Here is a 57671-nt window from a genome sequence, read left to right on the forward strand (position 1 = left end):
AGCGGTGAGTTTGAAGTTGTGGTAAAAATGAGCGGTGTTTATAAGACTAGATTTGACCAAGTGTGCCTTATGCTTCGAATTGATGAAAATAATTATGTAAAAACTGGCGTAGAATATGTAGATGGAGTTTACAATATTAGTACCGTTCATACTATCGATAAAAGTTCATGGAGTGTTATGGGCTTAAAAGAAAAACCTAAAAATGTCTGGATGAAAGCCGTACGCCGACTAGACGCCTTGGAGATTTTTTATTCTATTGATGGAGTAAATTATACAATGACTAATACCGTGTATTTTCCTGAATTTAAAACAGTACAAGTGGGCATGATGGCAGCAAGTCCTGATGGAAAAGGATTTACGGCAACTTTTGAAGATTTTAAAATTACACACCTTCCAGATCAAAGACGTTTGGAGTGGTTGAAAAATAATCAATAGTTTTTTTGTAGAATTAGCCGTTGGGTGTAATGCAAAAAATTTAATTAAATAAATGGAAACATTATAGTCAACTTTTTTAGAAGGGGACAAATTTTAAAAAACCTCCAAAATCAAATGAATTTGGAGGTTTTAAAATTGTGGCAATTACTATTCGATATTATTTCAAATTATAATTAAAGAAACCTTCTAACTTATCGAAAGGAATAATATCTACTTTGTCATACAAATCAACGTGGACTGCATTTGGAATAATTATTAATTCTTTTGGTTCATTTGCTGCTTTAAAAATATCTTCACTAAAATATCTTGAATGCGCATTTTCTCCTGCGATTAAAAGCAATGGTCTTGGCGAAATTTCTTTTACATAAGTAAGTATTGGCATATTCATAAACGAGATTGGATTGGTTACCAGCCATGCTCCGTTTGAATTCACCGAATTAACGTGAAAACCACGCGGCGTTCTGTAATAATCAAAATATTCTTTTACAAATTGCGGTTCATCGCCTTTCAATGTTTCTGGTAAATTTCGGGGACTATCTGCCGGTTTTCCGGTTTCTGCATCTTTCCAGCGCTGCTCACCCAAGGTTTCCAATGTTTGGGCTCTTTGTTCTGGAGTTACAGAGTCATTGTAACCCTTTGACATTACTCTGGTCATATCGTATAAACTTGTCGTGGCAACGGCTTTTACTCGTTTATCAACAGCGGTTGCGTTTAGGGCAAAACCTCCAAAACCACAGATCCCGATGATCCCAATTTTATTTCTATCTACCTTTTTTTGTAATCCTAAAAAATCAACTGCCGCGCTAAAATCTTCGGTATTAATTTCTGGAGATGCTAGATTTCGTGGTTCGCCTCCGCTTTCTCCCGTATAAGACGGATCAAAAGCTAAAGCTAGAAAACCACGTTCTGCCATTTGACTGGCATATAATCCAGATGATTGTTGTTTTACAGCTCCAAAGGGTCCGCTGATTGCTAATGCAGGCAATTTTTCGTTTCCAGCATTTTTTGGAAGATATAAATCGCCGCTTAATGTAATGCCGTAACGGTTTTTAAAACTTACTTTTTGACGTAATACTTTATCACTTAATTGAAAAGTATAATGTTCTTTTGATGTATTCATTTTTTCTGAATTAGATTTTACTTTTTGTGCAAATGTTTGCCCTGTTATCAGCAATAATACTGCTATCGCAAATGCTTTTTTCATTTTATTAAATTAAATTGTTTTTAAAAATTTGGCAGGAACTCCGCCTACAACTGTATTATCAGGAACGTTTTTAGAAACTACGGCTCCAGCTGCAACAACTGCATTTTCTCCAATTGTTACGCCTGGTAAAATGGTAGCGTTGGCACCAATCCACGCATTTTTTTTGATGAGGATGGGTTTACCAATCAGCCCTTTTCTTTCCTTAGGATTTAATGGATGACTTTCGGTAATAAGGCTTACTTTCGGACCAATTAAAACTTCGTCTTCAATTGTAATTCCACCCAATGCCAAAAAGGTACAGTCAAAATTGACGAATACATTTTTGCCTATAGAAATATGTTTTCCTGAATTGATATATATGGGAGTAAATACCGCAACATCCTGAACTTCTTTATTTAAAATCCTGCTCAGTATCTGCACAATATCTTCAGGATTTGAAGAACTGTTCATCTGATTAAGTAATACTTTAACAGCGAATGCTTCCTCTCTCAATCTGCCCATTTGCGGATCGTTAGGAAGTATCGTTTCTCCAGCTAAAAGCCTGTCAAAAATATCTTTTTGAAATGGTGTAGAATCGGAAATAGGTTTTGTATCTGACATATTATTTGAATTAAATAAGAAGATACAAAGGTAAGACCGCCTTTAAGCAAGGCGGTAACGATTATCAATCCAAAGATTAAGAAATTCAAACTTCTGCTAAACGAAATGCTGTTGGATTGGTTCCTGTATTTTTTTTAAAGAAATTATTGAAGTAAGTTGGATAATCAAACCCAAGTGCATAACCAATTTCAGAAACACTCCAGTCGGTATGCAGCAAAAGTGCTTTTGCTTCTGTGATGACACGCTCGGTAATATGAGTCGTTGTCGATTTTCCCGTAACTTCTTTTATGGCTCGATTTAGGTAATTGACATGCACATTCAAGTGTTGTGCGTAATGTTGTGCTGTTTTTAATTGAAGCGGATTAGAAGTCGTTTCAATAGGAAATTGTCTTTCTAATAATTCCAAAAATACAGATGACAATCTAGAAGATGCATTTTTGTTTTGTTCGAAATTTTCAGAAGGTTCCATCTTTAAGGATTCATGTATAATAAGACTGATGTAATTGCGAATCAGCTCATCTTTAAAAACATAATCACTTTCCTGTTCCGAAATCATTTTATGAAAGATCGTATTAAGAAAAATTCTCTGCTCCTCTGTGATTTTTAACACGGGTGTTCCGCCAATTTTAAAAAAAGAAGATTGCTGCAGACTTTCTGAACGTTCGGAGTTTTTAAAAAACTCTTCTGAAAACAAAATAGTATACCCAATATAAGTCGTAGAAATTGTTTCCCATGAATACGGAATGTGCGGATTTCCAAAAAACAGAATCGTACCTTCCTGTTCATAAGTTTTATCAGAATAATGAATTTTGCTTTTACCAGTAGTCAGGCAGATTTTATAAAACTCCTTTCTACTGTAGGTTCTGGTTTCCGCACCATCATCTTCTATTTGGAATGCTTTAAACCCTTGCAGTTTCAGCTCGTTATTAAACTTGGAAACTTCTCTTATTATCTTCTCTTTCATTTTACAAAGTTAAGAAAATCAAACCTTATCAAAATTTTCTATTTCAATTTTAATCAAATTATTTTATTCTCGTTCACGCCATTTTATATTAGACAATCTAAAAAAGCTTTGAAACCAAAATTAGATTACAAAGCTTTTTTTTAAAATAAATATTAAGAAACAGGTCTCGATTCGATAATAAGGAAGTGAGCCACACGGTCTTTGATCAACCATTTTCCATTTTGAAACACATAACTATCATCGTATTTTACACTATAATCAGTCAAAATATCTTTTCCTTCAACATCTCTGATCATTTTGATTTGAGTAAAAGAAACTCCCGTAGCGGTTTCGCTGTCGATTTTTACCGTATGCTGCCCATTTAATGTAAAATAGGTTTTAACCAGAGAAGCATGATGGTTGAAATCTTTTTCCATACTTTCTCTTCCAGAAACATCGGCCACCAACGCACCGCCCATGTAGACTTTATATGTAACATCTGGTGTGAAAAGGTTCATTACGTCAGCGATTTTTTTGTCATCACTTAAATAGGCATAATCGTCAATAAGGTTTCTTAAATCTTCTTTTGTTCTTAAAATTTCTAGCGTCATAATTTTGTTGTTTAATTAAAATTGAAAAATTATTTTCTGTATTTATTACGAGTCAAAATTATATTATATTTGCTTACATTTTATTAGTAATTACCTAAAGGTTAGCAGGTAACAAACAGCATAGTTATGAATGAAACACAAGAAAACCAAGTAGATAACAAAGCATTTACAGATGAATGTCATAAAGTTTTAATGGCAGTTTCAGATGCTTTATATGCGATTGGCGGTAAATGGAAACTAATGATTATAATTGCGATGGCAAGAGGAAATAAACGATTTACCGAAATTCAAAGGCAGGTTACTGGAATCTCTGCACGAGTTCTTTCCAGCGAATTAAAAGAACTGGAAATGAATGGTTTTATCATCAAAAAAGTAGAAAATGGCTATCCTGTAAGCATAGAGTACGAACTGCTTCCTTATAGTCATACCCTTGAAGAAGTTGTTGGAGCAATGACCAAATGGGGAATGCAGCATCGAGAAAAAATTAAGAGCGAATCGTCTTCTGGAAAATTAAAAAATGATAAAAAGTCAAAGTAGATTTCTGTAATAAAAACATTACGAACGGACTGCCTTTTGGTGTTACAATGACCAATCCATATTGGGGATCACGTACGGAACTTATGGAAGTTGTAGGACTAGCTAGACAGGAAAAAATCCATATTGAAATTGAAAAGTTTGAATTAGAGCAGGCTAACGAAGTTTAGGACAAAATGCACCAAGGAAAAATAAAAGGGCGTGCAGTACTGATTCCGTAATTTCAAAATTAAAATCATATCCAAATATTCATTACTCGAATACTAAATGGCGTCAACTGAAAACACTTGGCGCCATTTTTTTATAAATAAGAATAAATATTAAATGATTTTCTTTACTCCAGGAATTAGTAAAATAAGTGATCCAAGTACAAAACTGCCAACTACTATTAAAGGGGCCACAGCTAAAAGTTTTACGGCAGGATCAATAGTCCAGTTTCTTAACGCTACAGTGAATACAACAATTACCAACGGATGAAAAATGTAAACGGCAAAACTACAACGGGATGCATTAGCAAGTAATTTAGACGAATTGTTCCAGCTTCTTTTTGCTTTAATTAAGATCGTCATCAATATTGAAAGGCCAATCCACTGTTCCCAGATGGCATATAACAATGCTTCCCAATGAAAACCGCCAGAAAACCAAGACGAAGGAGGTTTAAGTGTAAATTTGATTATAATGAATACAGAGAAAAACAATAAAGAGACTAATGCTGATATTTTAAATTGTCTTCCCATTTTATCAGAAAACTGTTCAAACCAATTGTTTTTTGCCGCTATTAATCCAACAATAAATAAAGCTATGTATTGCGGAAAATGCCCCAGCTGAAAACCGACTGGATCAAGAACCCAGCCCACAGGAAATTGGATTCTGACCAAAAAACTTACAACGCCCAATGCTAAAATGAAAAAGAATATCGTTTTTGAATTTGGTGTTTTTAAAGAGTTGTTAAAACTAACCTTAAAGATTTTTTTGACCGCAGCATATACCAAAACAAATAACAGCAATGCGGCAACAAACCAGGTAACGCCAAGATCAATCCAGCTGTCATATAAACTTAGATAATGAAAATAGTTGATATGATGCCCTTTTGCAAAATAATAGACAATATACGAAATGAATGGGGAAAGAATAAACGAGTTAAAAAGTATTGGAACTCCTAATCTGAGAAGTCGATCTTTAATGAACTTAGAAGTTCCTTTTCGGGAATACGAAGAACCGGTAAAGTAAGCCGCCAGCATAAAGAAATATCCCATGAAAAAAGATTGATTAATACTTACAAACAATGTCATCGGAATTCGTGCTGCAATTATACTGGTTTGTTCCGTATAATACCATCCGTCAGAAGAACTGTAAGCAATAAAAGTGTGGTGAAGTACAACTAATATGGTCAATAGAACTTTAATATTGTCTATGTATAGTAACTTATTTGAAGAAGAAACATTGGTAGTTGCGGCAATAGCTGCTGTTGACATAATAAATTGATTTAGCGTTATTGATGGCAAACATACAACAGGAAAATACAGCCACAGTAAGGCTTGTTACTGGCAACAAGCTTTTGTGACGAGCAACAAGCTTAAGCGATATATTTATTACGGAGCTCCTGATAATAGCTATTAAAACTATCAATTTGTTTTCTGGAAACGGGAATTTTTATACTGGTTTCATTAAAGGATAATAAGTAGCCTTGAGAATTTCCAGATACTTTTTCAACTTTAAACATATTGACTAAGTAGGTTCTATGACATCTAAAAAAGTGCGGATAATTGGTTACCTGAGTTTCAAATTGAGTTAAAGAAATTCTTTTTACTTCTGTAGAAATTTGGCGGCCGTCAAATTTAGTTAACTCGATATAGTTACCATCTGCTTTTGCAAAAAGTAATTGATCTATATCTAAACTGAAGTCATCCTGCTTTACCTGTGTGCTGATAAAAAGATTAGGCTTAAAAATTGTTTTTTCTGGCTCAACTGCCAGCGGAATAAATTGAAGAAAAAATGGAGATCCTTTTTTTGCTTCAAAATAGAAACTAGATAATCTCAGAAAAAAATAGAAAAAAATACCCGCAACAAGACAATTTCTGATTTCTTCAAACAAATAATTCCAAGACCAGTTGTTGGGATTGTTATAGAGTAAATCCCGTATCAAGAAACTTCCTGTGCCAATTAACACTAATAGTACTCCTATCTGAATGTATTCTTGAAGTAAAGTCCATTTCGTTTGATTTTTCGTTTTTCTGAAATAATTCAATACACCGAAATAAACAAATAAAATAAGTGCCGGAACTAAAGCATGAAAAAAGCAAATGAACAAATAATGCATCTTGAGTTCTGGATCGTAGACTCCAAATGGTTTAAACAATAACAGAAATATTAGAATGATAAAAAACACAATAACAGAGCTTTTGATAAGATTTTGAGACTGATATCGATCTGGATATGCAAGTTCCTTTCTTAAATGTTCTGTATTGATGTAAAATGTCATATGCCTTTTTGGGTTTAAAAATACAAAAAATAGCATGGCTTGCTTTTTTTGTTGTAATAGAAAAAATCTCTTTCAATAAATTTTAGGTCATTTTTCTAATTTGAAAACAATAAAATATATTCCTCATGAAAGAAAAAAGCTAAAAAAGAAGATATTCTTCTATGTTTACAATCTTTTTAATTAAAAGTCACTTACTTTTAGGTAACTACTTTAAGTTCTATTTCTTAAGAGATTTCAATTTTAAACTTTAGAATTAGACACTAGTGTTTTGGAAACAAAAAACCATAAAACCTGGTCTAAAATTATTCATTACTAACTATGAATAAACACTTTAACACTAAAAAATATATATTCTCTAACTTAGTTTTTTTATTTAAAAGGTATGTCAAATTATAAAAAATGAACGTAACAAAATAACAAATTACGTTCATAAAAAGACATAATCGGGAAGCAGAAAATTGTTATTCAAAAAATCTTATTTGGATTTAATCTAAATAGATATAAATTTGCGGTCTAAAAATAAATAACCGCCATGAAGTTTACATTCTCATTATTGCTGCTTGCCGTTTTTAATATTGGCTTGGCTCAGAATGCCAAAATTACCGGAAAAATTGTTTCCGAAAATAACGAAGCTGTTTCCTATGCTTCGGTTTCCATAAAAAGTCTTAAAAAAAATACAGTTTCTGATGACAAAGGAAATTTTGAAATCAGTAATCTTGCTGCTGGAAGCTATACCGTTTATTTCTCGGCAATGGGATTTACTGTTGAACAAAAAAACATCGAACTAAATGAAAATGAAAGTCTTGATCTCTCTGTAGTTTTAAAAGAAAACATCAATACTTTACAAACAGTTGAAATTACAGGACGTAAAGAGAAATCGTATCGAAATACAAAATCGTTTATAGGAGCAAAAACAGAAATTGCTCTAAAAGATTTACCGCAGGCAGTATCTTATGCGACCAAGGAGTTAATCGCAGATCAGGGTTCTATCCGCGTAGGCGAAGTGGTAAAAAACTTCAGCGGGGTAAGTCAGTTTACTTTTTATGATGATATTTCGATTAGAGGTTTTAGAATAAACGGAGGAAGTAACACACAGCTGCTTAACGGAATGCGAACTTCTACAGGTTTCTGGAAACAGCCGCTTGCCAATTATCTGGAGCGTGTTGAAGTTTTAAAAGGGCCTTCTTCTGCTTTGTTTGGAAACGCTTCTCCTGGAGGAGTTATAAACAGAGTTACCAAAAAACCTTTGGATCAGGCGGCTAACAGCGTGAGTTTTTCTACCGGAAGTTTTAATACTTTAAGAGCTTTGGCCGATTTTACAGGACCATTGACTGAAGATAAATCGCTTTTATACCGATTGAATTTAGGTTATGAAAATGCAAATTCTTTTAGAGATTTACAATTTGATAAAAATATTGTCCTTGCTCCTTCCCTTTCCTTTCTTCCAAATGACAAAACCAGTGTGAATTTTGATTTAATTTATACAAGTTCAAAAAGTATACTGGATCGTGGACAATCGACGTATGAAAATAATTTATACTCTACCAAAACATCCAACTCTTTAAACTCTACAAATGATTATTTAAATGAAGAAACTTACATTGTAACGACTTCCTTAAATCATCAGTTTTCAGATCGTTTATCATTTTCTGGATCTTATATCCGAACAGGTTATACAGAAGATCTTTTAGAGCATCGCGGTGCTAATAAATATGCCTCTGCGGGCGATGGAACTACGATTCCAACTTCTATTGAAATGCAGGTTTTTATGCGTAAACGTAAACGCTATATTGATAATCTTTCGACCTTTTTTAAATACGAAGCCAAAACTGGAGCTTTAGACCATAACCTGATTTTGGGTTACGATTATGCGCAAGAGCAAGTACCAGCGGGAGGTTCGCAACTGCAGGCGACAGGATATAGAAATGCTGCTAATACTGGATCAATTGCAACTTACAACCCTGCTAATAAAGCTAATTATTTATTGGATGCCAAAGGAAATCCGGTACCAAACGTAGCGCATTTTGACTTGACCAATCCGTCTGGATCACAACAGTTAAAAGACATGAGTAAGTATTTTTATGCGGCTCGCCCTTTTGATCCTACTTTTTATTCATTGTACGGAGTTTACCTTCAGGATCATATTAAATTTGGTGCATTTCAGGCTTTAATTGGAGTGCGTTACGACGAATACACGGATAAGGAAAACTATAAAAAAGCTGCAGAAAACAAGGTAAAACAACACTCGTTTTTACCACGATTCGGACTTACTTATACGCTAAATCCAAATATTAACTTATACGGAACTTATGTAAAAGGATACAATCCGCAGACGGCTTCTTCTTTATCAAATCCAAATTCTGGAGGGCCTTTCGATCCGTTAGAAAGCAATATGATTGAGTTTGGAGGAAAATCTTCATGGTTTAAAGAGAAACTTTTTGTAACCGTTGCGGTTTTCAAAATTCAGCAGAAAAACACTTTATATCCGGCAAACGATATAACAAATCCTGATTTAATGCGTGCGATAGGTGAAGAAGAATCTAAAGGTATCGAAATTGATTTGAACGGAAATATCACAAGAAACTGGAGTATCTCTGCTGCTTATTCATATAACGAAGCTGCAATTTCTGATAGTCCAATCGAATCTGAAATTGGAAGACAAAAACCAAACACGCCTCGTCAGCAGGGAAATTTATGGACACGTTATAATTTTACAGACGGAGCGTTAAAAGATTTTGGTCTTGGTTTTGGAACTAATTTTGCCACTACGCGTACATTAAGCCAAACAGACACTCAGACAATTCCAGGTTACACTTTATTTAATGCTGCATTGTATTACAACATCAATAAATTTAAAATTCAGGTAAATGCTAATAACATATTAAACAAAACCTATTGGGTTGGTGGTTATGATTTTATTCGTTTGTTCCCAGGTGCGCCTTCAAACTGGCTTTTAACTCTTGGTTATTCGTTTTAAAAAGCTTTAATTATATTTGGAAATATTTTTCCGCATCCTTTTACATGAACAAAACATTTAAAAAAAACATTGGTTTTTTACATTTATGGCTCGGACTTTCGTCCGGGCTTATTGTATTTATAGTAGCTCTAACTGGAAGCATTTTAGTTTTTGAAAAAGAAATTGATGCTTTCATAAATCCTGAATTTTATAAAGTTTCGACTGTCGGAACAAAAAAAATACCTGTAGATTTTTACGTTAATGCCATTCAGAAAAAATATAAAATAACCGAATTAGATCGCATTCAAACTTATCACGATCCGGAAAGAAGTGTAATTATTTCTGGAACCGATGCCGACAAAAAGGATCAGATTTTCTCTATCGATCCATATACTGGAAAAGTATTAGCGTCAGTTCCTGAAAAAAGCAGGTTTTTCTCTGTCGTACTTGATTTGCACAGGCATTTAATTTTAGGAGAAGTTGGCAAATTTATTACCGGCTGCAGTTGTCTTATTTTTGCTTTTATGCTCATTTCGGGTCTTATTTTATGGTGGCCGAAAAAAATAAAAAACCTTAAACAAAGATTAACCGTAAAATGGAGTGCTTCTTTTAAAAGAGTTAATTGGGATTTTCATTCGAATTTTGGTTTCTACAGCTTTTTATTTCTTCTAACAATATCGCTGACAGGACTAGCATGGTCTTTTAAATGGTTTGAAAGCGGGATTTATTTATTGGCAGATGGAACCACCAAAAAGCCTTCGGCAAAAGTAGAAAATCCGACGAAAGTCGATCCTAAACTTGAGAAAACGTTCTTTTATCAAAACATATTTTCAAAAACAGACAGCATATACACCTATAAAGGAGATACGCAAATCAGAATTCCTTCAGACACTATAAATAGTATCATGGTGATCAAACTTAATCTTGAAAAATCGATTCCGAATATTTCAAGTATGGCGTATTTTGATAAATATACGGGCGACCTTTTAAAAATAAAGCCTTACGAATCTTTTAGTAATGGCGATAAAGTGCGACGTCTTATTTATCCTATTCATACAGGAAGTATTTATGGTTATCCAACAAAAATCATAGCCTTCTTGGTATGCCTTTTTGCGGCGACACTGCCTATTACAGGATTGTTGATCTGGCTGGGAAGGAAGAAGAAAAAGTAAAAAGGTTTTTACCGCAAAGAGCGCAAAAGTTTTTTCGCAAAGTTCGCAAGATTTTCTATTAATCACGCAAAGTCGCAAAGATAATACACTTTGCGCCTTAGCGACTTTGCGTGAAATAAATTAACAAAGCTTACACAAACTTCGCGACTTTGCGTGAAATAAGCTACCAAAGCTTACACAAATTTTGCGACTTTTCGACTTCGCGACTTTGCGTGAAATAAATTAACAAAGCTTATAAAAACTGTATGAGAAACAAATCCACAAACTATACACAAAGCTTTGCGAACTTTATAAATTAACTACTTAAAAAAAATCTCAGCGCTCTTTGCGGTAAAAAAAAAGCAAAATTTTAGTAGTAACTCAGAGAAGAGTTTGCTCTTTTTTGGAAGTAAAGATAACTAGTCGTAGTACCTGTATATCGTAAACGTATCTGAGAATTAGTAAACTCAAATAACTTCCAATTAAAATTTAATTTTCCAAGTAATTGAGATGTGAAATTCAGTTTCAATTCTCCAACACCATATTGAATGGTACTTTCCCACTGCCCTGTTTCTGTAACTGTTCCATTGCTGGCCACGACTGTTTTGTCACTTTTAAAAACAAATGAATAGCCGCTGTAATTTGAAGTCTTTACAGAACCATCAAAAAAATACGGAATTTCCCAGGACCCGTTTGTTATGGTTTGTGTAAAATCTAGTGTTACAATGTTATTTTCTGGACAGTAATCAATAGCATATTTAATAGCATTTTCGAACTCCAAATTATTTGTAATCGCCTTTGTCTGCCCATTGTAATCTGCAATAGCAATTGGATATTTTAAAGAAATATACTGACTGTCATTTAAATTTTTAATAAAATTAAAAAATGCCTGATCGCTTATTATAGTTTGAGAACTTCCAATTTGACTGGCGCTGTTATAAGTATTAATCGTTATAGGATAATTGATATTTAAGCCGTTAATTTTAGATAAAAGATCTGGATACGAATTCCAATAATCGATTAAAGAATCAAAATCTGCCTGATTTGGAATAAATTTTTCGATGTAATTATAGTATACCATCGTTACAGGAAAATCTATTTTTACAATATCGTCGTCATAAGTACTGGCGTTAATATTATCGATTACTTTTTGATAATCTGAGGTAGAATTTACTGCAATCTGCTCGTTATTTACAGTAATGGTATACGGAAGTTTTATGGTACAATAACTAGATCCGTCGATCATATTATCCTGTACGGTTTTAACCATCGCAACCCTTTGCAGATAAGTGGTAAGCGGCGAAACACTGGTAATTGTTCCTTGCGCATTATCGTTCTGCTCATCTGTTTCGCTTTGGCAGGAAAACAGTAAGAACATTAAAACTGCGATTGATAAATATTTTTTCAAAAGGAACATATTTATATTTTTACAAAGGTAATAATTTAAAGAAAAGTTTTTTTATTAAATTAACATCTAGGCTTTCAGTATCTTCTTCAATACTAAATTATCAAAAGCCAATAGCATTTTAATCTTCTATAAAACAATCAGCTTTGCTTTTACCCTACTTAAATTAAAAACAAATACTTTTGCGTGGTACAAATTGAAAATCTAAATGCCATCTAAAAACGAATCTAATACTTGCGATGAAATCATTTTTTCATCTTTTTTCAAAAGTCATATAAAAGCACTTCGGAACTTTCTTTTTTACAAATTTGGCAGCATAGACCAAGCAGAAGATGTCGCTCAGGAAGCTTTTGTAAAACTTTGGCAGAACTGCGCTTCGGTACCACTAGAAAAAGCAAAATCATACATTTACACCATTGCAAATAACAGCAGTCTTAATGCAATTGCGCACCAAAAAGTGGTTTTGAGGTATGAAAAAAACTTTACCGGTTTAGATAAAACAAATGAAAGTCCGGAATATCTTTTGGAAGAAAAACAATTTCAGGCTAAACTTTTGAAAGCCATCGAAAACTTAAACGAAAAACAACGCACCGCTTTCTTAATGCATCGAATAGACGGTAAAAAGTACAGTGAAATTGCTTTAGAGTTAAACATCAGCGTGAAAGCGGTAGAAAAACGCATTCATTTGGCTTTGTTAAGCTTACGTAAAGAAATTGATTTATAAAAGTAGGGTAAATTTAGTTCTAATTGTTTTAATTAAATAATACGATAAAATGAAAAAAAATCGCTTATTAGCAAAATGGCTCAATGATGATTTATCTCCGGATGAATTAGCGGCATTTGAGGCAGGTCCCGATTTTGAAAAATATAAAAAGATAAAAGAGTATACGAATCATTTAGAAGTAAATGATTTCGATGAAAATGCAATGCTTTCTACCATTTTGAGCCATAAAAAAACGACTCCAAAAGTAGTTCCTTTATACAAAAAAATGATTTTTAAAGCGGCTGCAATATTTATTTTTGCGCTTGGAATTACCTTTGTAATGAATTTTTTCATACCTGAATCACAAACAGCAGATTTTGGAGAAAAAACCACATTTTCGTTACCCGATAATTCGGAAGTAGTACTAAACTCAGGTTCTGAAATCAATTATAAAAAATGGAACTGGGACAACAACAGACATTTGAAACTTAAGGGAGAAGCTTATTTTAAAGTCGCTAAAGGTCATAAATTTGAAGTAGAAACGCGTCTTGGAAAAGTAACCGTTTTAGGAACTCAATTTAATGTTAAAGTCAGAAAAAACAGGTTTGATGTAGTGTGCTATGAAGGTCGAGTAAAAGTAAATTATGCTGCAATGCAAATTCTATTAACTCACGGACAAAGCGTAAGTTTTGAAAATGGAAAAGAAATTAAAATAACGGTGAATTCTCTGAAACCGGAATGGATGAACAATCAAATATGTTTTTATAAAGAAAACATTAGAAGCCTTTTAGACGAAGTTGAAAGACAATATAATATTAAAATTGAATTAAATACAAAAGATACTATTGCTCTATTTACTGGAAAATTACCAGCAAAAGACTTAGAGACAGCCTTGCAGATTATTAGTACAACCTATCATTTAGAGGCCAAAAAAGCCTCTGGAAATAAAATAATTTTTGACGAAAAATAAATGCTGCGCCCCAGACAATTTCATTTTTTGTTTTTTCTTTTCTTTCTTGTCCTCAATCTTTTTGGTCAGGACAAAGGAAAAGCTGTGCCTTTTAAAAAAATAATAATTGATATTGAAAAACAGCATGGGGTTAGTTTTAATTATACCGAAGACAATATTGCAGATCTGGAATTAAATCCTCCGAAAAAATCACTTTCACTAGATCAGAAACTGGACTATCTTTCTATAAAAACCAATTTATCATTTGAAAATATTGGAAACCAATTCATCAATATTTATAAAAAAGAGCGTGAACAAAGAATAATCTGCGGTTATGTTTTCTCTGCTTTGGATAAAAAACCCATAGAAAACGCTAATATCAGCTTACTTAACAAAACTCAATTTACAACCGATTCAGAAGGTTATTTTGAGTTTCCGAAAGAAGACAGAAATACTTTTATAATTAGTCACGTTGGTTTTGTTTCTAAAAGAATCACAACTGGAAATTCCGATTCTAAAAATTGTCTTCAGATTGTTTTAGAGCCTGAAATTACAGAACTACATGAGATTAAAACTAATGCTATTCTAGCTTCGGGGATTTCAAAAAATGCTGATGGATCTATTCAAATCAAACCTAAAAAATTTGGAATCCTGCCCGGACTTATTGAACCAGATGCTTTACAAACTATGCAGCAAATTCCAGGCGTAAACAGTCTGGATGAAAGTGTATCGAGCATCAATGTACGCGGCGGCACGCACGATCAAAATTTGTTTTTGTGGAATGGAATACGAATGTTTCAAACGGGACATTTTTTTGGTTTAATATCTGTTTTTAACCCCAATCTGGCACACACGATTTCTATTTACAAAAATGGCAGTTCTGCTTTTTACGGAGAAAGTGTTTCCAGCGTTGTAGCGATTTGTTCTAATCCTGAAACAGCAGAAAAAAATGCTTTTAGCGCGGGAATCAATATGATTAATGCTGATGTTTATGCAAAGTATAATCTTTCGAAAAAAAGTTATATAGAAATTTCGGCACGTAAGTCGATTACAGATTTTGTAGAAACTCCTACTTACAAGGAATATTTCGACAAAATATTTCAAAACACCACGATTACTGATTTTTCTCAAAATCAAAATATAGATTATAAGAGTGATAAAAAATTTGGTTTCTATGATGCTACGCTGAAGTACGCGCAAAAAATAGGCTCAAAAGATCAGTTAATTTTAGATTTGATTACCATAAAAGACAATCTGGAAGTTTTTCAAAGCGCGACTGTTTACGACATCAATAAATCTGAAAACAATGTTTTGCGCCAGCAGAATTACGGTGGAAATTTATTATGGAAAAGAAACTGGAACAACTTCAATACCACGAAAATTAATGTTTACAACTCTTCTTATGAACTTTTGGCGAACCAAAAAACAACTCTTGCAGACCAAGTTGTGATTCAGGAAAATACCGTTAACAATAATGGCGTTAATTTAGAGAACAATCATATTATTAACTCTAAATTCAGCTTAAACGATGGTTATCAGTTTAATGAAATTGGTATTACTAATCTGGAGCAAGTAGTTAATCCGGATTTCTATCGTAAAGTTAAAGACGTTTTGAGAACTCATGCTTTTATTGTTGAAGGAAAATACAACGACACGATTTCCAGAATCTATTTTAAAGCGGGAACGCGAATTAATTATATTGAAAAATTTAAAAAATACATTGTAGAACCGCGCTTGCAATTTAGCTACGGCATTAATAAAAATCTAAATTTAGAGTTGCTCGGCGAGATGAAAAGTCAGAATTCACAACAAATAATTGATTTACAAAAGGATTATTTCGGTATTGAAAAAAGGCGCTGGATTATCTCCAATAATACTACAATCCCTATTCAGAGAAGCAGACAGTTATCTTTAAATTTATTTTACAAAAAAAACGACTGGCTTCTGGATATCGAAAATTTCTACAAAAAAGTAAGCGGTATTACAACTTCTAGTCAGGGTTTTCAGAACCAGTTGGAGTTTGTAAGAACAACGGGGGACTATGAAATTTGGGGAGCAGAAATGCTGGTTCAGAAAAAAATGAATCACTTTCTAACTTGGTTGAGCTATACGTATAACCATAATAATTATCATTTTGCTAATTATGGATACCCAACTTTTCCCAATAATTTTCAATTAATGCATACGGTTTCGTGGGCAGGAATTTACGAGAAAAACAATTTTAAAATTGCTTTGGGAACAAAATGGTCTTCGGGCAGACCCAAAACATCTCCTGATCTTTCTCAATTTGATCCATCAGATCCTGTTTTGTTATACAATAAACCAAACAGTACTAACCTGCGTATCTTTTCGCAGGTTAACATTTCCTCTACTTATAAGTGGGAAACCGCAGATGGAATTCAATACAAAATAGGAATTTCCATTTTAAATATCTTAAATAGGAAAAACGAAATCAGCGAATATTATAGAATAAGTTCCCTAACAAATTCTATAGAAGAAGTTGAAACATTCGCCTTACAAAGAACTCCAAATGTGAGTTTTAGAGTTTCTCTTTAACACCATTTCTACAAGAGTTTTAAGAACTCTTATTCTTCTTTTTTATTTTTTTTCAAAAAACATCAATTCTTTGGTAGGGTAATCTGCACCAAGGCTGTTTCATTTATAGAATCATAATTTGATCGAACAGCTTTTGAAATGAAAAACCTAGAAAATTCAACAAACAATACATCGGCGATAAGCACTGCATCAGAATACAAATCTGAAATCGTGCCTATCATGGATGCTCTATATATTATAAACGGAAAGTGGAGAATTCCGATCACTTTAGTATTGATGGAAGGCAACAAAAGGTTTTCTGAAATTCAAAAAGAAGTACACAAAATCACTTCAAAAGTTTTAGCTCATGAATTAAAGGAAATGGAGCTAAACGGATTTGTTGAAAAAAAACCAAATGCCCAAAGTCAAGCCAAGACGGAATACCAATTAACAGACTACAGCTTTTCGCTTGAACCTATTTTAAAATCGTTACGGGATTTTGGTATTCTGCACAGGAATAAAATGCGTAATGAAATCTTTTCATCAAAATAAAGCAATTATTAATTAAAAAAACTGACCCCAAAAAAAACCATCATATGAAAAGGAAAAAAACAGCAATTATTACAGCGATACTATTGATAGCAGTTTCAGCCGGTATCTATTTTTATTACGGATTTCTATTTAAAGAAGCCCGTAATATAGAATCAGAGGCGCCAGATTATGAAATAACAGCGGTAAAACTCCTTGATGATTACAACTCAAATCCAAAAAAAGCAGATTCCTTATACCTCAACAAAACTATTGAAATTACCGGCGTAGTTACCAAACAAACAGATTCTGTAAATACCGTTGAGGGTAACGTTTTTTGTCTCTTCAATCAAAAAATAAAAGCCGAGCTGGTCAATACAAAAGTAACGGTTAAAGGAAAATGTATTGGCTATGATGAATTATTTCAGGAAGTCAAATTAGATCAGTGCACATTAATAAACAAACAAATCAAATAATCAATTTATGAAGAAATTTTTAGTTCCAATCTGCCTTTTTCTGGCGACCATGGCATACTCGCAAGATGATTTACTGAATAGTCTTGATTCTACTCAGGTAGAAGAAAATTATTCCAGCGCAACTTTCAAAGCTTTACAGCTCGTGACGCTGCAGACTACCAAAATGCCTGCAAAAAAAGAATTTTATTTTGTGGTTTCGCACCGATTTGGAACTGTTAAAGATGGTTTTGACAGTTTTTTTGGACTTGATAATGCGACTACAAAGCTAGGCGGAATTTATGGGGTTACAGACTGGTTATCAGTAAGTCTGTCGAGACATACGTTGAATAAAATGTATGAAACCGGACTTAAATATAGATTGACAAGACAAGGCGATAATTTTCCTTTGGACATTGTTGGATACAGCGTTGCCGATATCAATACTTTTTTAGAAAAAGAACAATATCCAGGTTTAGAATTTAAGCATCGTATGACGTACGTACAGCAATTGCTGGTCTCTAGAAAAGTTAGTGAAAAGCTGTCAGTAGAATTAGTTCCCTCATTTATACACAAAAACCTTTATAATCCTGATATCGAAAGAGACAATCAGTTTTCTTTTGGCGGAGGCGGACGTTATAAAATCACTAAAAGATTATCTGTCAATTTAGAATACATGCACAATTTTGACAAACCAGACTTTTATAAAAACCCACTTTCTGTAGGTCTTGATGTAGAAACAGGCGGACACGTTTTTCAATTAATATTTACCAATTCACAATCGATGAGTGAAAGCGGTTACCTCACAAATGCGAGCGGTGACTGGGGCAAAGGAGATTTCTTCTTCGGATTTAACTTATACAGAGTATTTTAATAACTATAAACAACTGATCATGAAAAAAACAATCGTACTTACAATCTTATTTGCTGCATTTGCAAGCTGTAGTGATTCTGATACTGTTCAAGATATCGAAGCACCAACAAACCCAACGACACCGACAAACCCAACGAATCCAACAGATCCAACAACTCCTACGACTCCAACTACTTCAATTACTTATAGCAAAGACGTAAAATCAATTATTGATGCTAATTGTATCAGCTGTCATCAAAGCGGAAGATCTGCAGCCTTCAGACCTTTGGTTACTTATGCCCAAGTAAAAGCGGCTGTAGAAAGTGCAGGTTTATTAGGCCGAATTCAATTGCAAAGCGGTCAGCAGGGACTTATGCCTCAAGGCGGAAGAATGTCTCAGGCTAATATTGATTTGGTTGTAAAATGGAATACTGACGGACTTAAAGAAAATTAACTATCATGAAAAAATCATTCATTAATTTCTTTACGCTGCTGTCAATTATTATTGTAACGCAAAACCTAACTGCGCAAAAATTAATTACAAAAACAGGAAATATAAAATTTCAGGCTACTGTGCCTTCTTATGAAGAAATCGCTGCAGAAAACAAATCGGTATCGGCAGTTTTGGAACAGTCAACAGGGGATTTCGCTTCTTTGGTTCTCATAAAAGGTTTCCGCTTTAAAGTCGCTTTAATGGAAGAGCATTTTAACGAAAATTACATGGAATCTGAAAAATTTTCAAAAGCCACTTTAAAAGGAAAAATAGAGGATTTTGATATTTCTAAAATTACAAACACGCCTAAAAATTTTACTTTAAAAGGGGATCTTACTATTCACGGAAAAACAAAACCGATAACTGTAATCATGAAAATTTCGAAAGCAGCAAACGGAGTTAATACAATTGGTTCTTTTGAAGTAAAACCAGAAGATTTTGACATCGAAATACCAAGTCTTGTTAGAAAGAAAATCGCCGATAAAATAAAAATCAACTACAATTTTTTATTAGTTAAATAAAAGTCTTTTGATTTGGAAGATCATTAAACATGACTATGTTCTGGGGTCGGTTTTGTATTAAGCCGGCCTCTTTTTTTAACTTCAATTCAAACAAAATGATCTGCAAAAATTACGTTGTTACCGGAGAAGATGTAAATGATTTTATGGTTATGGAAAGTGCTTCATATATTTCATATACCGTTCGATTATTCTATCATTTTTTATTTCGAAACGGATTTTCAAAAGAGAAACTCCATATCTTAAATCTCGATTTACAGGAAGGCAATCATGTATTTGTCTGCTACAAAGACCTCATGTTTACGGAACACTTTTTTGTTGAACTCAAACATTGTTATATAGCGGATAAAATCAATATTAAAAGTAGTTTTTTCAACTCCAAAAACGAATGCTGCGCAGAAGTAACCAAAGAAATAGAATGGTTTGACTCTCGAAAAGGAGAAGTTATTGGAGCGCCAAAACAAATTCTAAAGCATTTTAGCCAAAATAGGGCAATATAATTATTTGCTGTTTTATTGAAATTTTGAACAAGTAAAACAGCATAATCTGATCCTTTTCTAAGTTATAAATCTAAAAAACTAAAAAAGAGCTGTTGGCAAAACAGCTCTTTTAGGTTTTTCAAGTGTAATGTACAAGCTTACTAATTCATATACTTCAAAATAAAAATCAATGAAAAACCATTTTTATTGTTATTGAGCATTAGTAATCTGAGTTTTCGATTTCATAATTACTTCAACCGTTTTTGGTTTGGTAAAAAACTGTTTGGCAAAAGCTTTTATATCTGCAGGAGTAATTTCGTTTAAGGTTTTCTTATAAATCGTATCATCTTTAAATTCTTCATTATTTAAAAACATACTATTTAAATTTGCCAGCCAAAAAACATTGCTTAAAACTTTTTCTGCTCTTGATTTTAAAACTGTATTCTTTACAGATTGAACGTCTTCTTCCTTTACCTCTTTTTGCTGCATTAATTCAATTTGTTCGTAAACAATTTTGGTCAGCTTTTCTTCTTTTTCAGGATCAGAATCAAAATTAATGGTCATCGAATATTCGTCAGAAGGAAGTCTGCTCACGCCTGAAGAAACATTTACACCATAGCTTCCGCCCTCTTCTTCACGAATCAAATCCAAGTATTTTTTAGATAAAATTTCAGATAAAATATGCAGCGTAAATACATTTTTATAGGTATACGGAAACTCTTTTAAAAATCGGATGTATACGCTCGCCTTTGGTACATTCATTTCACGAATTAATACTTGTTTCGAAATTCCATCAGCAGGATTGATATGATTGTCTACGAAATTTTCGGTTTTACTGTTGTCAGATGAAATGCTACCAATATATTTTTCAAGCAGCAAAAGCGTATTTTCAGGAAGATTTCCGGTGAAAACAAAAGTAAAATCGGCTGCATTTTTAATTCTGTTTTTATAGATTTCTGATGCTTTTTCGAAACTCAACTGCTTGATAAATGGTTCATTAAAAAGCGGTACCCTTTTATTGCGATTTGAATTTAAAAGCGAAATAGTATCCTGAAACACTTTCGGATTTGTATTTGCAGCATTTTCTAAAGAATTGCTTAAACTGGTCACCATTCTTGCATATGAATCTTTATCAAATCTTGGATTTTCAAAATACAAATAAAGCAGCTCCAACAAAGTTTCGAGATCTTTTTGATTGCTCGAACCTTTAAAACCTTCGGTTAATTCTGTTATGTATGGTTTCAGACTTACAATTTTTCCGTTTAATTTATCCTGTAAATCAGTATTTTTTAAGTTACCCAATCCAGAACTTTCTACTAAACCAACCGCAATTTGTGAAGATGGAATATCTTCTGTTTTAAGTATAGAACTTCCTCCTTTACTAAATGCAGAAAACAAGATTTCATCTTTTGCTAAAGTGGTTGGATACAAAATAATTTTGGCGTCGTTACTTAAAACATACCCTTTTGCACCGGCAATTCCGTCAACATTAAACTCCTTAGATACTTTAGAACCTTTTAGTTCTGCTGTAATCAAAGGCTGATCTGTATCTGTCTCTTTGTATTTTTCCAAAGGCATTTTTTTTACCGATGCCATAATGCTTAGATACTCTTCTTTTGACGGATAAATAACATCACTTTTATCTGGACCCGTAACTGTTAAAACAATATTATCAGCGGTCTGCAGTTTTTTTACAGCCTCATTTATTTCAGAAAGTGTAATCGAAGCCAGACGTTTTTTAATGTTTTCATATTGCGTTTCAATGCTTTCAAACGGAACCGCTTTCAGGAAATAATTAACTAATTCTTCAGCAAATTCATCGCTGTTGATTTTGTCTTTATTCTGAAGTAAATCTTCATAATAACTTAAAATTCCTTCTTTATTTCGGTCTAATTCTTTTTGTGTAAAACCATAACGAACAGCTCTTTCGGTTTCGATCATTAATTCTTTAAACCCAGCTGCTGTTTTATTGTTTTTAGGAACCACATATAAACTGTATGAGTTGGTTAATCTCGATACTTCTGAAGCTCCTCCGGCCATTTTCAAAACCGATGTTTCGTTATTCTGAATAAATTCCTGATAACGCCTGTTCATCATATCTGTACATAGATTATCGACCAAATCTTTTCTGATGTTTGCTGCGTTTTTAACTTTATCAAAATCTTTTTTATAGTAAAGAACTATTGCTGTTTCCTGCGCTTCTTTATCTTTTGCTAAAACATATTCAATTCCTTTATTTTTCGGAATCGAAACATAATAACGTTCAGCAGGATTTTTTGGCATTTCTACAGAAGAAAAAATCTCTATAATTTTTTGCTCTACTTGTTTTACATCAATATCTCCAACTACAATAACAGATTGTAAATCTGGTCGGTACCATTTTTTATAATAATCTCTAAGAACTTTATATTCAAAATTATTGATGATATTTAAATCGCCTATAACATCGCGTTTTGCGTATTTAGAACCTTTAAACAGAGTTTTATCGGTTTCTAAACGAAGTCTGAAATCTGAGTCTCTTCTTGTTCTCCACTCTTCTCTGATCACACCGCGTTCTGCATCAATTTCTGCTTCTTTTAAAGAAAGAAAACCAGACCAGTCGTGCAGGGCTAAAAGACAGGAATCTACCAATTTATCATCAGTAGAAGGTACATTACTCAAGTTATAAACCGTTTGATCCTGCGCCGTATAAGCATTAATATCAGCACCAAAACGAACTCCTTTTTTCTCGAGCATATCGATAATTCCTTTTCCTTCAAAGTTCTGAGTTCCATTAAAAGCCATGTGCTCCAGGAAATGTGCTAATCCATTTTGATCGTCGTTTTCCAGTATGGCTCCCACATTTTGAGCAAAATAAAAACTGACACGATCTTTTGGCCATTCATTATGAAGCACATAATATTTCATTCCGTTTTTTAAAGTTCCCGAAGCCACCTCTTTACTAAGCGGAATCGTGGTCGAAAACTGCGCGTTGCTTTTAATCCCAAAACATAAAAGTATCAGGAATAGATATTGTGTTTGAAATAATTTCATTTGATATTTTTTATTTTTTTTCCATCATTTTGTCAATCCTGACGAAGGAAGGATCGCACTAGAAACTCCGTATAGTGTATCACTAATCTATGTAGAGTTGCTTGCGAAGATTTCTCCTTCGTCGAAATTGACAAACTGTACTTTACTATAAGCTTTTTTTAAAACTATTTCTTAAAGTTCCCAACACCTTCTTTCAACCAATTGGTATAAAATGGAATATCTGGATTATAAGCTGTAGGCTGATTTAAGTTTTCGCCTTTATGATCGATTAAAACGTAGTACGGCTGGGCATTTGTCTTGTATTTCAGGATTTGAAATTCACTCCATTTCTGACCGATATATTTTAATTTTTTTCCAGTAATTTTTGAGGTAATCTGCTCCTTTTCTTCCAACGGTCTTTTGTCATCTACATATAATGAAATTACGATTACATCATTTTTTAATTGTGATAAAACCTGCGGATCTGGCCAAACGCGTTCTTCCATTTTACGGCAGTTTACACAGGCAAATCCGGTAAAATCAAGCATTACGGGTTTGTTAACTTTTTTGGCATAAGCCAATCCCAAATCATAATCTCTGAAAACCATAATTCCGTTTGGACCTTCTTCTGCCCCTTCAGGCAGAATTGCTGCAGCTATATTTGGTGATGCCGACATTCCGATTCCGTTTGGCGATTCGCTGTATTGTTTTGGAGGAGGAAATCCGCTGATCCATTGCAGCGGTGCGCCCCATAATCCCGGAATTAAATAAATGGTAAAAGCGAGAACTACAATTCCGAAACTCAATCTTCCTACAGAAAGATGTGTTACAGGCGAGTCATGCGAAAGCTGGATTTTTCCAAATAAATAAAAGGTTAAGGCTGTAAAAATGGCTATCCAAATTGCTAAAAAGGTTTCTCTTTCTAATAAATGCAATTGCAAAACCAAATCGGCATTGGATAAAAATTTAAAAGCTAAAGCCAGTTCTAAAAATCCTAAAACTACTTTTACCGAATTTAACCAGCCTCCCGATTTTGGAAGTGAATTCATCCATCCTGGAAAAGCAGCAAAAAGTGTAAATGGTAAAGCGATTGCCAATGAAAAACCAAACATTCCGATAACAGGTGCTAAACCTCCCTGACTAGCCGACTGAACTAATAATGTTCCCACAATTGGCCCCGTACATGAAAAGGATACAATAGCAAGCGCCAAAGCCATAAAAAAGATGCCGATTATACCGCTTTTTTGCGAGTTATTATCGACTTTAGTAAGCCATGAACTTGGTAAAACAATTTCGAATGCTCCTAAAAATGATATGGCAAAAACAACTAATAATAAAAAGAATATTAAATTGAATACCACATTTGTTGCCAGTGCATTCAAGGCATCGGCACCAAAAATAGTGGTTACCAATGTTCCTAAAGCCACATAAATAATAATGATGAAAACGCCATATACTAAAGCATTTCTAATTCCGGCTGCTTTATTTTTACTTTGTTTGGTAAAAAAACTAACCGTCATTGGGATCATTGGAAAAACACAAGGTGTTAACAAAGCGGCTAATCCTCCTAAAAAGCTCAATAAAAAAATACTCCAGATATTTTCTCCTTTTGCTGTATTTTCATTTTTTTGAAGCGATACAATCTCTTTTTTCATTTCTGTTTTCACAGGAACTTCTGCCGTAATTGTATCTTCTTTAACAGGAACAATGGTGTCTGTTTGAACCGTTTCTGCCACTTTTACTTCTTCTTTCGCAGCACCTTTCGGAATCTCAAAAACAAATTCTCTTTCGGTTGGCGGTAAACAGCTTTGATCATTGCACACCATAAATTCTATAGTTGCTTTAACTTTAAAAGCATCGTTTTTTTTTCTTTCTATTTTTTGTGTAAAAACAGCTTTTGTTTCAAAAAGTTTGATGCGCATATTAAAAATCGGATCATCAATTTCGTGTCCGTTTGGCTCAACAACGCCTCCTTTTGCTGTATAATTTTTAGATTTCGCAAATACAAAACTGGTTGGCATTGGTCCGTTTGCGGGAACTTTTTGCGAATACATGTGCCAGCCTTTGTCTATTTGCGCTGTAATGCTTAATTCATAACTAGAGTTATCAACTTCTTTTACAGATGTTTTAAACGATACGGGGTCGTAAATCTGGGCAGTAAGATTATGCATCGCAAAGAAAATTGCGATAAAAAGAATTAATTTTTTCATGGTAAAGAAAATTGATTTTTTTTTAGATTTCAGATTGCTTAACATTTTGTCAGGTTTAGCGATCCCAAAACTTCGGGATCGCTCAGGGTGACAAACTATTACTTTTTATAACGAACTAAAATCCACTTCGAAATATCATCGAGAACCTCTGGTGCAAAAACCTCATCTAATTCTTTGACTTCTTTTTGCATACAAGTTGTACAATGCTGATACATATGATTTAAGCCTGGATAAATTTTCGTCGTAAGATCTTTTGTTCCGAGGTATTTCTTAAATGAATTTACATTTTCTATAGCCGGAACCTGAATATCTTTATCTCCATTTGCTATAAATACCGGAATCGTAATTTTTGGCAGATAATTTTCTGGATTGTAATGAATGGTGTAACGATACCATTTTCTGTCGGCATCTTTTCCATATCGATACAAGAAATCCTTATCACGTCCGTCCAACATATGAATTTCTTTTAGAATTGTAGAGTCTTGCTGCTGCATCCATTCTTTCAATTTTATTTCCATTGCAGGTTTTGCAGACTCATTGTCTTTTGTATCATACACTACTTTAAACATGATGTTGTACATTTCCATCTGCTTTGCCACTACTTTATCTGTAAAATTATAGCTTTTTAAAATCGATGTGTTTTGCAGATTCAACATCTCAAGTCCGCTAACTCCTACTCCAGACAAGCTGATCATGAATTTTACATCTTTATTTCTCGAACTTACAATAGAAGCAATCATGCCGCCTTCGCTGTGACCGATTAAACCAATGTAAGATGCATCTATGTTTTTGTCACTTTTTAAATACGCTATTTCTTCTTCGATATCATTTGCAAAATCTCCAGTTGTAGCGTTTTCAAAATCTCCGGTTGTTTTACCAAATCCGCGGTCGTCTACACGAAGAGAGGCGATTCCGTTACGAGCCAGATAATCGGCCAAAACGGTAAAAGATTCTCTTCCCATGAACGTATAGTTGCGGTCATGCTGTCCGGTTCCAGAAATTAAAATAGCCAGCGGATATTTCTTTTTCCCTTGCGGAAGTGTCAATGTTCCTCCGTAAGTAAGTTTTGTGGTTTTACCCAAAAAAGTCATATCAATCACTTGATACGGATACGGTTTCTGCGGATGCTGCGCAAAAAATAAAGGCTGTATACTGTTTTGTTTCTTTAATACAATTGATGCATTTGGAATCGAGTAATTATTAAAAACTCCTGTTACTGCAGTTTTATCTGCATTGTATTTTCCTTTAAAAGTATAACCATACATATCATTTTTAAAAGAAACACTATCAGCGGCAACTTTTAAAGCAACTTTGCATTCTGAACCTAATTCGGGAATACTAAAGGACAGCGAATCTTTTTTGGTATCGAAATCTCCAGATACAATAATTCTGTAGGACTGGTATTGTCCCTGCCAGATGGTTTGCGAAAAACCAATCTGACAGCACAATAGTAAAATACTCAGATATAAAAAATTAACAATTTTCATTTTTTTTAACCTTTAACTAAATTATTTTTTCTCAGCTTTTAAATATTCAATGATGATCGAAATTTCGTCAGCCAATTCTGTTGGGCTTCCAAAATATCCATTAGATTTCCATCTTAATTTTCCGTTTTGATCGATAATCATCTTTTCAGGAATTCCAGAAAATTGAAAGGCTTTAGCATATTTCTCATATACTTGGTCAAACTTTCCAGTTTTCGGATTTTTTCCATCGTATAAAATCGTAAAATCAAATCCTTTTTCTTTAATAAAAGCTTGTGTCTGCGCTTTAAAATCTTTGATGTATTCCTGCGTATCTACAAAATAAAATTTCACATTAGGATCTTCTTTGTATTTTTCAACTGCCATCTGCATTCCCGGCATTGCATTTTTACATGGTCCGCACCACATTGCCCAAAAATCAAGTACCACGATTTTTCCTTTTTGATCAGCTAATTTTACATTAACACCTTTGCTGCTTTCTAAATCAAAACCTTCTATTGGCATATTGATCAGTTCTGCAATCAGTTTGGCTTTGTGTTCCTGCATATTCGTGTCTGATTTAAATGAATTAACATAAGCTTCAAAACCCGCTTCTTTTCCACCTTCTTTTAAATAAATTGCTTTTAGTGAAGCCAGCATTTCTGGAGTCGATTTGTTTTCTCTAATGCTTATTGCTAATAATTCTTTGGCGTCAAGTGTTTTTCCTTCTCTTAAAAGCATTCTGGTATACACTTCGTTGTAACTTGCATCTTTGTAACCATAAAATGATTTAATTTTATCCAAATATCTTCTTTCTAGATCATAGTTTTTAAAGATTTCCTGAAGTTTTGCGTATGTAAAATATTCTCTTGCAGCGAAATTTATTGTTTGTGCCTGCCATTCTTTAAGAGATAATTTCTGCGCATATTCTTTAGGTACAAATGCTTCTCTGCTTTCCATTTCTGGAATTATAATATCCGCATATTTTTTTAGTGTTTCCAAATCTGTCTTCTCGATTCCGTCTTCATGTCTGTTAAAGGGAATGGAAACCAAGTGCCAGCTGTAATCTAAAACATTATTGAATGATACTTTTTTAACGCTGTTTAAAGCGAAATTGTAATCTTTGTTTTTTACAATATAATTGTAAGCAATAGCCTTAAATAATTTATCGCTGAAAAGACTTTCTGTCTCTGTCACAACATCTAAGAATTTATCTGCCGGAAAGTTTTTTTCGAATTCAGCATACTGCTTTATTTTTTTATCAAAATCAGATTCCATAAAGATTTTCTTAATTTCGATATCACGCGCCCAAACACCTTTTGGATATTTAGTTAATAAAACTTTTTGAACAGAATCTTTAAAAACTTTATTTTCTGGCTGTGGCATTAAACCCAATGTTTTCTGGATTTGATACTGCGTTACATTACTTAAATTAGCTTCATTCATATTAAAACGAAGTTCTTTCTTGATAACATTCGATTGATCTTCTTTTGATGAAAGCTGTTTTAATTTTAAACCATAGTAAAAAACTTTATTACGCGATTGAGGATGATACTGTAATTCGTATTTAATCCACATTAACCCAACTTCCTCTTTTATATAGGCACTGTCATGCACCACATTTGGAACTTCGTCCTGAAATGCGCTGCTTCTCAAAATTCCCCAGCCTGTATAAGCACCTGGAACTTGCGCAAACATATAAGCGTGAGGTACTTTTTCTCCTCGGTCTACAATTGTATCCGATTTAAAAACACAATTGATAACAGAAGCATGATCTGAAAGCTTCATTTTTGTGGTCCATTTTTTATTTCCGTCGGCTTTTAAAGTGATATCATTGATAAGCCATTTGAAGTTATCAAAAGTATAAACCACACCATTTACATATTTTGCATTGGCAAGAGGCCCATTAGATGCATCATAAGTCAGCGTAACTTCTTCTCCCGGATTTGGATGTTCTGGCGAAAGCTTAATCGCTATGTCTTGAGCAAATAAACTTGTTGTAATACTAAAAACAAATAGTATCAGTTTGAAATTTTTCATATTATTTTTTTTTGAAATGAGTGCACTCAAAAATGATGAGTGCACTTTATAAGATTAATCTAATTATGGGTTTTGTTGCAAGTTTGGAGCGTATTCAAAATAAATTGGTGCAAAAGGCATTTGATAACGATCACTATTTGGAGCAAGTGTAAAGGTCTGTCCCGCAAAATCATGGGTGATGGTTTTGGCAAATTCTGGTTCTTTGTTTAATCGTTTCAAGTCAAACCATCTAAAACCGCCAGTTGCCATTAACTCTCTTCTTCTTTCTGCCAACACTTTTAGCAGTGCATCTTTATTATCCGTTGCAGTTAAGGCTACATATTCTCCGGCTCTGAATCTTTTTTGTCTTAATTTATTTATTTCAGCCATTGCTAATTCGCCAGAACCAGATCTTGCCAGACATTCTGCTTTTATAAGCATCATCTCCGGTACAGTTGGGCCTGCATTTCTGCTTTCTCCAGTCAAACCTTCCTTAGCATATGTCCTTCCTATAGTATATTCAGAATTAAAAGTGCTTGTTGGCTGTGTAAACAATACGTAGCGTAAATCATTGGTATCAAAAGAATTGATCAATTCATTGCTTAACGATAATAGTTGCGGTGCATAAGAGTAAGTACCGTATCCATTCCATTTTGATAAGATTAATTCTTTATCAAGTCTTCTTGATGGATAAGCTGCAAATTCATAATCTTCCAGATTGTTAAGTGTACTTTGCAATGCTAGCGCCTTTTCGGCATTTTCTAAAGCCAAAGGATAATTACGCATGTACAAATACGTTCTTGATAAAAGTGCATAAGCTGCTGCCTGAGAAGGAAATGCAACATTATTACCTGAATTAACCGGTTTTAATCCTGAATTTACAGCATCTTGAAGATCGCTTAATATTACATCATAAGCCGCTTGAACTGAAGTTCTTTTTGGATCTTCTGATACTGTTGGAGTTGTAAAAAGAATAATTCCCAGATCTGTTGCAGAAGTTGTAGCATCATATGCTTTTCCGAAAGTATTCACCAGAGTAAGAAAAATAAAAGCACGGTGTACTTCTGCTTCTCCTTTTATGGCTGCTTTTTCTGCAGCCGTTCCGTTGGTGCTTTTCATTACTTCATTAATAACAATATTAACACTGTATAATGCATTATATAGACTATTCATATCATAATCTGTCTCCCCGTCAAAATAGACAACATCAGACCATTTGTACAAATTGATAAAAGGGCGATAAGAATCAGATGCACCTAATGCGGTAGTTTGTGCCTCATTCTGAAAACCGATATCATCTGATGGTATATCTACATTACCATAACTTTTCTCTAATGTAGACGTGTTGTTTAGAAGATATCTGTAATTTGATGTTTCTTCAGGTATTAGTTTCCCTTCGGTCTTAATATCTACATAATTATCACAGCTCAACACAATTGCTCCGAATCCTGCAATTGCGATGTATTTTAAAAAATTTTTCATCTTTAAAAAATTAAAAATTAACATTAAAACCAATTGAATACATAGCCATAGCAGGCAATTTCATGTTTACTCCCGTGTAAGGTAAAAAGTCAGGATCTAAACCGTCTTTGTTTTTTCTCCAGAAGAAACCAAGATTTCTGGCTGTAAAAGATATCGAAGCTCCTCTTACAATTCCTCTGTTAATAAGGCTTGTCATATCATATTTTAAAGAAAGTTCTCTAAATCGAATGTGATCTCCCTGCATAATCTGATCTTCTCCTTGAACATATCTTACATAACTTAATCCTGTTGATCCCTGAATTCCAGGTACAGACGTCGTAGCTTCATCTCCCGGATTTCTCCATCTTTGATCGATATCTGTATTCAAATCATATTGATTAAACCTTCCTTGTCTGTTTACATAACCTCCGTAAGTTGGCTTAAATAATACATAATCAAACTTGTAAGTGGCCAAAATGTATAATGACAATTTTTTATAATTGAAAGTCTGGCTGAAACTTCCGTAATACGAAGGAATATTAGTTCCCATATATTTCATATCCGCAATATCTTTTAGAGAAGTAAAAGAATTTACAATATTACCGTCTTTATCATATACCTGAGTTCTTCCGGTTGCATCTAATCCTGCTGATCTAAAAGCAAATACACTGTTTAAAGCATAACCTTCAATTGGTGGTGTACCTCCTGAACCATTTAAATACTGGCTGAAATTTTGAAAACGAGAATCCGTAACTTCTGTCTTATTGAAAGAAACGACAAGAGCCGAATTCCATGAAAAATCTTTCGCTTTAAGGATGGTTCCATTTAAACTTAAATCGATTCCATGTCCTGCTAAAGTTGCTGCATTTTGTACTAATGCATTGTTTGATACTCCGTAAAATGGCGAAACAGGAAACTCAACAATTAAATCTTTACTATCTTTTTTATAATATTCTACTGTACCGTTTAATCTGCTGTTTAAGATTGAGAAATCTAATCCGAAATTTAAGATTGCTGTTTTTTCCCAACGCAAATTAGGGTTTGCCGGCTGGCTGATAAAAGCATAAGGCTGCTGCGAAAAAGTATCTAAATCGCTTAAACTTATGTTTGTAAAAGGGAAAACATTTAAGTTGATATTTCCGCTATATCCGTAACTCGCTCTTAGTGCTAGACTATTAACTAAATTAACTTCTTTTAGAAAAGATTCTTCTTTAATATTCCATTTTGCTCCGGTAGACCACAATGGTGTTCTTCTTAATTCTTTACTAACTCCAAAATTGTTATAATCGTCTAAACGTGCACTTCCAGTAAGCGTGTATTTATTTTTGAAAGTGTAACCTGCATTAGCATAATAAGATAAAAACCTTCTGTGGGAATCTTTGTGTACATTACCATTAGTTAACGTATAATTATACCCATTAACGTCTACATATTGTGTTGATGGCAGATCTACAGAAGTCTGAGTTTTTGAATTGTAACCATAAAGCGTTCTGGAATCTTGAGTTTCACCAGTTTCTCTTGCTTCAATACCTCCCATAGCATTTATCAAATGATCTTCTCCAATGATGCCATCATAATTTAGCTGTCCTCTCATAGTAGAACTCGTTTTTCCAAATGTATTATTTTGAAAAATTCCTCCTAACGGAATTCCGTAGACTAAATCTCCGCTGCTGTTTATTGACGTAGCAGAATTGATCATATCACGAGCGTAATATGTATTTTCATTATAGATATTGTCACTTGATGAAGTTGAAGTTTCTACAGAATACGTACCGACAGCATCTAAACCTTTTAATAAAGGAAATGTAGCAGAAATGGTAGCTCCAAAATTCTGCTCATCCATCGTTCTGTCCATATTATTTAATTCATCGATGTAATTGTACGTCCAAGGCAGATATCCTTTTTGCTCCAACGGAATCGTTTGTGCAGCATAATAACGACGGTAATAATCAACTGAATTACCATCATCTCCAACGATTTGATTGTAAGGCAATAAAGTTGTTGGTGAAGTTCCTAATGGAGAAAGTCCTAAACCATTATCATTGTATTTAAAAATCGACCCTCTTAAGCTTGTCGTCATTTTTACATAATTAAAAAGCTTAAAATCCTGATTAGATAATAAAGTCAAACGTTGTCCGTCAGTTCCTTTTGACTGAGTTTCCTCTTTAGAATAGGAACCTGACATAAAATAAGAATAATCATTCTCTGCTCCGCTAAAAGACAAATCATAATTTTGACTTGTTGAAGCTTGCAGCAAATACTGCTCTGCCTGACCGTAAGTATTACGTCCACGTAAAACATCTAACCCTGCATCTCTCTGAGCCTGTGTTATTTGACCACGTTTGTATTGAAACATCAAGTCCATACCCTGACTAACTGGCGTAGTAAGCATGTATGTTACACTTGCTGGATCTGTAACTAAATTTTTATCTACAAATTCCTGCTCTAAGTTTAAAACCTGAGAAGAATTCATCAATGGTAATTTTGATAAAGTAGGTTTATTAGAAAAACCGTAATTCTGAGAAAAATTAATTCTGGTTTGTCCTTGTTTTCCTTTTTTAGTATTAATTACCATTACTCCATTTGCCGCTCTTGCACCATAAATAGACGCGGATGCTGCATCTTTTAGAAAAGTAATTTTTTCAATGTCATTTGGGTTTATCGTTCTAATGTCTAATTCTGTAGGTGTTCCGTCAAGCACAATTAATGGCATTGTATTAGTTCCAAAAGAATCAAAAGTAGATTTTCCTCTAATGGCAACATTATAGCTAAATTTTCCCTGATTACTACCAAATTTATTTTGATACACAAAAGTGTTGTCAGAATCCTGAATGTCCAGCTGCAAACCGGCAACCTGACCTTCTAGTCTGTGAAGCACATTATTTACGGGAACTTTTTCTAAATCTTTAGCTGTAATGGTTACAAAAGATCCTGTAGATCGCTCTTTATCAATATTTTGATAACCTGTAGAAACGATTTTTACTTCGTCTAGTGCACTTACATCTTCTAATAAAATCGGATTGATAATTAAACTGTCTGTAACTGTAACTTCTGTTTTTTTATAGCCTAAGTATTCAAAAATAAGGACATCTCCTTTTTTGGCCATAATTTCATAAGAGCCGTCAAAGTTGGTAACAGCGCCATCTTTTGTTCCTTTTACCCAGACTGTCGCTCCAATTAAAAATTCTTTTTTAGAATTCGTTACAACTCCTTTTATTTTTACTCTTTCTTCTATTACAGAAGAAGTGGCTATAGTTTTTATTTTTGGGTTTAATGCAATAACAATCAACTTATTATTGGCAAATTCGGCTCTATAGTTGTCACCTATTAATTCTTTAATAACTGCCATTACATCGGCATTATTAACTGATATATCTACTCTTCTCTGCGCGTCAAAAATGTCATCACTGTAGAAAAACTCAACATTAGTTTTCTTCGTAATTGTTTTTAAAACAGATGAAACAGACTGGTTTCTAGCATTAATTGTTACTTTTTTTTGCGAATACGCCAAAGCAACTATATTAAAAAGAAATATTGATAATATTAGGGATTTCTTCATAATCTCAAGAAATTTATCCCAAAGCGCGGATTTTACCCCACAATCTTTTGCGGATAGGTTTTTTTTCATACTTTTAAAATGTTTTGGTTGGTTAATAGATTTCGAACTCTTTTTTTCGACTGAACAAATACTCGCCGGGAAATGGTGCAAACATTTTCCGGTTTTTTTTATTTACTTACTTACGGTTACTTCATACGTTTGGTTTACTTTGGTTATTTTATATTTCACATTCGATGTTTTACTAATTATATCCAGAAAATGCTCTATTGGTTCGTCTTTCAAAACAATTCCGGTGAATTTAATCTGCTCTAATGCTTTTTGTTCGAACTTCACATTAAAGTTGTACCACCTTGCCATTTTGGTCAAAATGTTTTTTAGATTTTCATTTTCGAAGTAAAATTTACCGTCTTTCCAAGCGCTGTATACTGACGCATCAACTTCTGCCACACTCACGGATTCATTTCTAACTTTAGCCTGCTGCCCTGGACTTAGAACAACCGATTCATTTTCTTTTGATTTGCTTATTCCCGAAACCTTTACTTTTCCTTCGGAAAGTGTGGTTTCAAAATTTCTGTCTTCTTCGTAAACACTGATATTAAAATGAGTTCCTAAAACAGTAACATTTCCAGATTTGGTTTTAACCGTAAAAGGACTATGCGGATTTTTACTAACCTCAAAATAGGCTTCTCCTTCTAAAGTTACATTACGTGTGTTACCGCTAAATTCTACAGGATATTTTAAAGAAGATTTTGAATTAAGCCAGACTTTTGTTCCATCTGAAAGATTAACGGCATAAATACCGCCAACAGGAACAATTAAAGTATTGTCTCCAGTTGAAACAACTCCTTTTAGATCTTTAGCATCATAAACCAAAACATGATTTACGTTCGAAATTACTCCGTTTTTAGAAACAATTTTTTCTTTCTTAGGTTCTAAAGAAATAACCGTTCCGTCTGCCAAAACTAAAGTAGGATTATTGTATTTAGGCTCAATACTATTTACAACTACCTCATCCTTGTTAGAAAGCTCTTTATTGTTTACATAAAAGAAAACAGACGTGATTCCAGCTAGGAATACAATAACCGCAGCATATTTCCATACTTTTCTATAATTGAAAAGTGAAATTACCGGCTGCTCATTAAAATGGAGCTTTTCCTGAATTCTTTCGAAAGCAGCATCAGTATTTATGGAATTATAAAATGCTTCTTTAGATTGTAAAGTTTCTAAATCAATAACTTTTTGATAATATTCTAGATTTTTGGGTACAGAAAGCCATTCCTGCAAAAAAGCATTTTCTTCAATCGATAATTCACCTATAAGCAATTCTTTTCTTATAAGATCAGCGATTACAAATTCTTTCTTTCCTAAAGACATATTTTTAATATTAAGTATCGGTTATTAACACTTTAAGTAAATGTTATATAACTAAGAGTACGAAACATTAAAAATGGGTGGAAAGATTTTTGATTTTTTTTAAAGAAATAATAAAATAAATAAAAGTTCGTAGTGATTTTTAAGTTTTTCCTTCAATAATTCGATAGCGCGGGCACGCTGCGACTTTACTGTATTGACAGAAATATTAAGCTGCTCGGCAATATCTTTATATTTCATTCCTTCTAAACAAGAAAGTTCAAAAACTTCTTTACATTTTTCTGGTAACGAATTTAAAGCCTCAATTAAAGCGGTATAAAGTTCTTCTTCTAAAATACTAAAATCAAATTCTGAAGTTTGATCGGAAAGTTTATAATCCAGTTCAACGTTCTTTTGCTCTTTTTTCAAAGCCTGCAAAGAACCGTTTCTGACCATTGTATATAGATAAGACTTAACATCAATTATTTTTTCAAACTTGATGCGGTTTTCCCAAAGCTGCAGCATCACATTTTCGACTACTTCTTCGGCAAGAAAATTATCTTTTACAAATCCGAAACTATAACTCACAAGTCTTGGATACAAAGAATAAAATAGTTCTTTGTAGTATGCTTCATCGATCTTGATATTTTCTTGTTCTAAGCTGATTTTTTGTTTTCTTTCTTTGCGCAAATATAAATTTTATATCAACAAATCATTATTTTTACAAAACAATTATCATCAAATCCCTTAAAGTACTGCAAAAAAGTAAGAATAAAATGCTTTTTTATAGATTTTAAAAAACAGCATTCAATGAGCTTTTTAAAACTCGATATTGGAATATGAGTTAAAACGATTCCATTTTTATTATCTTTTGAGTGGCAGAACAAACTTAAAAGTACTTCCCTTACCAAGTTTGCTTTCCGCCCATATCTGCCCTTGATGCTTTTTAATAAATTCACTGCAAAGTAATAAACCTAATCCATTTCCAATTTCATTTTCAGTTCCTTTTTGGATCACTTTTTCATTAATTTTAAATAGTTTTTCTTTTATACTGTCTGGAATTCCTATCCCATTATCAGTAATCGATACTTCTACATTGTGATTTATCTTCTGCATTGATATGATAATTTTACCCTGCTGATCTGTAAATTTAATCGCGTTTGTCAGAAGGTTTCTTAAAACGGTATCAATCATACCTTTATCTACCTCAGCTTTAATAACTTCAGTTGATTCAAACTTCAGATCGATATTCTTATTTAAGGCTGCATTTTTATTAATTTCAACATTTTCCTCAATCAAATTATTTAATACTATTTCTTGAGGATTGTATTCCATCATCCCAGTCTGCATTTTGGACCAATCCAAAAGATTTTCGAGGAGTTTGTAAATATTTTTGTTCGATTCGTGCAGCATTCCTGTTATCTCCTTAATTTCTTCACGACTGTATCCGTCAATTTCCTCAGCCATTAATTCAGACAAAGCGAGAGAGGATCCCAATGGCCCTTTTAAATCATGGGCAATTATAGAAAAAAACAAGTTTTTATCTTTTAGGAGTTTCTGTATTTTAAGATCTTGTTTTTCTTTTACCAATAATAAAAATCCGACTGTACCAATAAGGGTCAATAAAAACAAACCTATGTTGTATAAACTATCAAAATTGCTTTCTCTAAAAAAATATTTCTGCGGATCTATAAAACTATAAACCGCTCGAAGAAAGATTAAAATTTCGAATGATACATAACAAAACAGATAAAAAATGCGGAATAAATTATTCCCCTTTACTTTAAAATAAAGTAATGTTGGTGGTAAATAAATCGCAAATATCGCGAGAGACATGATTATAACTCGAGTATTAATCGAACCTCCAAAAAAGGTTACCGCATTAAAAACCACCGCCCCTATACAAGTTAATACGATTTGAAAACGACGCTGTCTATGTATTTTCGTTTTGGTCATAGCCATTATAGCTATGGTTTCATAACAGCATCCTGCCAGAATAATACTATTGGCAAGATTGATGGAGAGAAAATCTGGAATTATGTTTCTTAAAAAAATAAATACCCAGCCAATGGTCAGTAAAACTTTTCCATATCCAAACGTTCTTAATTTTTTTCTATTCTCAAGAGTTGCATACGACAGGGAATAACTAAAAATAAGAATACAGATAAACAAGTTTCCCCAAAAATAAAGAAGAAAAACCGTTTTAGGATCTAGGGGCAAAAATTTGAACATTAGGGCATTTTGTGGTTACAAATATACGAATTCCCAGTAAAATCAATACTTTTCGTCTTTTATACAAAAAACTTGATCCTGCGCACTAGTGAAATGATTCTGATAATTTTGGATGCGAAAGATCATTAATTTTTCATTTTAAATTTTAATTTATGCTCGTTCAAACATTTCTTCTTTACTTTTTTGGTTGGAAATTCCACATTTAACTTATTTTTACTTGGAATAAAACACAATTAATGTCAATTCATATTCCTGAATATAATAAACATGAAAACAGCATTATTACTAATCTTGACCGCATTTACAGTCTCTCAAGCACAAACTAAAAAAATTGTAATTAAGGCAGATACCGCGACGGCATATATAAAAGAAGGAAAGCAAGAAAAATCACGCTGGAATATTGATCCGAGAATAAAACCAGATGTATATGTGACCAATAAAAGCCCGGAAGGAAAAACGGTTACTTTTTTTACGGATAAAGATTCTATAACAATTAAACTAAAACCTGCAGAACATGTCGATTTTGTTGTTCTTTTAAAGGAAAAAGACAGCTGTTACACCCGAATTGAATGCCCGAAATTGAATGATTTTTCGAAGTTAAAACCAGAAATACACGATACCATTCCGTTTGTGCTTTCAGATTACAATAATATTATTTTTAAAGTTACACTGAATAAAAAAGATACTCTTGATCTTAAATTTGATTCGGGAACTTCAGATTTTCTGCTGACTAATGATGCACTGAAAGAACTCAAACTGAGCAGTCTTAGAAATAACACTTTTAAGCTGGGAAACCAAACTTGGGAAAATCAGGAAATTTATCCTGTTGAAGTTTCTGGACATGGAACTGTAGGTCGCTTTGGCTGGAATTTATTTGACGGTAAGATTGTAGAAATTGATTATGATAAAAAGTACTTTATAGTCCATTCTAAACTGCCAAAACCAAGCAAAGACTATATTCGTTTGAATATGGAATTTACCAATACTTTATTTTGTATTAACGGCACATTACAGATAAAAAACAAAAATTATAACGGGCGTTTCCTTTTCGACAATGGCTATCAGCGCACTGTAATGCTCGACAAACAAATGGTAGAGGAACAGCAATATCCAAGAGAAAATCTTTTTGTACTGAAAAAAACAATTTTGAAAAACGGAAAAGGTGAAGAAATTCCAGTAATTACGGTAAGAAATGAAAAACTTATTTTCGAAAAATTATGTCTTTACAATGTTCCTGTACAATTACTTTCTTCAAATAATCCTGCCAGGTTCAAAACCCATATTTTAGGTAATGAAGTTTTAAAAAGATTCAATACTATTTTGGATTTTCAGAAAAATAAAGTGTATTTAAAACCAAATTCATTGTGGAATGAACCTTATACTGAAGGCTAATAAAAAATAGTTATGATTTTGAGCTTCAAAAATGCTTAATTCGGCTAAAGCGGCAATGTAATCGTAAAAATAGTTCCTTTTCCAACAATTGAACTCACTTCAATTATTCCGTTATGCAGACTAATAATCTGCTTCACAATTGATAATCCTACACCGTAACCATTTTCGTAATTTTTGTTTTTTCCTCTGTAAAACAAATTATAAATCTGTTCGAGATCTGCTTCTGGAATACCAATTCCGTTGTCTGAAAAAGTCAGTATGATTTTTTCCGAAGAAGCCTTTATGTCAACATTACAAGAATGATCCTCAGAATATTTACAGGCATTTTCCATAATATTCGAAAAAGCAATCTGCAGTAAATAGGGATTTCCCAAATAATTATAAAAATTCGCATCGGTATCATCTAAATCAGAATAACTTATGCCAATTTTATATTTTACATCTTTCTTGTTTAGCAGATTTAATTTGGCGTCGACCAAAACCTCATCAATTCGAATATTCGACATTGTTATTTGTGAAATATCATAATTGGCGCGTGCAAAATCAAGAAGCGCGGTCGAAAGCTGCGAAACATGATTGGCTTCTTCCAACGCATTATCTAGGGAAACTTTATAATCGTCAATCGTCTGATTAAGTTCTTTTCCGAGTTCAATTTCTGCAATTAAAATAGAAAGCGGCGTGCGGAATTCATGCGAAATTGTAGTAACAAAATTTCGGTGATTATTAAACGATTTTTCCAATCGGTTAAAGGTTTCATTAAAAGTTTGTGTAAGCTCATAAAGTTCATCTTTTGCTTTTGGAACTACGATTCGCTTATTAAGATTATGTTCGGATATATCTCTGATTTGAAATATAATATCTTTTAAAGGCTGTAAAGTATAATACGAAAATCCGAAACCAATTATAAAAATCAATACAATAGAAATAAAATATACGTAAAGTACATTTTCCTTAAAAGCATTGATATGATTCATGCCTGTTACGTCTATTGCCCTTCCTATAATGTAATATTCTTTGTTATTATCTGTATATAAAATACCGCGATACTGGTATTTATCATCTTCCCAATTTACTGATTTATGCTTTTTTATAGACTTCAATATTTTTTTATCGCCAAGTGGCGGCATATTGTCTGAAAAATAAAGATCAAAGTCACTGTCGTAAACACTTATATCAGCTTCATTCAGTACTTTTTTGTTTTTTGTATGAAGAAATTTTATCAGATTTTTATTGATTTGTGCATCAAAAATAAACTCGGCACGCCAGATTATTTTATAATCCAAACGATCAAAAAATTCCTCTTTCCTGTTTTGTTCCGAAACAAAATAGACGCTGTAGGCAAATACGAAAAGAATAAAAGCAGTTAATATAGCGTAAGCAAGAGCAGTTCTGGTTACTAATTTCATATTTTACTGCTTAAAATAAATCCCATTCCTACTTTGGTATGAATAAGTTTTTGTTCAAAACCTTTGTCAATTTTTTTTCGCAGATACGCGATATACACATCAATATAATTCGTTCCGGTATCAAAATTATTTCCCCAGACATTATCGGCTATTTCGTCACGCGTGAGAAGTCTTTCTGGATTCTGCATCATAAAATGCAAAAGATTAAATTCTTTTGGAGTAAGATTAATGGCTACACCTTGTCTATAAATAACTTTAGTGCGTTTGTCCATCACCAGATCATTGTAGGTAATTTGAGAACTTTCTTCAGAGGTGTGAACCGTATCGCTCTTGCGCTGTAACAACGCTTTTACCCTTGCGTAAAGTTCACGTATTTCAAAAGGTTTTACTAGATAATCATCGGCACCGGCATCAAAACCTTCAATTTTTTCATCGATAGTTCCAAGTGCCGTCAGCATAATAATTGGGATTTTTTTTCCAGAATGGCGGATTTTTTTACAGAAGGTAATTCCGTCCATTCCCGTCAGCATGATATCTGTAATAATCAAATTGAAATCTATTTTTTCCAGAAGTATCAATCCTTCTTCTGCTTCTTCTGCAATATAAACCTGATACCCCTGACTTTCTAATCCGCGTTTCAGTAATGCAGAAACCCGGCTGTTATCTTCCACTATTAAGATCTTCATTCTATCTGTCCCTTTTAAATCTGGCTCAAAATTACGACAATATTTTCTGTTTCTGAAGGGTACTAATCTGTCGCTTATTTACAAGACCATCAAAAAACCACTGAATTTCAATTCTTTAAATCCAAAACAACCCTTTCTCTAATAACATTCTAAAGCCTTTCTAATACTTTTCTAATAACCCAAAGACCATGCTGAATCTACCTTTGTCCTGTCAAAAACAAAGTAGTGATCACTACAAACAAAATGTAAATTTTAACGATACATGAAAACAGGTTATTTAAAAATTGGGATATGTTTTTCTCTTCTAACAGGCTTACTAAACACGGTAAGTGCCCAAAAAAAGAACGATTTTGGAAATCCAACACTTACACATTATTTAAACGACGAAAAAACACGCTCAATCTCTTTTAGCGGTTATACCGAAATATGGGCGCGTTATTTGGAACTTAATCCGGGAAGTTTGGTAAATGGTGAACAAGTCAATAGTATATCCGATTTATCATTGCGAAGAGTTAGGGTAAAAATGGCGTACCAGCCTACTGAAAATTTCACTTTTGTATTGCAAGGTGGTTTGACTAACGTAAATGTCGCTTCTAAAACTACTCCAGCATTTGAACTTTTAGATGCTTACGCAGAATATAAATTTAATGATATAATTGCTGCCGGTGCGGGGCGATCTACTTGGAGAGGTTTATCAAGATTTACTACAGGCCCTTTGAACACTTTATTATACGATTTACCTTCTTATGCAACTGGAAATGCGGGAATATCTGATGAAACAGTAAGACAATTAAGCATTTATGCAAAAGGACAAATTGGCCAATTCGATTACCGTTTGGTCATTGCAGATCCGTATACAAATGTGAGCGCAGATCCGCAGTATAACTTGGCAACGTTTAGTAAAACACATCCAAACAAAGATTATTCAGGATACTTTAAATACGAATTCTTTGAATCTGAAAATAACTCTTCACCCTTCCATTCTGGAACGTACAGCGGTAAAAAGAAAGTGCTTGCATTAGGAGCAGGATTTGAATATATGCACAATGCATTGTGGCATTTAGACGAAGCGAAAACTACTATTAATGATGATGAAAAAAGCTTTGCTATCGACCTTTTCTACGATACACCGATAAACAAAGAACGCGGTACATCGTTTAGTGCTTATGCCATGGCGATGAACAATAATTATGGTCCTAACTATGTGCGTTATTCTGGTGTGAGTAATCCTGCAAGCGGTGTAAATCCAGCCGATAGCAGTTTGAATGGTGCCGGTAATAATTCGCCTGTTATTGGAACTGGTAATACGTATTATGTACAAATTGGCGGGACTCTTCCCTACTTCAACAAAGACAAAAACAATCTGCAATTACAGCCCGCTGCGAGTGTAATGTTATCTGATCTTGACGGACTTCATGACAAAGCATTGACTTATGATGCTGGTGTATCCTTACTAATGAACGGAATGTCTTCAAGACTTACCGTTGACGCTCAAAACCGACCTATTTATGCCTTAAATAACTCCGGTCAAGCCGATGTATCAGACAGAAAATGGCAGTTTGTTTTGAAATATAGAATCGACTTTAATTAAAAAATAATAGTATGAAAAGAAGAAATTTTATTATGGCATCAGCGAGCGCGGGAGCACTGGCTCTTACTGGAGAAAATGTGCTGGCAAACACTATAAAAGAAACAGAAAAACAGCCTAAAACCGTTTATTTCCATTACCTCCTATTTTGGCTTAAACCAGAATTGACAGAAACTCAGGTAGAAGAATTTAAAAACTTTTTCGAAGGACTTAAAAAACTGCCTTACGTAAAAAATGTACGATATGGCAGACCGGCAAACTCTACGCCAAGACCTGTTATGGACAATTCTTTTAGCTACAACGCTTCTATGGAATTTGATTCTCTGGAAGATTTAGAAACCTACGGAAAGCTTGACGGACATCTTGCGCTGGTTGCAAAATACAAACCGTTTTTTAATAAAATGATGGTTCACGATTCAGTTTATAATCAATAAAAAAATAATTATTATCTTTAAAATTACTATCAAAATGAAAAATCTATTAAAAGGTTTCATCCTAATTTTGGCTCTTATGTCAGTAAACAGCAATAATGCACAAGAAAATAAAAAACTTAAAGTGAAATCTCTGGAAGAAGCTTCTGATATTCCAGCTTACCGTCTTTACAATAATCCTGACGGAACCTGTTCTTTTGAAAAAGGTACTATACCATCGTTAAAGCACATGAATACGGCTTCGTTCTGGTATAGCAATAAAACCGAAGATTGGGAAAAAAATGCACATCCCGCGCCAAGAAAACAATTTGTAATAACGGTTAAAGGTAAAATCAAATTTAAGGTATCAGACGGCAGTACTTTTATCATTGAACCTGGAGTAGTTTTAGTGGCAGAGGATCTTAAAGGTAAAGGTCACAGCTGGGATAAAGTAGACAATGACGTTTGGGAACGTTTGTATATTCCTATCACTGAAAATTCAGATGATCTTTTTGAACCTGAATCAAAAGACTAATTTTTTTTAAATTAATTTATATATAAAAAATGTGCTTGATAATCAAGCACATTTTTCTATTTGAGATAGTTCCAATGTGAAACTTTGATTCAAAATTTTTAGGATATTTTCTAAAACCCAATTTTTATTTATCACTAGGAATCGGAGCATTTTCTGCAATAAGTTTTTCGCTTTTAAGCTCGTCCCAAAATGCTTTAGGAATTGAAGCTTTAAAAGAGGCAGCATTAGCATTAACCTGTTCGGGATTCCACGCACCAGGAATAACTCCTGAAACCACTTTTGGCGCTGCACAAAACTGAAGCGCTGCCGTACGAAGATCAACGCCGTGTTTTTTAGAAACTGTAATTAGTTTATTTCTCTTTTCAATTACACCGTCAGGAAAAGTTCCCGAATAGTCGTATCGCTCCACACCTGCTAAAAATCCCGCATTTAAAGGCGCACCAACCACTATAGAAATATCTCTTTTTTCGCAGACTGGAAATAACTTATTTAATGCTTCTTCATGTTTGATCAGCGAATATTGTGTTGCAGAAAGAAAAATATCAGGATCTGCCTGTTCGATTGCTTTTAAGGCTGGTTCCAAAGTATTTACACCAAAACCCCAGGCTTTTATAATTCCTTCTTCACGCATTTTGGTTAGTTCAGGAATTGCGCCTTTCATGGCTTCATCAAAATATTTGAGCCAGTTTTCTTTCATGTCCTGATTATCTGGAGAAAGATCATGTATGTAAACAATATCCAAATAAGGAACTCCTAAGCGCTGTAAACTGTCTTCGATGCTTCGTCTGGTTCCGGCTGCGGAATAATCGTAACGGTAAGAAAAATTAAGTTTTCCTTTCCATAAACCTTTTTCAAGTTTAAAATCTTTGTCTGGAGTAAGCAAACGTCCCACTTTTGTAGAAAGGGTATATTCTTCGCGTTTTTTGTTTCTAAGGAAATGTCCAAAACGGCGCTCACTTAATCCCAATCCATACCACGGTGAAGTATCAAAGTAGCGTACACTGCTGTCCCACGCTGCTTCAAGCGCTGCAGTTACACTATTATCTGGATTCTCATGAAATCCGTTTCCTGCTGCTACACCGCCTAATCCTGAAACACTTAATGGACGGTAACGTTTGTTTTTAATATCACTTTCTTTCATAACAGTTGTATTTAAAAAATTTCCGAATGACGGTAAAGACACACAAAAAGCTGCCGCAGTTACCGCCAATGTTGACTGAGTTACAAATTTCCGTCTATCCATTTTTTTTATAGTATAAGATTACCATTCATAATTACATTATTAACAGCTTGAATTTAAGCATTTATAGACCATAATCCTATTTCTTTTATATAGGATTTCACGGTTGCAGCTTTTTAAAATTCTGTAGTACCAAAAATACTTTCCGTAAATTTGCGCAAATAGAATTTTTTAAAATGAATATAAAAAGGTTAGAGATTAAGAAAATTATTGAAAAAGCAGAAGACAAAAATTTATCTTTTCGTGTTTTTGATTTAAACAAAGAACATATAGAAAACTATCTGCAGCCTCGTAAAAATGATCACTTCTTTATTATCATTGTCGAAACTGGAAAAGTTGATATGCAAATCGAAGACAAAATTCATTTTCTAAAAACAGGCAAAATTTCCATCGTCTTTCCAGATCAAGTTTGCTGTATTACTAATTTCAGTGATGACTTAACGGGTAAAATAATTTTATTTGAAGAAGTGTTATTTTGTTCTGATATTTTAAAGAATGAATTAAGTCCATACAATGTAAATCTTTCTGCGAATTTGAATTGTACAGCACTTGCAAATCCCGAATTTGAGCAAGCGCTTACACTTGTAGAAAATATTCAGAATATCTATAATAAACCAAGTCTTGTCAAAAAAGAACAGGCCCGTTTTTATATCAAAGTATTTTTATTGGGCCTGATCGAATCTATTCACGGGCAGCATCCTGTATTGCATCAAAAAACAAATCAGCACATTTATATTGGTTTCAAAAAACTATTGAATGAGCAATACAGAAGCGAACGCACTGTACAATATTATGCTTCAAAGCTTTCGATAACTCCTAAAAAGCTTAACGAAATAACCAAAAAACATTGTGGTGAAACAGCTATAAATGCGATTCATAACCGCATCCTGACAGAAATCAAACGCCAATTATTGTTTTCTGATTTGTCTCATAAAGAAATTGCATTTGATCTGGGATTCAGCTCTCCGTCGGCACTTAATAAATTTGTGAGGGCAAAACTCAAAGAAACCCCTACCGAACTGCAGCAGGAATTGGCGCAAATTTATACCGCATAGTCCTATTTGTATAACATTCACCGCTTTCTGTCGAAGTAATTTTGCCTCAATAATTAAATACTATTAAAGATGAGCAAATTATTTGTTGCAGGAGAGGTTTTCCACGGTCCAGGAAGTCTTGAAGAATTAAAAAATATAAAAGGTAAAAAAGCTTTTGTCGTAACTGGTGGAAGCTCTATGAAAAAAAGCGGTACTCTTGATAAAGCTGTAGCTTTTTTAAATGAAGCAGGAATGGAAACTTTTGTTTTTGATGGTGTTGAAGAAGATCCGTCATCTGCTACAAGTTTTAAAGGAGCCGAAGCGATGCGCGAATTTCAACCAGATTGGATTGTAGGTATTGGCGGCTGCTCGGCTATTGATGCGGCAAAAACAATGTGGATTTTCTACGAACATCCTGAAACGGAATTCGATTCTCTTATTAAACCTTTCAGCGTACCGGTCCTTAGAAATAAAGCTAAATTTATTGCAATTCCTTCTACAAGCGGAACAGGAACTGAAACAACTGGTTTAGCAGTAATTACAGATCGTGATAAAGGTGTCAAATATCCTATTGTATCGTATGAATTGACTCCGGATATTGCTATAATCGATGGTGAAATCTGCGCTTCGATGCCGGCCCACGTTACTTCAAATACGGGATTAGATGCTTTAACGCACTGTGTTGAAGCTTATGTTTCGAATATTGACGACAATTTTGCTGATGTTTTATCAAAAGGCGGATTGGAAATTGTTTTTGATAACCTTGAAGAAGCTGTAAAAAATCCTTCTAATATCACTGCACGCCAAAACATGCACGATGCTTCTTTTATGGGAGGTTTGGCTTTTAATAATGCATGGTTAGGAATTGTTCATTCGCTTTCTCATCAAGTTGGTGCTTTATATGGTATTCCACACGGATGTGCAAATGCAATTTTCCTTCCTAACGTAATTCGTTACAACAGTACAGCTACTTCTAAATTTCCATCTTTAGCAAAAGTAATCGGATTGCAGACTGCAGAAGAATTAGCGCAGGCGATTGAAGGATTGAGAAAAAGAGTAAATAATATTTCTTCTATAAAAGAATTCGGAATTTCAAAAGAAGACTGGGACAAAAACTTGGATTATATTGCTAACAATGCATTCATTGATCCATGTACAGGTTTCAATCCGCGTGTAACAACCGTTGAAGAATTGAAAGATATTTATAATGCATGTTACGAAGGTGTAGTTTACACTAATGAAGTTGTATTGAATTAATTCTGTCAACAGAAATACTATAATAAACCAGACATTTATTTCTATTTGTCTGGTTTATTTTTTTTAAAAATTCCTTTTTATTTTAATAATGAAAGTATTTTATTGAATACTTCATTGTTTTCATATACTCCTTGGAAATCCTGTGAGTGAGGTCCATAAGAAAATATAGGCACCATCGTTGCAGTATGGTCATTTGTTATAAAATCTCCTTCGATTTTGTGCTTTTTCACGTTTCCTTGCGGAATCGCAAATCCCGATGTTTCATGATCTGCCGTAACAATAACTAATGTCCCTTCGTTTTTATCAGCAAACATAAGAGCTTGGGTAATCGCTGTATCAAAATCTATAGTTTCTGCAACTATTCCGGCAGCATTATTAACATGTCCGAAACTGTCAATCTGCGCACCTTCAACCATTAGAAAAAAGGAGTTGTTTTTTTTGTTTAAAAATTCAAGACTGTATTTTGTTGCTTCTGCTAATACTTCTCCTCTGCCTTCTAAAACAGACGGCACTCTGCTTTGAGAAATAAAAACGCCAACAGCATCTTGATTTACTGTCTGCATATCTTTTACAGACGGCAATAATTTAAATTTAGAATCTAATGCTGTATTTTTAAACGTGGCTCCGCCTCCGCCAACAAATAAATTTAATTTACTGCTTAATAAATCTTTAGAAATTCCTTCTGTATCAGATCTTTCCTCTCGATGTGCATAAAAAGAAGCCGGTGTTGCGCCGGTAATTTCATCTGTAGTGATGACACCTGTAGAAAATTTTCTGCTTTGTAAAATTTCCAAAATATTAGGAATAGGTTTTCTTAAACTGTCTGTTCCAATCGCTCTATTATTTGTTTTTTGACCTGTTGCCAATGCTGTTCCTGCAGCAGCAGAATCTGTTGTAAAGTCGTCTGCAGATTGTGTTTTTATAAAACCAATACTTTTTAATTGTGTTACTGATAATGCACCGCTGTTAGCCAAAACAGCCGACGAAATCTGCGATAATCCATTTCCATCTCCAATTAAAAGAATTACATTTTTTACGGGAAGATCTTTTTGGTCTGTTTTATAAGTTGGAGTATAAACTTTTGAAAAATTGCTGGCTGTTACAAGTCTGTTTGGCAGGGTTTCTAGATAGTGAACACAGTTATAAGGTTTGTCTGTATTGATAATATCTACACCTAATTCTGAAAATGCTTTCCAAGCGCTTTTTGTATCTGGAGCTCCCCAAAAACGAAATGGTTTATTGCTGGCTTTTGCTTTAGAAATAATAGAACTTACTCGCTCATAATCGTCTTCGGTTAATCTGCCTAAACCATTCCATTTGGAATAATTTTTAAAATCTACGCTTACCGTGGCTACTTTTTCCCAATTCTCTTTTGAAATAGTTTTTCCTAATTCCTGAAAATCAAAATTAATAAAATCAGGATATTTTGAATAGGTGTCAGAATTTGGCCTGTTTCCAGATATAATGATTTTAATATTTTGATTTTCAGTTATGGTTTTATACTTTTTTAAAATAGAAATAAGTTTATTAAGCGTTGGTTCGGCATCTGTTTTAATGTCTATCAACAAAAATAATTGCTGTTCTTTTTTATATTTCATATTTAAAGCCGTTTCTAAAGGCTTTAAATACAAAGATTCTATTGTTCTGGAATCAGTAATATTTTGCTGATCGTGAGCAACATATAAATTATTATCTCTCAAAAAAATGTCAGCTTCTATAGAGGAAGCTCCATTTGAGTAAGCATCCCAAAACGGAATGGTTTGGTTGTAATCATTGTGAGAATGTATTTTAAATATATTTTGAGAATACAATTGATTTCCTGCTCCAAAAAAGGACAAGAAAAGACTAATGAATAAAAAAGATTTTTTCATTTTGAAATAAATTAATGAATTGGGTAACAAAAAGACAGCGGCGATTATGTTGGGGCAAAAAAGGCTGATTTGGCAATAAAAAAATAAAATATTTACTCTAACAACTAGAACAAATTCATAAAAAAATAAAAAAAACAGGGGGTTTTAAAATTTTAAAACTACCCTGTTTTAAACAACTAACACAAGACTGCTCATCAAATGAAAATGAGCAGTAAAATTCAACTCAAACTAAAACTAACTTTTTTAATATCCTTTGTTCTGTACTAAATATCCTGGAGTGTTAGAAGCTCCATCAATTGCTACCTGAGGAATTGGGAACAATCTTTTATTCACATCTGTATCTGTTTTTTCCGTCCATTTATCTTCAAAATGGCTGAAACGAATCTGAGTATTTCTTCTTAAACCTTCCCAGTAAAATTCGAAACCATATTCTCTGTATAAAATATCTAAACTAATTGATGGAAGCGCTGCCGGAATTGGGGCACGTGCCGTTCTTGAAGTTCTTACTGTATTCATATCAGCTAATGCACCTGCATTATCTCCTTTTCTCAATTTAGCTTCAGCACGCATCATCAAAATTTCAGCGTATCTTAGTAATACCATATCTACACTGCTGTAATAATTTCCATCTGGTGAAGTATGGCTGAACTGGTATTTAGAAACTCTATATCCAGAAGAGTGCAGACTGCCTTCGTTAGTAAAATCAACTTTCAGCTTTAGGTCAACATAACCAACATTTTTATCAGGTCCGTTACCTTTAATTTGTTTCACTGGATAAATTCTGTAGCCGCCATCACATTTAAAGAATGCTCCGTTGGCATCTTTTCTTGCAGCCCATGGAATACCTCTCATAATTCCTCTGTCAATTTCAAACTCTTCAGCTTTTACACAGTAATAATGATCCTGATCGTTTAAAGGTGAAAGTCCAGTAAGATCTTTTAAATTTTCAGGCACTTTTGCATTGTTTTTATAAAATCTAGAATCGGCATCGGCAGGATCTACGTTACCGTAGGCATCAACCCAAGTTTGATAAAAATCTGATGTAATTGCAGGACCATCCGTTCCGTCTGCATTAATTGATTCTGGTCTTGGAAACATTGATCCAGGAATTGACCAATATGCCCAGCGGTTATTTTCGTCTTTTAAAACACCACGCTGATCCATTGCAAAAATTACTTCTTTATTTGAATTATTATTATCATCAAATAAGTCAAAATACTCTGGTGATAAACTGAATTTACCTGAGTTAACAATATTATCTGTGTATTTAATAACCTTGTCCATATCTGCTGTTGTAAAGGAAGGCGTTCCGTAAGGATCACGATACACGGCAGCATTTAGGTTTAATTTTGCAAGAAGTCCCCAAACAGCTGCCTGAGTCATTCTTCCTGGTCCTCTTGTATTATTAATAACATCGGCAACAGATAGAAGTTCGTTTTCTATATAAGTCACTGCATCTTGTCCGCGAAGGATTTCAGAAGTACTTGCTGATGATTCTTTTTTAAACACAAGTCCCCAGCTGTCTAATGTCAGCATGTTTAAATAAGCTCTAAGCGCTTTCATTTCATAAAGTGCTCCTTGTGCTTCTGTATTACCACCTTCTGCAAGAGGAGTCAACACTTCAATAGCAGATAATGTTCTTGAAATATTTTTAGTAAGCTCGTTCCAAGTGCTGGTAACTAAGTCATTTGTAGGCGTTGTAGTATGTGCGTGAACGGCTAAATATTTACCTCCATCGTACCAGTCTGTTCCTCCTCGGTAAGGTAAAATACCTTCGTCACTTGCAATTAACTGCAAACCAAAATTATTGGTATGAATCCATGTTGCTTTTAATTGTCCGTATGCTGGAGCAATTGCTCCGCTGATTGCATCTGCTTGTCCGGCACCATCTAAAGATTCGTCAAGTACCTTTTCTTCTAAGTCAGTACAGCTCCAGGTAAAGAACAAACTGAATGCAAGAGCTGCTACTATTATTTTATTTTTCATGTTTTTTATTTTTGATTAAAATGCTGCGTTTAAGCCAAATACAATGGTTCTGCTTCTTGGGTAACTGAAATAGTCAATTCCAAAAGACTGAATGTCGCCAACTGAAGTTCCAGTGTTAATTTCAGGATCGTAACCACTATATTTTGTGATTACAAATAAGTTTTGTCCCGTAATCGACAGACGAATGTTATCCATTACATTATCAAGTCCGATTAATTTTGGGCTTAAATTATATCCCAGTGTTGCATTATTTAATCTTAAGAAACTTCCGTCTTCTAAATATCTTGTGGAAACTGTATTTGAATTGGTAGATGATTCATTTAAATATTGTGAAGCTCTGTCTGTAGTATTAAAAGAGTTTGCTAAATTTCCTCTGTTAAATGAAGTCATTGCTACGTGGTTGTAAATTTTATTACCCCCTGCACCATTAAAATTCGCACCAAAATCAAAGTTTTTATATCTTAAATTCAAGTAAAAAGCGTAGATATAATCTGGTAATGCACTTCCAGCAACGATACGGTCATCGTCAAGGATACTTCCATCTCCATTTGTATCTGCAAATTGGTTCAAACCATCAGCACCAATTCCTGTAAATTGAAGCATATAAAAAGAACCAATAGGCTGTCCATTAAGAACTCCGTTGATCGTTGCTCCAGATTGTCCGCCTCCCTGTGCGCCTCCTGTTGTTAATATTTTATAAGGAGAGTTTTCTACTTTATTGTCTGTGAAAGACACATTTCCACCAATGCTGTATGAGAAATCTTTGCTTTTATCACTGCTGTAATCTAAAGCCACCTCAATACCATTGTTTTTAATCTGCATGTTTGGAATATTTGTCCAATATTTTGATGTAGGCTGAATAGGATCTACTGGTGCTACTTCTAATAAAATATTTTCCGAAACTTTGTTGAAATAATCAAGAGTACCTGATAATCTATTATTGAATAAACTAAAATCTAAACCAATGTTTGTTTGAGTAGAAACCTCCCATTGAATATTTGGATTCGCCAAACGTGTGTAGATTGAACCGTAAGGATAACCGCTCAAGTCTGTAGCAGATGGATCTAACGGATACGTATCGTTTCCTGTATTACTTTCTGTATAACTTGCTTTTGTAATTTTAGAAGGAATCTCCTGAGAACCTGTTTGTCCCCAGCTTGCTCTTAATTTAAGATTATTCAATGTTTCAGATTCAGCTAAAAAATCTTCTTTAGTAATATTCCAACCTAATGCTACAGATGGAAAATATCCGTATCTATTGTTTTTACCGAATTTAGAAGAACCGTCAGCACGCATTGTTGCTGTTAACAAATATTTATTATCGTAAGCATAATTTAATCTTCCGAAGAAAGACTGAAGCTCATTTTCTACAGCAGATGAAGATTGTGTTGTACGTTCGCTTGCTGTCTCAATTTGATTTTTTGGTTCCACACCATTATCAGGGAATCCAGATAAATTGTAACTTTTTTGGTTTACTTGAATTTTTTGGTAAGACTGACCTGCTAAAACCGTAAAATTGTGAGCTTTTGCACTAAAGTTATACGTTAATGTGTTTTCGTATAAAATATTATTATTGGTAGTCATAATATTGTTCAAAGAACCCAAAGTCGTATTAGTTGCCGATGAGTATGGCAAAACTTGGATGTCTCTTTCAGACATAGAATAATCTACACCAAGATTAAATTTATACGTTAATCCTTTTATGAATTCGTAAGACGGTGCGATATTCGCCAGAATACGATTGTTATTTGTAATATCAGAGTAGTTTTGCTCGCTAATTAACGGATTTAGAATATCATTACTTAAATTAACATTTGGCTGTCCGTTCACATAAACCGCATCAGTAGGATTCATTGTCAACATATTCCCTACAACAGTTCTAGCGTCTGGTCTTGAATTTTCAAGTTTAGTTGCTGTCATATTAAAAGCAACATTAAACTTATCATCCAATGCTTTTTGAGTTAAGTTTAAACGTCCAGAATAACGTTTTAAATCACTATTTCTCAAAATACCTTCTTGATTATCTACACCAACAGATGCAGCATAAGTTGATTTTTCTGTTCCGCCGCTCATAGAGAAATTAACGTTTTGAGAAACACCAGTTCTCGTTAATTCATCCTGCCAGTCTGTATTTGCTCCACCGTCTTGTAAATTTCCGTTTACAGCAGCAACTTGTCTTCTAAATTCATCTGCACCAAAAACATCCACTTTATTTGCTAAAGATGAAAATCCAGTAGTTACATTAAGATTAATTTTAGTCTGACCTTTTGATCCTTTTTTAGTAGTAATTACAATTACCCCGTTTGCAGCTCTTGACCCGTAGATCGCAGAAGCCGATGCATCTTTAAGTACTTCAATACTTTCGATATCCTGAGGATTGATAAAGTTTAGCGGATTTGAAGCAACACCAGTATTAGAATTATCTAATGCAAATCCGTCTACTACATAAAGCGGCGTTGTTCCAGAACGTAAACTTCCAACACCACGTATAATGATATCTTGATTTGCACCTGGCTCACCACTTGCTGCAACAACGTTAACCCCGGCAACTTTACCTTGAATCAATTGTCCTGCATTTGCGACTACCCCTTTGTTAAAATTTTCACTTTTTACAGAACCGATAGCTCCAGTTACATCAGATCTTTTTTGAGAACCGTAACCAACCACTACAACTTCATTTAAAGTGCTTACTTCTTCAACAAGCGAAACGTTTAATTTTGCACCGCCTGAGAATGAAACTTCTTTTGTTTGAAATCCTACATAAGAAAAAACCAAAACACCATTGTTTTGCTGTGCTTTAATCTTAAAGTTACCATCAAAATCTGTAGTTACAGCTCCTTTTGGTTCTCCCTTTATATACACAGATACTCCTGGTACAGGTACTTTCTCAACATCAGAAACCACGATTCCTGATACTGAAACTTGCGCATGGGTATATGACATACATCCTAGGGCAAGAATTAACAATGCATAAATTTTTTTCATTTAAAATACTTTTTTATGTTTTGCCAAAAGTATTTTATGGATCCTGCCAAAAGGAGGATTTTTGTTTTTCAAAAGAGGACTTTTAATTCAATTTAGGATATAATTAACGCAAAAAAGGGGCTTTATTGCTCATTAACATTAGGCTAACTTTGCGTAAATACAGGGCTAACAGGAATTCTAAACTGTCTGCTCTTTTAATTCCTTAGATTCTTTATATTCCTTTGGTGTTTTTCCGAAATACTTCTTAAAAGAACGTCCAAAATACTTTGGATCATTGTAGCCGCATTCAAAACTTATTTCAGAAATATTTAATCTTTTGGTTTTTAATAAGACTTCAGCTTTTTGTAATCGAAGCGACATTAATATATCTGAAGGAGATTGATTTAAAGTTTCTTTAAACACGCGATAGCATTTTACTCTAGAGATTCCCAATTCTTCACCCAGCATTTCTACATTAAATAAAGGATTCTGCAATTGTTCTTTTATTATTTCTAATGCTCTTTTTAGAAGTTTTTCATTTGCTGTAACATGTTCATTATCTTCGGTCAGAATTTCAAATATTTTCTGCTGGATTTTATGTTCTCTTAAAGGTTCAACATTTTGATGAATTAAACTGTCGATCTTTTTTCGGACAAAAGAAACGCTGGCAGGAAGTTTAATATGGGTATCTATACCTATTTCTAATAATTGCTCGTCCAGTTCGTAATTGATATCTTCGGAAATATAAATCAGTGGTATTTTTATATTCGAATTTTCTTTGTTTAACTGTAAAAAGTTAAGCAGCTCTTTTGAAAATGATGCCTGATAGAAAACCAAAGCAGCAATATCAATCTGTTTTATTACTGCGTTTAAATTAGAAATCGAACTTTCATAGATTATGTTATAATTTTCGCTTTCCAAAACCTGATTTGCAGCTGGATTGTTATATGGATCACCAAAAACTAAAAGACATTTTTTACCTTCAGAAAATTGATTTTCATAATTAAAATTTTTCCAAGAAATTGTTTCTTTAAAATTGACATCTGGATCAACAAATTCTATCGGAATATTCAAAACTGCTTGAAAATGTCTTTCTGAAGACGGAATTAACTCTGCCTTTAAATCTTGTAATAAAATTTGTAAAGCTGTAAAATAAGGACTGTAATGAGAAATGTTGTACCAGTTGTTTTTTAAGATAATACTATCCGAATCGACTTTAATTTGTATCAAATTATTTTCGCAGCTAATGGCGATATTCAATGTACTATCTTTATCCGAATATTTGCAAATGTCATTAAAAAAGTACTGCATGGACAGCTTTAATCGTAATATATCGATCATTGCAAAACAATTTGTATTGTCAATTTCACAATTTAAATTTACCTGATTGAGCTGCAGATTCTTTTTTAATTTTTCTACATTATTTTTTAAAACAGGAAACAAATTAGCCGCTGTCTTTTTTACGGGACCAAGATCTTTAACGTGTTCCAAATAATTCCACTCCGAAATAAGATTTACCAATTTACTCGTTTTCAGCAATAGTTCCCGATGTATTTCTGTATCTTTTTTAAAGGAACTGGAAACTTTAATTATTTCTGAGATTGGTTTTTGAAATTCGGCCAGCATAAAAGTTTTAAACTTTTCGATCTCAAAATTTTCGTTTTTTAAATCGCTGTGAAGAATTAAAAGTTTTTCTTTCTGTTCTTCTATTTTTTTATTTTTCTGATCCAGTTCTACATTAATATCTTCAAGATTTTTTTTCTGATTTTCAATTACAGCGGTACGAGCCGTTACCAATTCTTCCAGATATTTTTGCTGTGTTTGAGCTGCTTTGTTTTTTACATAAACGACTATTATACAGAAAAGTAGAATACAGCCCGATAAAAGCATATAAAACGATATTGATTCGTAAAAAGCTTTGCCAACATTCAGGGTAAAAAACACAGGTTCTGGAATTCCGTCTCTTCCCTGTTTGATTAAAAAACGGTAATCGCCAGAAGATAAATGGGTATATTTTATTTTACTGCCCGGAACTGCAAGGATCCATTTTTCATCTTTTCCCTCCAATTTATAATAAACATCTGTTTTTTTCTTAGGAAACAGAATCGGAATCAATTCTATTTCTAATTCATTGTGGGAAAAACTTTTTTCAATTGCTGCTGCATAAGCTGTGCTGCCATCTACTTTCAATTTTATTTTTGCTTTTGCCCCATTCGAATAAATCGTATTTGGATTAAAATAATTAAGTCCCGCTACTCCTCCAAAAAACAAATTTCCTTTCGAATCCTGAAAATAAGCTCCTTCCGAAAATTCTGGTGCCTGCCATCCGTTATTCGGATTATAAGAAGTAACCGCGTATGTTTTTTTATCAATAGAAGCAATTCCTTTTGTGGTGCTAATCCAAACTTTGTTTCCATTGTCTATAATTCCGTACACCATATGACTTGGAAGACCTTCCAACTCCGTAATGTTTTTTACCAAGCCCGTTTTTTTATTAAAAACAGTTACACCTCCCAGAGAAGCAATCCAATAATTATCTGATTCATTGTCCACAAAAAGAGAGTAAATACTATTGCCCAAAATTCCTTCTTTGGTGGTAATTTTCTTTATAGTTCCTGTCGTAGAATTAAATACAATTACTCCATTGTTTTCTGTTGCCAATATAAGGTTCTGATTATTTTTCTTAACACATCTAATATGGTATTTCTTTACTAATTCTTGTCCCTTAAATTTTTCAAATCTGCCTGCGGTAAGATTAAATTTAGCAAGTCCGCCCCAGCATCCCATCCATAATTGTTTATTTTGATCCTCATAAATAGAGTAACATCTCATTATATTCATTCCGTCTGCGTTACTGTTCTCGTAGCTCGTGACGTTATTTCCTGAAATGCGCAAAATTCCTTTATATGTACCAGCCCAAACCGAGCCCTCGCTTGACGTAAACAAAGTTCTTATTCGCTCCCAATCTGGATCTAGACCCGCCTTTTCTATTTTAAACTTTTCAAAAAGACGTCTGTTCTCATTATAGTGATAAAGTCCTCTTGTATAATAACCCAGCCAAATTTTTCCTTTAGTGTCTTTGGTTACTGCCCTGATAGTTTCCGCAGGCAGAAAAGGCTCTTTTACAGGATGGGGCATAGTCGAGTTGATTTCCTGAGAGCCTGTGTAGGCCATACTCAAACCTCCGTCTTTCTGCCCTAACCAAATATTGCCAAAATCATCTTCGTGGAGTGTTTCGATTTCATTGCTTTTAAAAGAATACGATGCATAAATATCAGCCGTAATATGTTCTATATTATTCTCATCAGAATCATTACTTAGAATGTAGAGTCCATTTTCTCGAGTTGCAAACCATATATTTCCTAATTTATCTTTTAAAATATCATTGATAATAAGTTTAGGATATTTTTTCAGCAGAATATTTTTGAGAGTATTAAAATCTTTTCTTTTTACTTTATTTTGAGGTATTTCTACAAAGGATTTATTTTTAAATTCATAGAACGCTGTGCTGGTTTCTACTACAATATTTCCTTTTTGAGATAAGTGAATATCTTTTGGAAGACTTTTAAACTTAAACTCTTTAAATTCATCATTTCCCAGATAGCTGTTTATATTTCCTTCTTTCGTAATAAGCCAGATTTGTCCTTCGGCATCTTTTCTTAATTTGGTAATATAATTACTGGAAATGGTTTTAAGATCATTTAAATTGTTTTTATAAATTTTAAAATTATATCCATCAAAATAATTTAAACCATCCCAAGTCGCGATCCATAAACCTCCGTCTTTGTCGCTCTCTATATCAGCAACCGAATTGTTAGATAAACCGTGATTTGCAGTAAAACTTTCAAATTTTATCTGTTGTCCAAAGGAGAAAATAGTAAAAAAAGAAAATAGTAATAATAGTGACCTTGCCATTGTTTGTATTTTAAACTTACAAGTATACAATCGCAAGGTCACCTAAATATAAATTCTATGTTAAGTTAAAAGTGAGCAGCGCAAACAAAGAATAGTTTAAGAAATGAACATAAATTTGCTGCAGAAAAAACTACTTTTAAAAGAGATTACTTTACAACTGTAGCTTCAAGTTCAATTTTTAAGGTTTCAAAAAGACTTTTTACCTCTAGAACTGTACTGGATTGTTTTATTTCATTTTTCTGAATCCAAG

General features: G+C 33.5%; 43 protein-coding genes (2 of these 43 cut by a window edge). 19 read left to right on the plus strand and 24 right to left on the minus strand.

All coding sequences use genetic code 11. From position 1 onward, the window contains the following. Nucleotides 1-435, plus strand: the 3' portion of a protein-coding gene (locus BSF42_RS16740) for a DUF1349 domain-containing protein (RefSeq protein WP_095954240.1). 216 nt of this gene lie to the left of the window's left edge; only the last 435 of its 651 coding nucleotides appear in the window; the start codon falls outside the window, past its left edge; the stop codon is at nucleotides 433-435. A 157-nt stretch (nucleotides 436-592) separates the two neighbouring features. Here BSF42_RS16740 and BSF42_RS16745 read toward each other — a convergent pair whose 3' ends face one another. The 4 genes from BSF42_RS16745 to BSF42_RS16760 form a co-directional block, all read right to left on the minus strand. After that, nucleotides 593-1639, minus strand: coding sequence for an alpha/beta hydrolase (locus BSF42_RS16745; RefSeq protein ID WP_095954241.1), 1047 nt, complete (start codon nucleotides 1637-1639; stop codon nucleotides 593-595). A 9-nt stretch (nucleotides 1640-1648) separates the two neighbouring features. Continuing rightward, on the minus strand, nucleotides 1649-2239 hold the full coding sequence (locus BSF42_RS16750) for a DapH/DapD/GlmU-related protein (RefSeq protein ID WP_095954242.1): 591 nt from the start codon (nucleotides 2237-2239) through the stop codon (nucleotides 1649-1651). 85 nt (nucleotides 2240-2324) lie between these two features. Next, on the minus strand, nucleotides 2325-3203 hold the full coding sequence (locus tag BSF42_RS16755; protein WP_095954243.1) for an AraC family transcriptional regulator: 879 nt from the start codon (nucleotides 3201-3203) through the stop codon (nucleotides 2325-2327). Nucleotides 3204-3355: 152 nt separating this feature from the next. Then, complete coding sequence (locus BSF42_RS16760) at nucleotides 3356-3793, minus strand: nuclear transport factor 2 family protein (protein WP_095954244.1); 438 nt, start codon at nucleotides 3791-3793, stop codon at nucleotides 3356-3358. Nucleotides 3794-3919: 126 nt separating this feature from the next. Between BSF42_RS16760 and BSF42_RS16765 the strand changes: the two genes are divergently transcribed. Next, nucleotides 3920-4330, plus strand: coding sequence for a helix-turn-helix domain-containing protein (locus BSF42_RS16765; protein ID WP_095954245.1), 411 nt, complete (start codon nucleotides 3920-3922; stop codon nucleotides 4328-4330). A gap of 317 nt (nucleotides 4331-4647) precedes the next feature. Here the strand turns inward: BSF42_RS16765 and BSF42_RS16775 are convergent, their stop codons facing one another. Together BSF42_RS16775 and BSF42_RS16780 are read right to left on the minus strand one after the other, a co-directional pair. Continuing rightward, nucleotides 4648-5802, minus strand: coding sequence for an acyltransferase (locus tag BSF42_RS16775; RefSeq protein ID WP_095954246.1), 1155 nt, complete (start codon nucleotides 5800-5802; stop codon nucleotides 4648-4650). Nucleotides 5803-5903: 101 nt separating this feature from the next. Continuing rightward, a complete protein-coding gene (locus BSF42_RS16780) occupies nucleotides 5904-6809 on the minus strand; it encodes a LytTR family transcriptional regulator DNA-binding domain-containing protein (RefSeq protein WP_172426713.1) in 906 nt (301 codons plus the stop codon). A gap of 532 nt (nucleotides 6810-7341) precedes the next feature. Between BSF42_RS16780 and BSF42_RS16785 the strand changes: the two genes are divergently transcribed. Both BSF42_RS16785 and BSF42_RS16790 read left to right on the plus strand, forming a co-directional pair. Further along, nucleotides 7342-9786: a TonB-dependent receptor gene (locus tag BSF42_RS16785; RefSeq protein ID WP_095954248.1), complete on the plus strand. Its 2445-nt coding sequence runs from the start codon at nucleotides 7342-7344 to the stop codon at nucleotides 9784-9786. A gap of 44 nt (nucleotides 9787-9830) precedes the next feature. Continuing rightward, nucleotides 9831-10937 (plus strand): PepSY domain-containing protein, encoded by a 1107-nt coding sequence (locus BSF42_RS16790; protein ID WP_095954249.1) that lies wholly within the window; start codon nucleotides 9831-9833, stop codon nucleotides 10935-10937. 349 nt (nucleotides 10938-11286) lie between these two features. On the opposite strand, the gene BSF42_RS16795 is transcribed toward BSF42_RS16790, so the two are convergent. After that, nucleotides 11287-12333 carry a hypothetical protein gene (locus tag BSF42_RS16795; RefSeq protein ID WP_095954250.1) on the minus strand — a complete coding sequence of 349 codons (1047 nt, stop codon included), beginning with the start codon at nucleotides 12331-12333 and terminating at the stop codon, nucleotides 11287-11289. Nucleotides 12334-12529: 196 nt separating this feature from the next. Between BSF42_RS16795 and BSF42_RS16800 the strand changes: the two genes are divergently transcribed. The 9 genes from BSF42_RS16800 (at nucleotide 12530) to BSF42_RS16840 (ending at nucleotide 19852) form a co-directional block, all read left to right on the plus strand. Then, on the plus strand, nucleotides 12530-13045 hold the full coding sequence (locus tag BSF42_RS16800) for an RNA polymerase sigma factor (protein ID WP_095954251.1): 516 nt from the start codon (nucleotides 12530-12532) through the stop codon (nucleotides 13043-13045). Between the two features lie 49 nt (nucleotides 13046-13094). Further along, nucleotides 13095-13994 carry a FecR family protein gene (locus tag BSF42_RS16805; RefSeq protein ID WP_095954252.1) on the plus strand — a complete coding sequence of 300 codons (900 nt, stop codon included), beginning with the start codon at nucleotides 13095-13097 and terminating at the stop codon, nucleotides 13992-13994. Nucleotides 13995-14078: 84 nt separating this feature from the next. After that, on the plus strand, nucleotides 14079-16529 hold the full coding sequence (locus BSF42_RS16810) for a TonB-dependent receptor (RefSeq protein ID WP_253251093.1): 2451 nt from the start codon (nucleotides 14079-14081) through the stop codon (nucleotides 16527-16529). A 138-nt stretch (nucleotides 16530-16667) separates the two neighbouring features. Then, nucleotides 16668-17060 carry a helix-turn-helix domain-containing protein gene (locus tag BSF42_RS16815; RefSeq protein WP_095954254.1) on the plus strand — a complete coding sequence of 131 codons (393 nt, stop codon included), beginning with the start codon at nucleotides 16668-16670 and terminating at the stop codon, nucleotides 17058-17060. A gap of 44 nt (nucleotides 17061-17104) precedes the next feature. Further along, on the plus strand, nucleotides 17105-17512 hold the full coding sequence (locus tag BSF42_RS16820) for a hypothetical protein (protein ID WP_095954255.1): 408 nt from the start codon (nucleotides 17105-17107) through the stop codon (nucleotides 17510-17512). A gap of 7 nt (nucleotides 17513-17519) precedes the next feature. Next, nucleotides 17520-18362, plus strand: a complete 843-nt coding sequence (locus BSF42_RS16825; protein ID WP_095954256.1) for a DUF5777 family beta-barrel protein — start codon at nucleotides 17520-17522, stop codon at nucleotides 18360-18362. Nucleotides 18363-18381: 19 nt separating this feature from the next. Next, nucleotides 18382-18795 (plus strand): hypothetical protein, encoded by a 414-nt coding sequence (locus tag BSF42_RS16830; protein ID WP_095954257.1) that lies wholly within the window; start codon nucleotides 18382-18384, stop codon nucleotides 18793-18795. Between the two features lie 5 nt (nucleotides 18796-18800). Beyond that, nucleotides 18801-19355: a YceI family protein gene (locus BSF42_RS16835; protein ID WP_253251094.1), complete on the plus strand. Its 555-nt coding sequence runs from the start codon at nucleotides 18801-18803 to the stop codon at nucleotides 19353-19355. A 95-nt stretch (nucleotides 19356-19450) separates the two neighbouring features. Continuing rightward, on the plus strand, nucleotides 19451-19852 hold the full coding sequence (locus BSF42_RS16840; RefSeq protein ID WP_095954288.1) for a hypothetical protein: 402 nt from the start codon (nucleotides 19451-19453) through the stop codon (nucleotides 19850-19852). Between the two features lie 189 nt (nucleotides 19853-20041). On the opposite strand, the gene BSF42_RS16845 is transcribed toward BSF42_RS16840, so the two are convergent. The 9 genes from BSF42_RS16845 to BSF42_RS16885 all read right to left on the minus strand — a co-directional run bounded on the left by BSF42_RS16845 (nucleotide 20042) and on the right by BSF42_RS16885 (nucleotide 37137). Continuing rightward, nucleotides 20042-22864: a pitrilysin family protein gene (locus BSF42_RS16845; protein WP_095954258.1), complete on the minus strand. Its 2823-nt coding sequence runs from the start codon at nucleotides 22862-22864 to the stop codon at nucleotides 20042-20044. Between the two features lie 164 nt (nucleotides 22865-23028). Next, nucleotides 23029-25053: a thioredoxin family protein gene (locus tag BSF42_RS16850; RefSeq protein ID WP_095954289.1), complete on the minus strand. Its 2025-nt coding sequence runs from the start codon at nucleotides 25051-25053 to the stop codon at nucleotides 23029-23031. A 98-nt stretch (nucleotides 25054-25151) separates the two neighbouring features. After that, on the minus strand, nucleotides 25152-26540 hold the full coding sequence (locus BSF42_RS16855) for a S9 family peptidase (protein WP_095954259.1): 1389 nt from the start codon (nucleotides 26538-26540) through the stop codon (nucleotides 25152-25154). A 21-nt stretch (nucleotides 26541-26561) separates the two neighbouring features. After that, the gene (locus BSF42_RS16860) at nucleotides 26562-28556 is read right to left on the minus strand and encodes a TlpA disulfide reductase family protein (protein WP_095954260.1); all 1995 of its coding nucleotides are present in this window, start codon (nucleotides 28554-28556) and stop codon (nucleotides 26562-26564) included. A gap of 63 nt (nucleotides 28557-28619) precedes the next feature. Further along, nucleotides 28620-30017, minus strand: coding sequence for a RagB/SusD family nutrient uptake outer membrane protein (locus BSF42_RS16865; RefSeq protein WP_095954290.1), 1398 nt, complete (start codon nucleotides 30015-30017; stop codon nucleotides 28620-28622). A gap of 10 nt (nucleotides 30018-30027) precedes the next feature. Next, complete coding sequence (locus BSF42_RS16870) at nucleotides 30028-33624, minus strand: SusC/RagA family TonB-linked outer membrane protein (RefSeq protein ID WP_095954261.1); 3597 nt, start codon at nucleotides 33622-33624, stop codon at nucleotides 30028-30030. A gap of 102 nt (nucleotides 33625-33726) precedes the next feature. Continuing rightward, nucleotides 33727-34929, minus strand: a complete 1203-nt coding sequence (locus BSF42_RS16875) for a FecR family protein (RefSeq protein ID WP_095954262.1) — start codon at nucleotides 34927-34929, stop codon at nucleotides 33727-33729. Between the two features lie 99 nt (nucleotides 34930-35028). Then, complete coding sequence (locus BSF42_RS16880; protein ID WP_095954263.1) at nucleotides 35029-35595, minus strand: RNA polymerase sigma factor; 567 nt, start codon at nucleotides 35593-35595, stop codon at nucleotides 35029-35031. Nucleotides 35596-35769: 174 nt separating this feature from the next. Further along, complete coding sequence (locus BSF42_RS16885) at nucleotides 35770-37137, minus strand: sensor histidine kinase KdpD (RefSeq protein ID WP_095954264.1); 1368 nt, start codon at nucleotides 37135-37137, stop codon at nucleotides 35770-35772. A 267-nt stretch (nucleotides 37138-37404) separates the two neighbouring features. Between BSF42_RS16885 and BSF42_RS16890 the strand changes: the two genes are divergently transcribed. Next, nucleotides 37405-38529 (plus strand): hypothetical protein, encoded by a 1125-nt coding sequence (locus tag BSF42_RS16890; protein ID WP_095954265.1) that lies wholly within the window; start codon nucleotides 37405-37407, stop codon nucleotides 38527-38529. Nucleotides 38530-38573: 44 nt separating this feature from the next. On the opposite strand, the gene BSF42_RS16895 is transcribed toward BSF42_RS16890, so the two are convergent. Together BSF42_RS16895 and BSF42_RS16900 are read right to left on the minus strand one after the other, a co-directional pair. Then, nucleotides 38574-39935: a HAMP domain-containing sensor histidine kinase gene (locus BSF42_RS16895; RefSeq protein WP_095954266.1), complete on the minus strand. Its 1362-nt coding sequence runs from the start codon at nucleotides 39933-39935 to the stop codon at nucleotides 38574-38576. Next, the gene (locus tag BSF42_RS16900; RefSeq protein ID WP_095954267.1) at nucleotides 39932-40621 is read right to left on the minus strand and encodes a response regulator transcription factor; all 690 of its coding nucleotides are present in this window, start codon (nucleotides 40619-40621) and stop codon (nucleotides 39932-39934) included. Before BSF42_RS16900 ends, BSF42_RS16895 begins: the two co-directional genes overlap by 4 nt. A gap of 262 nt (nucleotides 40622-40883) precedes the next feature. Between BSF42_RS16900 and BSF42_RS16905 the strand changes: the two genes are divergently transcribed. Genes BSF42_RS16905 through BSF42_RS16915 form a run of 3 tightly spaced genes read left to right on the plus strand, consistent with a single transcriptional unit; the run spans nucleotide 40884 to nucleotide 43154 of the window. After that, a complete protein-coding gene (locus tag BSF42_RS16905) occupies nucleotides 40884-42212 on the plus strand; it encodes a hypothetical protein (RefSeq protein ID WP_095954268.1) in 1329 nt (442 codons plus the stop codon). A gap of 11 nt (nucleotides 42213-42223) precedes the next feature. Then, nucleotides 42224-42643 (plus strand): Dabb family protein, encoded by a 420-nt coding sequence (locus tag BSF42_RS16910; protein ID WP_095954269.1) that lies wholly within the window; start codon nucleotides 42224-42226, stop codon nucleotides 42641-42643. A 34-nt stretch (nucleotides 42644-42677) separates the two neighbouring features. After that, entirely contained in the window at nucleotides 42678-43154 is a 477-nt protein-coding gene (locus BSF42_RS16915; RefSeq protein WP_253251096.1) for a hypothetical protein, read from the plus strand. Between the two features lie 124 nt (nucleotides 43155-43278). Here BSF42_RS16915 and BSF42_RS16920 read toward each other — a convergent pair whose 3' ends face one another. Beyond that, entirely contained in the window at nucleotides 43279-44397 is a 1119-nt protein-coding gene (locus BSF42_RS16920) for an aldo/keto reductase (protein WP_095954270.1), read from the minus strand. A gap of 173 nt (nucleotides 44398-44570) precedes the next feature. Here BSF42_RS16920 and BSF42_RS16925 point away from each other — a divergent pair, with 173 nt between their 5' ends. Beyond that, nucleotides 44571-45449: a helix-turn-helix domain-containing protein gene (locus tag BSF42_RS16925; RefSeq protein WP_095954271.1), complete on the plus strand. Its 879-nt coding sequence runs from the start codon at nucleotides 44571-44573 to the stop codon at nucleotides 45447-45449. 69 nt (nucleotides 45450-45518) lie between these two features. Continuing rightward, nucleotides 45519-46685: an iron-containing alcohol dehydrogenase gene (locus BSF42_RS16930; RefSeq protein ID WP_095954272.1), complete on the plus strand. Its 1167-nt coding sequence runs from the start codon at nucleotides 45519-45521 to the stop codon at nucleotides 46683-46685. A 77-nt stretch (nucleotides 46686-46762) separates the two neighbouring features. Here the strand turns inward: BSF42_RS16930 and BSF42_RS16935 are convergent, their stop codons facing one another. The 5 genes from BSF42_RS16935 to BSF42_RS16955 all read right to left on the minus strand — a co-directional run. Next, nucleotides 46763-48556, minus strand: a complete 1794-nt coding sequence (locus BSF42_RS16935) for an alkaline phosphatase (protein ID WP_095954273.1) — start codon at nucleotides 48554-48556, stop codon at nucleotides 46763-46765. A 243-nt stretch (nucleotides 48557-48799) separates the two neighbouring features. Beyond that, the gene (locus BSF42_RS16940; protein WP_095954274.1) at nucleotides 48800-50542 is read right to left on the minus strand and encodes a RagB/SusD family nutrient uptake outer membrane protein; all 1743 of its coding nucleotides are present in this window, start codon (nucleotides 50540-50542) and stop codon (nucleotides 48800-48802) included. 15 nt (nucleotides 50543-50557) lie between these two features. After that, entirely contained in the window at nucleotides 50558-53527 is a 2970-nt protein-coding gene (locus BSF42_RS16945) for a TonB-dependent receptor (protein ID WP_095954275.1), read from the minus strand. Nucleotides 53528-53704: 177 nt separating this feature from the next. Next, nucleotides 53705-57421 (minus strand): two-component regulator propeller domain-containing protein, encoded by a 3717-nt coding sequence (locus BSF42_RS16950; RefSeq protein WP_095954276.1) that lies wholly within the window; start codon nucleotides 57419-57421, stop codon nucleotides 53705-53707. A gap of 146 nt (nucleotides 57422-57567) precedes the next feature. Next, nucleotides 57568-57671, minus strand: partial view of a RidA family protein gene (locus tag BSF42_RS16955; RefSeq protein WP_095954277.1) — the 3' portion only. Its footprint extends 286 nt past the window's final position; the window shows 104 of its 390 coding nt (coding positions 287-390); its start codon lies beyond the right edge, outside the window; its stop codon occupies nucleotides 57568-57570.

The sequence above is a fragment of the Flavobacterium sp. ACN6 genome, from assembly GCF_002304005.1.
Taxonomy (GTDB): Bacteria; Bacteroidota; Bacteroidia; order Flavobacteriales; family Flavobacteriaceae; genus Flavobacterium.

Coding starts and splice junctions, on each gene's coding strand:
- BSF42_RS16745 (WP_095954241.1), bottom strand. CDS start 1,639: ATGAAAAAAGCATTTGCGATAGCAGTATTATTGCTGATAACAGGGCAA.
- BSF42_RS16750 (WP_095954242.1), bottom strand. CDS start 2,239: ATGTCAGATACAAAACCTATTTCCGATTCTACACCATTTCAAAAAGAT.
- BSF42_RS16755 (WP_095954243.1), bottom strand. CDS start 3,203: ATGAAAGAGAAGATAATAAGAGAAGTTTCCAAGTTTAATAACGAGCTG.
- BSF42_RS16760 (WP_095954244.1), bottom strand. CDS start 3,793: ATGACGCTAGAAATTTTAAGAACAAAAGAAGATTTAAGAAACCTTATT.
- BSF42_RS16765 (WP_095954245.1), top strand. CDS start 3,920: ATGAATGAAACACAAGAAAACCAAGTAGATAACAAAGCATTTACAGAT.
- BSF42_RS16775 (WP_095954246.1), bottom strand. CDS start 5,802: ATGTCAACAGCAGCTATTGCCGCAACTACCAATGTTTCTTCTTCAAAT.
- BSF42_RS16780 (WP_172426713.1), bottom strand. CDS start 6,809: ATGACATTTTACATCAATACAGAACATTTAAGAAAGGAACTTGCATAT.
- BSF42_RS16785 (WP_095954248.1), top strand. CDS start 7,342: ATGAAGTTTACATTCTCATTATTGCTGCTTGCCGTTTTTAATATTGGC.
- BSF42_RS16790 (WP_095954249.1), top strand. CDS start 9,831: ATGAACAAAACATTTAAAAAAAACATTGGTTTTTTACATTTATGGCTC.
- BSF42_RS16795 (WP_095954250.1), bottom strand. CDS start 12,333: ATGTTCCTTTTGAAAAAATATTTATCAATCGCAGTTTTAATGTTCTTA.
- BSF42_RS16800 (WP_095954251.1), top strand. CDS start 12,530: ATGCCATCTAAAAACGAATCTAATACTTGCGATGAAATCATTTTTTCA.
- BSF42_RS16805 (WP_095954252.1), top strand. CDS start 13,095: ATGAAAAAAAATCGCTTATTAGCAAAATGGCTCAATGATGATTTATCT.
- BSF42_RS16815 (WP_095954254.1), top strand. CDS start 16,668: ATGAAAAACCTAGAAAATTCAACAAACAATACATCGGCGATAAGCACT.
- BSF42_RS16820 (WP_095954255.1), top strand. CDS start 17,105: ATGAAAAGGAAAAAAACAGCAATTATTACAGCGATACTATTGATAGCA.
- BSF42_RS16825 (WP_095954256.1), top strand. CDS start 17,520: ATGAAGAAATTTTTAGTTCCAATCTGCCTTTTTCTGGCGACCATGGCA.
- BSF42_RS16830 (WP_095954257.1), top strand. CDS start 18,382: ATGAAAAAAACAATCGTACTTACAATCTTATTTGCTGCATTTGCAAGC.
- BSF42_RS16835 (WP_253251094.1), top strand. CDS start 18,801: ATGAAAAAATCATTCATTAATTTCTTTACGCTGCTGTCAATTATTATT.
- BSF42_RS16840 (WP_095954288.1), top strand. CDS start 19,451: ATGATCTGCAAAAATTACGTTGTTACCGGAGAAGATGTAAATGATTTT.
- BSF42_RS16845 (WP_095954258.1), bottom strand. CDS start 22,864: ATGAAATTATTTCAAACACAATATCTATTCCTGATACTTTTATGTTTT.
- BSF42_RS16850 (WP_095954289.1), bottom strand. CDS start 25,053: ATGAAAAAATTAATTCTTTTTATCGCAATTTTCTTTGCGATGCATAAT.
- BSF42_RS16855 (WP_095954259.1), bottom strand. CDS start 26,540: ATGAAAATTGTTAATTTTTTATATCTGAGTATTTTACTATTGTGCTGT.
- BSF42_RS16860 (WP_095954260.1), bottom strand. CDS start 28,556: ATGAAAAATTTCAAACTGATACTATTTGTTTTTAGTATTACAACAAGT.
- BSF42_RS16865 (WP_095954290.1), bottom strand. CDS start 30,017: ATGAAAAATTTTTTAAAATACATCGCAATTGCAGGATTCGGAGCAATT.
- BSF42_RS16870 (WP_095954261.1), bottom strand. CDS start 33,624: ATGAAAAAAAACCTATCCGCAAAAGATTGTGGGGTAAAATCCGCGCTT.
- BSF42_RS16875 (WP_095954262.1), bottom strand. CDS start 34,929: ATGTCTTTAGGAAAGAAAGAATTTGTAATCGCTGATCTTATAAGAAAA.
- BSF42_RS16885 (WP_095954264.1), bottom strand. CDS start 37,137: ATGTTCAAATTTTTGCCCCTAGATCCTAAAACGGTTTTTCTTCTTTAT.
- BSF42_RS16890 (WP_095954265.1), top strand. CDS start 37,405: ATGAAAACAGCATTATTACTAATCTTGACCGCATTTACAGTCTCTCAA.
- BSF42_RS16895 (WP_095954266.1), bottom strand. CDS start 39,935: ATGAAATTAGTAACCAGAACTGCTCTTGCTTACGCTATATTAACTGCT.
- BSF42_RS16900 (WP_095954267.1), bottom strand. CDS start 40,621: ATGAAGATCTTAATAGTGGAAGATAACAGCCGGGTTTCTGCATTACTG.
- BSF42_RS16905 (WP_095954268.1), top strand. CDS start 40,884: ATGAAAACAGGTTATTTAAAAATTGGGATATGTTTTTCTCTTCTAACA.
- BSF42_RS16910 (WP_095954269.1), top strand. CDS start 42,224: ATGAAAAGAAGAAATTTTATTATGGCATCAGCGAGCGCGGGAGCACTG.
- BSF42_RS16915 (WP_253251096.1), top strand. CDS start 42,678: ATGAAAAATCTATTAAAAGGTTTCATCCTAATTTTGGCTCTTATGTCA.
- BSF42_RS16920 (WP_095954270.1), bottom strand. CDS start 44,397: ATGGATAGACGGAAATTTGTAACTCAGTCAACATTGGCGGTAACTGCG.
- BSF42_RS16925 (WP_095954271.1), top strand. CDS start 44,571: ATGAATATAAAAAGGTTAGAGATTAAGAAAATTATTGAAAAAGCAGAA.
- BSF42_RS16930 (WP_095954272.1), top strand. CDS start 45,519: ATGAGCAAATTATTTGTTGCAGGAGAGGTTTTCCACGGTCCAGGAAGT.
- BSF42_RS16935 (WP_095954273.1), bottom strand. CDS start 48,556: ATGAAAAAATCTTTTTTATTCATTAGTCTTTTCTTGTCCTTTTTTGGA.
- BSF42_RS16940 (WP_095954274.1), bottom strand. CDS start 50,542: ATGAAAAATAAAATAATAGTAGCAGCTCTTGCATTCAGTTTGTTCTTT.
- BSF42_RS16945 (WP_095954275.1), bottom strand. CDS start 53,527: ATGAAAAAAATTTATGCATTGTTAATTCTTGCCCTAGGATGTATGTCA.
- BSF42_RS16950 (WP_095954276.1), bottom strand. CDS start 57,421: ATGGCAAGGTCACTATTATTACTATTTTCTTTTTTTACTATTTTCTCC.